Annotated in this window: 56 protein-coding genes, 1 tRNA gene and 5 pseudogenes; 34 read left to right on the top strand and 28 right to left on the bottom strand. The window is 67.2% G+C overall.

The window, feature by feature from the left end; translation table 11 throughout:
* Positions 1 to 560 precede the first annotated feature (560 nt).
* Positions 561 to 746 (bottom strand): Flp family type IVb pilin, encoded by a 186-nt coding sequence (locus MBEBAB_RS04035; RefSeq protein ID WP_021696658.1) that lies wholly within the window; start codon positions 744 to 746, stop codon positions 561 to 563.
* 285 nt (positions 747 to 1,031) lie between these two features.
* On the opposite strand from MBEBAB_RS04035, the gene MBEBAB_RS04040 reads away from it, so the two are divergent.
* The 6 genes from MBEBAB_RS04040 to recR are packed head-to-tail and all read left to right on the top strand — an operon-like array spanning position 1,032 to position 3,548.
* Positions 1,032 to 1,442, top strand: coding sequence for a pilus assembly protein N-terminal domain-containing protein (locus MBEBAB_RS04040; protein ID WP_021696659.1), 411 nt, complete (start codon positions 1,032 to 1,034; stop codon positions 1,440 to 1,442).
* Positions 1,443 to 1,461: 19 nt separating this feature from the next.
* A complete protein-coding gene (locus tag MBEBAB_RS04045) occupies positions 1,462 to 2,007 on the top strand; it encodes a TadE/TadG family type IV pilus assembly protein (protein WP_021696660.1) in 546 nt (181 codons plus the stop codon).
* Complete coding sequence (locus MBEBAB_RS14965) at positions 2,004 to 2,360, top strand: TadE/TadG family type IV pilus assembly protein (RefSeq protein ID WP_052516732.1); 357 nt, start codon at positions 2,004 to 2,006, stop codon at positions 2,358 to 2,360. The genes MBEBAB_RS04045 and MBEBAB_RS14965 overlap by 4 nt, the downstream gene beginning before the upstream one ends.
* The gene (locus MBEBAB_RS14970; protein ID WP_021696662.1) at positions 2,357 to 2,554 is read left to right on the top strand and encodes a hypothetical protein; all 198 of its coding nucleotides are present in this window, start codon (positions 2,357 to 2,359) and stop codon (positions 2,552 to 2,554) included. Before MBEBAB_RS14965 ends, MBEBAB_RS14970 begins: the two co-directional genes overlap by 4 nt.
* Positions 2,555 to 2,609: 55 nt before the next feature.
* Entirely contained in the window at positions 2,610 to 2,939 is a 330-nt protein-coding gene (locus MBEBAB_RS04055; RefSeq protein WP_021696663.1) for a YbaB/EbfC family nucleoid-associated protein, read from the top strand.
* A 6-nt stretch (positions 2,940 to 2,945) separates the two neighbouring features.
* On the top strand, positions 2,946 to 3,548 hold the full coding sequence (gene recR, locus MBEBAB_RS04060; protein ID WP_021696664.1) for a recombination mediator RecR: 603 nt from the start codon (positions 2,946 to 2,948) through the stop codon (positions 3,546 to 3,548).
* Positions 3,549 to 3,620: 72 nt separating this feature from the next.
* Here the strand turns inward: recR and MBEBAB_RS04065 are convergent, their stop codons facing one another.
* The 5 genes and pseudogenes from MBEBAB_RS04065 to MBEBAB_RS04085 all read right to left on the bottom strand — a co-directional run bounded on the left by MBEBAB_RS04065 (position 3,621) and on the right by MBEBAB_RS04085 (position 8,579).
* Positions 3,621 to 3,890 (bottom strand): ATP synthase F1 subunit epsilon, encoded by a 270-nt coding sequence (locus MBEBAB_RS04065; RefSeq protein ID WP_021696665.1) that lies wholly within the window; start codon positions 3,888 to 3,890, stop codon positions 3,621 to 3,623.
* Between the two features lie 2 nt (positions 3,891 to 3,892).
* Positions 3,893 to 5,461: a F0F1 ATP synthase subunit beta gene (atpD, locus tag MBEBAB_RS04070; protein WP_021696666.1), complete on the bottom strand. Its 1,569-nt coding sequence runs from the start codon at positions 5,459 to 5,461 to the stop codon at positions 3,893 to 3,895.
* 49 nt (positions 5,462 to 5,510) lie between these two features.
* A pseudogene (locus tag MBEBAB_RS04075) lies at positions 5,511 to 6,388 on the bottom strand (F0F1 ATP synthase subunit gamma).
* Between the two features lie 30 nt (positions 6,389 to 6,418).
* Positions 6,419 to 7,953 (bottom strand): annotated as a pseudogene (gene atpA, locus MBEBAB_RS04080) (F0F1 ATP synthase subunit alpha).
* Positions 7,954 to 8,024: 71 nt separating this feature from the next.
* Positions 8,025 to 8,579: a F0F1 ATP synthase subunit delta gene (locus MBEBAB_RS04085; protein ID WP_021696669.1), complete on the bottom strand. Its 555-nt coding sequence runs from the start codon at positions 8,577 to 8,579 to the stop codon at positions 8,025 to 8,027.
* 293 nt (positions 8,580 to 8,872) lie between these two features.
* On the opposite strand from MBEBAB_RS04085, the pseudogene MBEBAB_RS04090 reads away from it, so the two are divergent.
* Positions 8,873 to 9,669, top strand: a pseudogene (locus tag MBEBAB_RS04090) (TerC family protein).
* Between the two features lie 12 nt (positions 9,670 to 9,681).
* Here the strand turns inward: MBEBAB_RS04090 and MBEBAB_RS04095 are convergent.
* A pseudogene (locus MBEBAB_RS04095) lies at positions 9,682 to 11,843 on the bottom strand (primosomal protein N').
* Positions 11,844 to 11,888: 45 nt separating this feature from the next.
* Between MBEBAB_RS04095 and fsa the strand changes: the two are divergent.
* The 5 genes and pseudogenes from fsa to MBEBAB_RS04120 all read left to right on the top strand — a co-directional run bounded on the left by fsa (position 11,889) and on the right by MBEBAB_RS04120 (position 16,086).
* Positions 11,889 to 12,542, top strand: coding sequence for a fructose-6-phosphate aldolase (gene fsa / locus MBEBAB_RS04100; protein WP_021696672.1), 654 nt, complete (start codon positions 11,889 to 11,891; stop codon positions 12,540 to 12,542).
* 35 nt (positions 12,543 to 12,577) lie between these two features.
* Positions 12,578 to 13,270, top strand: a complete 693-nt coding sequence (locus MBEBAB_RS04105; RefSeq protein WP_021696673.1) for a DUF484 family protein — start codon at positions 12,578 to 12,580, stop codon at positions 13,268 to 13,270.
* Positions 13,252 to 14,180, top strand: a pseudogene (locus MBEBAB_RS17925) (tyrosine recombinase XerC). The gene MBEBAB_RS04105 and the pseudogene MBEBAB_RS17925 overlap by 19 nt, the downstream one beginning before the upstream one ends.
* 33 nt (positions 14,181 to 14,213) lie before the next feature.
* Positions 14,214 to 15,200, top strand: coding sequence for a retroviral-like aspartic protease family protein (locus tag MBEBAB_RS04115; RefSeq protein ID WP_021696675.1), 987 nt, complete (start codon positions 14,214 to 14,216; stop codon positions 15,198 to 15,200).
* A gap of 7 nt (positions 15,201 to 15,207) precedes the next feature.
* Positions 15,208 to 16,086: a retroviral-like aspartic protease family protein gene (locus tag MBEBAB_RS04120; RefSeq protein WP_021696676.1), complete on the top strand. Its 879-nt coding sequence runs from the start codon at positions 15,208 to 15,210 to the stop codon at positions 16,084 to 16,086.
* Between the two features lie 84 nt (positions 16,087 to 16,170).
* Here the strand turns inward: MBEBAB_RS04120 and MBEBAB_RS04125 are convergent, their stop codons facing one another.
* From MBEBAB_RS04125 to MBEBAB_RS04140, 4 genes are read right to left on the bottom strand one after another with little or no spacing between them, the layout of a single operon-like run.
* A complete protein-coding gene (locus MBEBAB_RS04125; RefSeq protein ID WP_045318822.1) occupies positions 16,171 to 17,298 on the bottom strand; it encodes an NAD(P)/FAD-dependent oxidoreductase in 1,128 nt (375 codons plus the stop codon).
* A complete protein-coding gene (locus tag MBEBAB_RS04130; RefSeq protein WP_045318823.1) occupies positions 17,295 to 18,287 on the bottom strand; it encodes a KpsF/GutQ family sugar-phosphate isomerase in 993 nt (330 codons plus the stop codon). Before MBEBAB_RS04130 ends, MBEBAB_RS04125 begins: the two co-directional genes overlap by 4 nt.
* Positions 18,288 to 18,315: 28 nt before the next feature.
* Positions 18,316 to 19,038, bottom strand: coding sequence for a 3-deoxy-manno-octulosonate cytidylyltransferase (locus MBEBAB_RS04135; protein WP_021696680.1), 723 nt, complete (start codon positions 19,036 to 19,038; stop codon positions 18,316 to 18,318).
* Between the two features lie 37 nt (positions 19,039 to 19,075).
* The gene (locus MBEBAB_RS04140) at positions 19,076 to 20,233 is read right to left on the bottom strand and encodes a serine hydrolase domain-containing protein (protein WP_021696681.1); all 1,158 of its coding nucleotides are present in this window, start codon (positions 20,231 to 20,233) and stop codon (positions 19,076 to 19,078) included.
* Between the two features lie 395 nt (positions 20,234 to 20,628).
* Here MBEBAB_RS04140 and MBEBAB_RS04145 point away from each other — a divergent pair, with 395 nt between their 5' ends.
* The 6 genes from MBEBAB_RS04145 (at position 20,629) to MBEBAB_RS04165 (ending at position 26,672) form a co-directional block, all read left to right on the top strand.
* On the top strand, positions 20,629 to 20,949 hold the full coding sequence (locus MBEBAB_RS04145; protein ID WP_021696683.1) for a hypothetical protein: 321 nt from the start codon (positions 20,629 to 20,631) through the stop codon (positions 20,947 to 20,949).
* 63 nt (positions 20,950 to 21,012) lie between these two features.
* Positions 21,013 to 21,318, top strand: a complete 306-nt coding sequence (locus MBEBAB_RS15570; protein ID WP_148291431.1) for a hypothetical protein — start codon at positions 21,013 to 21,015, stop codon at positions 21,316 to 21,318.
* On the top strand, positions 21,315 to 23,090 hold the full coding sequence (locus MBEBAB_RS04150; RefSeq protein WP_021696685.1) for an AsmA family protein: 1,776 nt from the start codon (positions 21,315 to 21,317) through the stop codon (positions 23,088 to 23,090). The genes MBEBAB_RS15570 and MBEBAB_RS04150 overlap by 4 nt, the downstream gene beginning before the upstream one ends.
* Positions 23,091 to 23,203: 113 nt before the next feature.
* The gene (locus tag MBEBAB_RS04155) at positions 23,204 to 24,034 is read left to right on the top strand and encodes an alpha/beta hydrolase (RefSeq protein WP_021696686.1); all 831 of its coding nucleotides are present in this window, start codon (positions 23,204 to 23,206) and stop codon (positions 24,032 to 24,034) included.
* Positions 24,035 to 24,098: 64 nt separating this feature from the next.
* Positions 24,099 to 25,178: a hypothetical protein gene (locus MBEBAB_RS14975; protein ID WP_021696687.1), complete on the top strand. Its 1,080-nt coding sequence runs from the start codon at positions 24,099 to 24,101 to the stop codon at positions 25,176 to 25,178.
* 45 nt (positions 25,179 to 25,223) lie between these two features.
* Positions 25,224 to 26,672, top strand: a complete 1,449-nt coding sequence (locus MBEBAB_RS04165) for an AMP nucleosidase (RefSeq protein WP_021696688.1) — start codon at positions 25,224 to 25,226, stop codon at positions 26,670 to 26,672.
* 289 nt (positions 26,673 to 26,961) lie between these two features.
* Here MBEBAB_RS04165 and MBEBAB_RS04170 read toward each other — a convergent pair whose 3' ends face one another.
* Together MBEBAB_RS04170 and MBEBAB_RS04175 are read right to left on the bottom strand one after the other, a co-directional pair.
* Positions 26,962 to 27,141, bottom strand: coding sequence for a hypothetical protein (locus MBEBAB_RS04170; protein ID WP_045318826.1), 180 nt, complete (start codon positions 27,139 to 27,141; stop codon positions 26,962 to 26,964).
* The gene (locus tag MBEBAB_RS04175; RefSeq protein WP_021696689.1) at positions 27,078 to 27,737 is read right to left on the bottom strand and encodes an SAM-dependent methyltransferase; all 660 of its coding nucleotides are present in this window, start codon (positions 27,735 to 27,737) and stop codon (positions 27,078 to 27,080) included. Before MBEBAB_RS04175 ends, MBEBAB_RS04170 begins: the two co-directional genes overlap by 64 nt.
* 98 nt (positions 27,738 to 27,835) lie before the next feature.
* On the opposite strand from MBEBAB_RS04175, the gene MBEBAB_RS04180 reads away from it, so the two are divergent.
* From MBEBAB_RS04180 to MBEBAB_RS04205, 6 genes are all read left to right on the top strand, one after another.
* Positions 27,836 to 28,462: a hypothetical protein gene (locus tag MBEBAB_RS04180; protein WP_021696690.1), complete on the top strand. Its 627-nt coding sequence runs from the start codon at positions 27,836 to 27,838 to the stop codon at positions 28,460 to 28,462.
* 3 nt (positions 28,463 to 28,465) lie between these two features.
* A complete protein-coding gene (locus MBEBAB_RS04185; protein WP_021696691.1) occupies positions 28,466 to 28,768 on the top strand; it encodes a winged helix-turn-helix domain-containing protein in 303 nt (100 codons plus the stop codon).
* Between the two features lie 19 nt (positions 28,769 to 28,787).
* The gene (locus MBEBAB_RS04190; protein WP_021696692.1) at positions 28,788 to 29,570 is read left to right on the top strand and encodes a tyrosine-protein phosphatase; all 783 of its coding nucleotides are present in this window, start codon (positions 28,788 to 28,790) and stop codon (positions 29,568 to 29,570) included.
* A 3-nt stretch (positions 29,571 to 29,573) separates the two neighbouring features.
* Positions 29,574 to 30,929 (top strand): anthranilate synthase component I family protein, encoded by a 1,356-nt coding sequence (locus MBEBAB_RS04195; RefSeq protein ID WP_021696693.1) that lies wholly within the window; start codon positions 29,574 to 29,576, stop codon positions 30,927 to 30,929.
* Positions 30,930 to 30,960: 31 nt separating this feature from the next.
* The gene (locus MBEBAB_RS14980) at positions 30,961 to 31,347 is read left to right on the top strand and encodes a DUF6491 family protein (protein ID WP_052516733.1); all 387 of its coding nucleotides are present in this window, start codon (positions 30,961 to 30,963) and stop codon (positions 31,345 to 31,347) included.
* A gap of 186 nt (positions 31,348 to 31,533) precedes the next feature.
* A complete protein-coding gene (locus tag MBEBAB_RS04205) occupies positions 31,534 to 33,534 on the top strand; it encodes a PhoX family protein (RefSeq protein ID WP_021696695.1) in 2,001 nt (666 codons plus the stop codon).
* Positions 33,535 to 33,752: 218 nt separating this feature from the next.
* Here the strand turns inward: MBEBAB_RS04205 and MBEBAB_RS04210 are convergent.
* Positions 33,753 to 33,827: transfer RNA gene (locus MBEBAB_RS04210), tRNA-Val, on the bottom strand.
* A gap of 552 nt (positions 33,828 to 34,379) precedes the next feature.
* Between MBEBAB_RS04210 and MBEBAB_RS04215 the strand changes: the two genes are divergently transcribed.
* The 4 genes from MBEBAB_RS04215 to MBEBAB_RS04230 all read left to right on the top strand — a co-directional run bounded on the left by MBEBAB_RS04215 (position 34,380) and on the right by MBEBAB_RS04230 (position 37,107).
* Complete coding sequence (locus MBEBAB_RS04215) at positions 34,380 to 34,940, top strand: hypothetical protein (RefSeq protein ID WP_045318829.1); 561 nt, start codon at positions 34,380 to 34,382, stop codon at positions 34,938 to 34,940.
* Positions 34,940 to 35,281, top strand: a complete 342-nt coding sequence (locus tag MBEBAB_RS04220; protein WP_021696697.1) for a hypothetical protein — start codon at positions 34,940 to 34,942, stop codon at positions 35,279 to 35,281. The genes MBEBAB_RS04215 and MBEBAB_RS04220 overlap by 1 nt, the downstream gene beginning before the upstream one ends.
* Positions 35,281 to 36,552, top strand: a complete 1,272-nt coding sequence (locus MBEBAB_RS04225) for a DUF4417 domain-containing protein (protein WP_021696698.1) — start codon at positions 35,281 to 35,283, stop codon at positions 36,550 to 36,552. Before MBEBAB_RS04220 ends, MBEBAB_RS04225 begins: the two co-directional genes overlap by 1 nt.
* A 96-nt stretch (positions 36,553 to 36,648) precedes the next feature.
* Positions 36,649 to 37,107 (top strand): hypothetical protein, encoded by a 459-nt coding sequence (locus MBEBAB_RS04230; RefSeq protein ID WP_045318830.1) that lies wholly within the window; start codon positions 36,649 to 36,651, stop codon positions 37,105 to 37,107.
* 309 nt (positions 37,108 to 37,416) lie between these two features.
* On the opposite strand, the gene MBEBAB_RS04235 is transcribed toward MBEBAB_RS04230, so the two are convergent.
* The 6 genes from MBEBAB_RS04235 to MBEBAB_RS04255 form a co-directional block, all read right to left on the bottom strand.
* A complete protein-coding gene (locus tag MBEBAB_RS04235; protein WP_021696699.1) occupies positions 37,417 to 40,614 on the bottom strand; it encodes a DEAD/DEAH box helicase in 3,198 nt (1,065 codons plus the stop codon).
* The gene (locus MBEBAB_RS04240; protein WP_021696700.1) at positions 40,607 to 41,317 is read right to left on the bottom strand and encodes a hypothetical protein; all 711 of its coding nucleotides are present in this window, start codon (positions 41,315 to 41,317) and stop codon (positions 40,607 to 40,609) included. The genes MBEBAB_RS04235 and MBEBAB_RS04240 overlap by 8 nt, the downstream gene beginning before the upstream one ends.
* Positions 41,318 to 41,841: 524 nt before the next feature.
* Positions 41,842 to 42,201, bottom strand: coding sequence for a ubiquitination-like system serine protease family protein (locus tag MBEBAB_RS18590; RefSeq protein ID WP_373852844.1), 360 nt, complete (start codon positions 42,199 to 42,201; stop codon positions 41,842 to 41,844).
* The gene (locus MBEBAB_RS04245) at positions 42,198 to 43,574 is read right to left on the bottom strand and encodes a ThiF family adenylyltransferase (RefSeq protein ID WP_045318831.1); all 1,377 of its coding nucleotides are present in this window, start codon (positions 43,572 to 43,574) and stop codon (positions 42,198 to 42,200) included. The genes MBEBAB_RS18590 and MBEBAB_RS04245 overlap by 4 nt, the downstream gene beginning before the upstream one ends.
* Positions 43,575 to 43,587: 13 nt before the next feature.
* Positions 43,588 to 43,971: an E2/UBC family protein gene (locus MBEBAB_RS04250; RefSeq protein ID WP_045318832.1), complete on the bottom strand. Its 384-nt coding sequence runs from the start codon at positions 43,969 to 43,971 to the stop codon at positions 43,588 to 43,590.
* A 4-nt stretch (positions 43,972 to 43,975) separates the two neighbouring features.
* Positions 43,976 to 44,344, bottom strand: coding sequence for a multiubiquitin domain-containing protein (locus MBEBAB_RS04255; protein ID WP_052516734.1), 369 nt, complete (start codon positions 44,342 to 44,344; stop codon positions 43,976 to 43,978).
* 207 nt (positions 44,345 to 44,551) lie between these two features.
* Between MBEBAB_RS04255 and MBEBAB_RS15575 the strand changes: the two genes are divergently transcribed.
* Genes MBEBAB_RS15575 through MBEBAB_RS04270 form a run of 3 tightly spaced genes read left to right on the top strand, consistent with a single transcriptional unit; the run spans position 44,552 to position 46,138 of the window.
* A complete protein-coding gene (locus tag MBEBAB_RS15575; protein ID WP_200865101.1) occupies positions 44,552 to 44,869 on the top strand; it encodes a helix-turn-helix domain-containing protein in 318 nt (105 codons plus the stop codon).
* Positions 44,869 to 45,783: an ImmA/IrrE family metallo-endopeptidase gene (locus MBEBAB_RS04265; protein ID WP_021696706.1), complete on the top strand. Its 915-nt coding sequence runs from the start codon at positions 44,869 to 44,871 to the stop codon at positions 45,781 to 45,783. Before MBEBAB_RS15575 ends, MBEBAB_RS04265 begins: the two co-directional genes overlap by 1 nt.
* Positions 45,784 to 45,790: 7 nt before the next feature.
* On the top strand, positions 45,791 to 46,138 hold the full coding sequence (locus MBEBAB_RS04270) for a hypothetical protein (protein WP_045318834.1): 348 nt from the start codon (positions 45,791 to 45,793) through the stop codon (positions 46,136 to 46,138).
* A gap of 369 nt (positions 46,139 to 46,507) precedes the next feature.
* Here MBEBAB_RS04270 and MBEBAB_RS16445 read toward each other — a convergent pair whose 3' ends face one another.
* Positions 46,508 to 46,648 carry a hypothetical protein gene (locus MBEBAB_RS16445; RefSeq protein ID WP_158332116.1) on the bottom strand — a complete coding sequence of 47 codons (141 nt, stop codon included), beginning with the start codon at positions 46,646 to 46,648 and terminating at the stop codon, positions 46,508 to 46,510.
* On the opposite strand from MBEBAB_RS16445, the gene MBEBAB_RS04280 reads away from it, so the two are divergent.
* Positions 46,647 to 47,873, top strand: coding sequence for a hypothetical protein (locus MBEBAB_RS04280; protein ID WP_045318836.1), 1,227 nt, complete (start codon positions 46,647 to 46,649; stop codon positions 47,871 to 47,873). The two genes, MBEBAB_RS16445 and MBEBAB_RS04280, sit on opposite strands and share 2 nt — an antisense overlap.
* Positions 47,866 to 48,480 carry a dCTP deaminase gene (gene dcd, locus MBEBAB_RS04285; protein ID WP_045318837.1) on the top strand — a complete coding sequence of 205 codons (615 nt, stop codon included), beginning with the start codon at positions 47,866 to 47,868 and terminating at the stop codon, positions 48,478 to 48,480. The genes MBEBAB_RS04280 and dcd overlap by 8 nt, the downstream gene beginning before the upstream one ends.
* A 128-nt stretch (positions 48,481 to 48,608) precedes the next feature.
* Here the strand turns inward: dcd and MBEBAB_RS04290 are convergent, their stop codons facing one another.
* The 7 genes from MBEBAB_RS04290 to MBEBAB_RS04315 all read right to left on the bottom strand — a co-directional run bounded on the left by MBEBAB_RS04290 (position 48,609) and on the right by MBEBAB_RS04315 (position 53,201).
* A complete protein-coding gene (locus MBEBAB_RS04290; protein ID WP_045318838.1) occupies positions 48,609 to 49,079 on the bottom strand; it encodes a RusA family crossover junction endodeoxyribonuclease in 471 nt (156 codons plus the stop codon).
* A gap of 52 nt (positions 49,080 to 49,131) precedes the next feature.
* Positions 49,132 to 50,364, bottom strand: coding sequence for a tyrosine-type recombinase/integrase (locus MBEBAB_RS04295; protein ID WP_045318839.1), 1,233 nt, complete (start codon positions 50,362 to 50,364; stop codon positions 49,132 to 49,134).
* Positions 50,357 to 51,241: a hypothetical protein gene (locus MBEBAB_RS04300; protein WP_148291434.1), complete on the bottom strand. Its 885-nt coding sequence runs from the start codon at positions 51,239 to 51,241 to the stop codon at positions 50,357 to 50,359. Before MBEBAB_RS04300 ends, MBEBAB_RS04295 begins: the two co-directional genes overlap by 8 nt.
* Complete coding sequence (locus MBEBAB_RS04305) at positions 51,228 to 51,833, bottom strand: site-specific integrase (RefSeq protein ID WP_045318841.1); 606 nt, start codon at positions 51,831 to 51,833, stop codon at positions 51,228 to 51,230. Before MBEBAB_RS04305 ends, MBEBAB_RS04300 begins: the two co-directional genes overlap by 14 nt.
* Positions 51,815 to 52,480 (bottom strand): hypothetical protein, encoded by a 666-nt coding sequence (locus MBEBAB_RS04310; RefSeq protein ID WP_148291435.1) that lies wholly within the window; start codon positions 52,478 to 52,480, stop codon positions 51,815 to 51,817. Before MBEBAB_RS04310 ends, MBEBAB_RS04305 begins: the two co-directional genes overlap by 19 nt.
* A gap of 86 nt (positions 52,481 to 52,566) precedes the next feature.
* Positions 52,567 to 52,848: a helix-turn-helix transcriptional regulator gene (locus MBEBAB_RS16045; RefSeq protein WP_148291436.1), complete on the bottom strand. Its 282-nt coding sequence runs from the start codon at positions 52,846 to 52,848 to the stop codon at positions 52,567 to 52,569.
* Positions 52,848 to 53,201, bottom strand: a complete 354-nt coding sequence (locus MBEBAB_RS04315) for a GIY-YIG nuclease family protein (protein ID WP_373852849.1) — start codon at positions 53,199 to 53,201, stop codon at positions 52,848 to 52,850. Before MBEBAB_RS04315 ends, MBEBAB_RS16045 begins: the two co-directional genes overlap by 1 nt.
* Positions 53,202 to 53,300: 99 nt before the next feature.
* Between MBEBAB_RS04315 and MBEBAB_RS16050 the strand changes: the two genes are divergently transcribed.
* Positions 53,301 to 53,741, top strand: coding sequence for a helix-turn-helix domain-containing protein (locus MBEBAB_RS16050; protein ID WP_052516736.1), 441 nt, complete (start codon positions 53,301 to 53,303; stop codon positions 53,739 to 53,741).
* Positions 53,742 to 54,002 lie beyond the last annotated feature (261 nt).

Genomic DNA, 54,002 nt, shown 5'->3' on the forward strand with positions numbered 1-54,002 from the left:
CAGACCGGCCAGCAGGGCGGCAGGGATGAAGGCGGCGAGCAGGACCAGGGACATCCAGTTGGGAATGGTCATGGTGGTCAGATCGCGCACGCCCGCCAGAACGGCGATGACCGGCAGTATGGCGAGCAGGGCCCAGGTCAGGATGTCCATGCCGCCATGAGGACGATCACCGCTTAAGAACCCGTTTTCATCCCTCATGGCGGACGGCGAGATGGGATCCCGACGCCGTCGGCTGGTCCCTTGATCCCGCATTTTTCCCGCCCGATCCCTTTCAGGACAAGGGATCGACGCCCTGGGCAACCCATTCTACGCCCCCTGCCCCAGGCGCCCTTATGATGGCCTCAGGGTTGCGTTCATTCAGGGAGGCGCCTGTCGAGTGAGACTCCATTGCACTGTTTTTCGTGCGGACCGTCTCACCGCCGCCAGGGAGGGATTTCAGACCATTCAGACAATTCAGACCCTGTTTTTTCGCTCGGAGTCTGAAATCCGCATGGCCCAAACGAAAGGGCCGCGGCGTTTCCGCCGCGGCCCCTCGCATCTTTGGTGGTTCGCTTGGGCGTTTAGCCTTCGCCGCCGCCGCCGCCGCCAACGGCCGTGGCGACCGAGTTGAAGGCGGTGCTCATGTTGCCGCCGAGCAGCTGCAGGGCGCCGATGATCACCACGGCGATGAGGGCGGCGATCAGACCGTATTCAATGGCCGTGGCGCCGGACTCGTCTTTGGCGAACTTGTTGATGAACGTCTTCATGTGAATCTTCCTCTTGAATTCTAGCGAGCAACTGTTCCCGTTCAGGGCCGCCGGATTGCCCGCCTGACCCCCGTTCTACGCAAACGAGAGTGGACCGGGTCATGTTAATACCAAGTAAAATGGAAACGCACTTCCGGTGTTTTCTATAGTTAGCGAGTATTTACCGTAAACACCTCTTAACCATGTCGTGGCGAGCGGGCGGACCTTCAGGATTTGTTGAGGGTTCGCGCACATGCTGCGGCCTTCTCACGCGCGCCCACGCGCCCTCTCGAATGAGACCGCCCCATGCGTCTGCTCGCCCCGACCCTCGCCGCGGCCCTTCTGGCCGCCGCCGCCTTCCCCGCCCTGGCCCAGAACCGCGGGCTGGACGTGGAGATCGACCGGGCCCAGCGTATCCAGCTGCGCGGCGCGGCGTCGTCCGTCATCGTGGCCAACCCGGCGGTGGCCGATGTCACCATGGTGGACGCCTCGACCCTCTATGTGACCGGGCGCGGCTACGGCTCCACCGAGGTGGTCGTCGTCGACGCCATCGGGCGCACCCTCTACCAGTCCGTGGTCACCGTGACCGCGCCGTCGAGCGGCCATGTCCGGGTCTGGCGCGGCGGAGCGGCGACGGAGATGTCCTGCGGCGCGGGCTGCGCGCCCAGCCAGCGTCAGGCGCCGGTCCCGACGTCCGTGCCCGACGGAACCCCCTGACGCCGGATCGGGGGCAAGCATGATGCAAGGATCACGATCAAGACTGCGGGGCCTGAAACGCTTCCGCCGCGACCAGGGCGGAGCGACGGCCATCGAGTTCGCCTTCGTGGCCGCTCCCTTCTTCTTCATGATGTTCGCCCTGATCGAACTGGGCGTTCTGTTCGTCATGGACGTGACCCTGGAGACCGCGGTCAGCCAGACCGGCCGGCTGGTGCGCACCGGACAGGCGCACGAACGGGCCATGAGCGTCTCGCAATTCCGGCAGGAAGTCTGCGCCCGCATGGGCGTGTTCGAAAGCCAGTGCACGGATCGCCTGCTGGTGGACGTGCGGGTGATACCCCGCTTCACCGGCCAGACCCCGCCCGATCCTGTCGACGAGAACGGCGAACTGTCCGAGAGCGGCCTGCTGTTCGCCATCGGCGGGCCCCGCGACATCATCCTCGTCAGCGCCTGGTATCCCCAGCCGCTCTTCACGCCCCTGGTGTCCCAGGGCGCGGAGCGTGTGGCGGGCCAGAGGGTGCTGAACGTGACCACCGCCTTCCGCAACGAGCCGTTCGGATCATGAGGCGCGTCCGGGACGACAGGGGCTTCCTGACGCGCCTGCGAGGCGACCGTCGCGGCGTATCGGCGGTGGAGTTCGCGCTGATCGCCCCGGTGATCCTCCTGTTCTACTTCGGCCTGGCCGAGTTCTGTCAGGCCTTCATGGCCCAGAAACGCATGGGCCGCACCGCCGCCACCGTGGCGGACCTCGTCACCCAGAACGAGACGGTCACCGTGGCCGACGTGGCCGACGTGTTCGAGGTGGGGCGGCTGATGATGCGCCCCTTCCCGTCCACGCCGCTGGAGCAGCGGGTCACCGCCCTCACCCGTGAGGCCGACGGCCAGGTGCGCGTGGACTGTCCCGGGCCCAGGGCATGACCGCGCGGGGCGCCGGCTCCACCGTGGAGATTCCCGATGGCCTGATCGCCGCGGACGAGAGCCTGGTGATGACCGAGATCACCTACGACTATGAATCCCCCTTCGGCGAACTGCTGCCGGGCCTGACCCGCTTCAGCCATACCTACTATCTGCGTCCGCGCAAGGTGGAGCAGGTGGCCTGCACCGACTGCTGACCGGAATCGGCGCCGCCCCCTGTCATCCTTCGCCGCCCGGCATTAGATAGGCGGCATGAAGGACCTCAACGAACTGATGAAACAGGCCCAGGCCATGCAGCAGAAGCTGCAGGACGCCCAGGCCAGGATGGCGGAATCCTCGGCCGAGGGCACCTCGGGCGGCGGTCTGGTCACCGTGGCCCTCAAGGGCGCCGGCGAGATCACCCGCATCGTCATCGACGACAGCCTGATGGCGCCCGGCGAGGGGGAAATCCTGGCTGACCTGATCGTGGCCGCCCACGCCGACGCCAGGCGCAAGCTGGACGCGGTCAACGCCGAGCTGATGCGCGAGGCCGCCGGTCCCATGGCGGGCATGAACATCCCCGGCATGCCCAAACTGTTCTGACGCCCCATGGCCGCGTCCGCCGGACCCGAGATCGAGCGCCTGATCGGCCTGCTGGCCAAGCTGCCCGGCATGGGTCCGCGCTCGGCCCGCCGCGCGGCCCTGGCCTTGCTGAAACGGCGCGAACAGCTGCTTGAGCCTCTGGCCGCCTCGCTGGCCGAGACCGCGGCCAAGGTGCGCTCCTGTTCGGTCTGCGGCGCGCCCGACACGCGCGATCCCTGCTCCATCTGCGCCGACACGGGACGCGACGGGGGCCTGATCTGCGTGGTTGAGGAGGCTGGCGCCCTGTGGGCCATGGAGCGGTCCGGCGCCTTCCGCGGCAAATATCATGTGCTGGGCGGCCTGCTGTCGGCGCTGGACGGTGTCGGGCCCGAGGCCCTGCGCATCAGCGAACTGATCGGCCGGGCCCGCGAAGGCGCGGTCAAGGAGGTGGTGCTGGCCCTGCCCGCCACCGTCGACGGCCAGACCACCGCCCACTATCTGGCCGACCGCCTGTCCGGAACCGAGGTCCAGATCACCAGCCTGGCCCGCGGCGTGCCCGTCGGCGGCGAGCTGGACTGGCTGGATGACGGCACCATCGTCCAGGCCATGCGTCAGCGCCGCCCCGCCTGACCCGGAGGCGGCGCACGAAAAAGCCCCGCGCCGAGCGACGCGGGGCTCTTGTCGTCTGATCGAAACCTCGCCTCAGCCGGCGGCGATCTCGGCGGCTTCCTCGGCCAGGATGGTCAGGCCCGACGCGTTGACGTCAGCGAAACCGCCCTTGACCTCGAACCGGCGCACGCCCTTGGCGTCATAGACCGTGACCGGTCCTTCGCGCAGGGCGGTCATGAACGGCGCGTGCTCGGGCAGGACGCCGAAGTCGCCCTCCACGCCCGGCGCGTCCACCTGATCCACCTGGCCCGAAAAGACCTCGCGCTCGGGCGACACCAACGAGAAGTTCAGTTTCCCGGCCATGATCAAGCGGCGTCCGCGGCCAGCTTCTCGGCCTTGGCGACGGCTTCCTCGATCGGGCCGACCATGTAGAAGGCGGCTTCCGGCAGGTGGTCGTATTCGCCGGCCACGATGGCCTTGAAGCTGCGGATCGTGTCGGCCAGCTCCACGAACTTGCCGGGCGTGTTGGTGAACTGCTCGGCCACGAAGAAGGGCTGCGACAGGAAGCGCTGGATCTTGCGGGCGCGCGAGACGACCAGCTTGTCCTCTTCCGACAGCTCATCCATGCCCAGGATGGCGATGATGTCCTTCAGGCCCTTGTACTGCTGCAGCACTTCCTGAACCGAGCGGGCGACCTGATAGTGTTCGTCGCCGATCACCAGCGGGTCCATGATCCGGCTGGTGGAGTCCAGCGGGTCCACGGCCGGGAAGATGGCCTGGGCGGCGATGTCGCGGCTCAGCACGGTGGTGGCGTCCAGGTGGGCGAAGGAGGCGGCGGGCGCCGGGTCGGTCAGGTCGTCGGCGGGCACATAGATGGCCTGGACCGAGGTGATCGAGCCCTTGTTGGTGGAGGTGATGCGCTCCTGCAGGTTGCCCATCTCGGTGGCCAGGGTCGGCTGATAGCCCACCGCCGACGGGATGCGGCCCAGCAGGGCGGACACTTCCGAACCGGCCTGGGTGAAGCGGAAGATGTTGTCGACGAACAGCAGCACGTCCTTGCCTTCCTCGTCGCGGAAGTACTCGGCCTGGGCCAGGCCGGTCAGGGCGACGCGGGCGCGGGCGCCGGGAGGCTCGTTCATCTGGCCGTACACCAGGGCGCACTTGGAGCCCTCGGTCGAGCCGTTGTTCTTGGCCGGATCCACGTTCACGTTGGACTCGATCATCTCGTGATACAGGTCGTTGCCCTCGCGGGTGCGCTCACCCACGCCGGCCAGCACCGAATAACCGCCGTAGGCCTTGGCGATGTTGTTGATCAGCTCCTGCATGGTCACGGTCTTGCCCACGCCGGCGCCGCCGAACAGGCCGATCTTGCCGCCCTTGGTGTAGGGGCACATCAGGTCGATGACCTTGATGCCCGTGACCAGGATTTCAGACGAGGTGGACTGATCCTCGAAGCTGGGCGCCTCGCGGTGGATCGGGCGGTACATGGTGGTCTTGATCGGGCCCTGCTCATCGATCGGCGCGCCGACGACGTTCATGATGCGGCCGAGGGTGCCGGGGCCCACGGGCGCCAGGATGGAGGTGCCGGTGTCGACCACGGCCTGGCCGCGGGTCAGGCCCTCGGTGGTGTCCATGGCGATGGTGCGGACCATGTTCTCACCCAGGTGCTGGGCGACTTCCAGGACCAGGGTGAAGGGCTCGCCCGTCTTCTGGTCGACGTTCTGGGTCTCCAGGGCGTTCAGGATCGCCGGCAGCTGGCCGGTGAACTCAACGTCCACGACGGCGCCGATGACCTGGGCGATCTTGCCCACGCCCGTGCCGGCGGTGACGGTGGCGTTGCCGGTCGCCGCAGCGGCGGGCTTGGCGGCCCGGGGGGCCTTGGGCGCGGCCGGCTTCTTGGCGGCGGTCTTCTTGGGGGCGGTGGTGTCGGTCATCGGGTGCGTTCCGTTCGGAAGGTCGTGTCTGGCGTCGAGGATGGTCGGATCAGAGGGCTTCGGCGCCCGCGATGATCTCGATCAGTTCGGTGGTGATCTGGGCCTGGCGCTTACGGTTGTACTGCAGGGTCAGGCTGTTGATGAGGTCGCCCGCATTGCGCGTGGCGTTGTCCATGGCGCCCATCTGGGCCCCGAAGAAGCTGGCCTGGTTCTCGTAGAGGGCGGCCAGCACCTGGGTGGTGATGTTGCGCGGCAGCAGGGTCTCGAGGATTTCCTCTTCCGAGGCTCGTACTCATAGACCGCGCCGTTCAGGTCGATGGGCTCGGCGGACCCGTCGACCACGGCCGGGATCAGCTGCCTGGGCGTCGGCACCTGCGAGATGACCGACTGGAAGCGGCTGTAGAACAGGGTGACCACATCGGCGTGGCCCGCCTCGAACTCCTCGGCGATCAGGGCGGCGATCGGCTCGGCGGCGTTCATGCCGATGACCTTGTGCTCGCTGAGCTCGAAGGTGCGGATCAGCTGGTCGCCGAACAGGCGCGCCAGGCCGTCACGGGACTTGCGGCCCACGGCGATGATGCGGACGTCCTTGCCCTCGGCGATGAGGGACCGGATGCGCTCGCGGGCGGCGCGGATGACGTTGGAGTTGAAGCCCCCCGCCAGTCCCTTGTCGCCCGTGGCCACGATGATCAGGTGCTTCTGGTCCGAGCCCGTGCCGGCCAGCAGCCGGGGCGCGTCGTCGCCGGACACGCCCGCCGCCAGGTTGGCGATCACATCGGCCATCTTGCGGGCGTAGGGACGGGCGCTCTCGGCCTGATCCTGGGCGCGCTTCAGCTTGGCCGCGGCGACCATATTCAGGGCTTTCGTGATCTTCTGCGTGGACTTCACGCTTCCGATCCGATTGCGCATTTCCTTGAGGCTGGCCATCCGGCGTTACTCTCTAATGCTTTCCGGGGCTCAGGCGAAGGTCTTGGCGAAGGCTTCGATGGCGGCCTTCAGCTCGGCTTCCAGCTCCTTGGACAGGGCCTTCTGCGTGCGGATGGCGTCCAGGATGCCGGCATGCTTGGACTTGATGCGCGCCAGCAGCTCGGTTTCGAAGCGGCCCACGTCGCTCACGGCGATGCCGTCCAGATAGCCGCGGGTGCCGGCGTAGATGGACACCACCTGCTCCTCGACCGTCAGCGGCGAGTACTGGGGCTGCTTCAGCAGTTCGGTCAGGCGCGCGCCGCGGGCCAGCAGGCGCTGGGTCGAGGCGTCCAGGTCCGAGCCGAACTTGGCGAAGGCGGCCATTTCCCGGTACTGGGCCAGCTCGCCCTTGATCGAACCGGCGACCTGTTTCATCGCCTTGATCTGGGCCGAGGAGCCCACGCGCGACACCGAGATGCCGACGTTCACGGCGGGGCGGATGCCCTGGTAGAACAGGTCCGATTCCAGGAAGATCTGTCCGTCGGTGATCGAGATCACATTGGTGGGGATGTAGGCCGACACGTCGTTGGCCTGGGTCTCGATCAGCGGCAGGGCGGTCATGGAGCCCGAGCCGTTGTCGGCGTTCAGCTTGGCAGAGCGCTCCAGCAGGCGGCTGTGCAGATAGAAGACGTCGCCCGGGTAGGCTTCGCGGCCCGGCGGGCGGCGCAGCAGCAGCGACATCTGGCGATAGGCAACGGCCTGTTTGGACAGATCGTCATAGACGATCAGGGCGTGCATGCCGTTGTCGCGGAAGAACTCGCCCATGGCCGTGCCCGAGAACGGGGCCAGGAACTGCAGCGGGGCGGGCTCGGACGCCGTGGCGGCCACGACGATGGTGTACTCCAGAGCGCCGCGCTCCTCGAGCGTCTTGACGATCTGGGCCACGGTCGAGCGCTTCTGACCGATGGCGACATAGATGCAGTACAGCTTGTCGCTCTCGGCGGCGCCTTCGACGTTGATCGACTTCTGGTTCAGGATGGTGTCGATCGCCACGGCGGTCTTGCCGACCTGACGGTCGCCGATGATCAGCTCGCGCTGGCCGCGGCCGATCGGGATCAGGGTGTCGATGGCCTTCAGGCCGGTCTGCATGGGCTCATGCACCGACTTGCGGGGAATGATGCCCGGCGCCTTCACGTCCACGCGACGACGCTCGGTGAACTGGATCGGACCCTTGCCGTCGATGGGCTCGCCCAGCGGGTTGACGACGCGGCCCAGCAGGCCCTTGCCGACCGGCACGTCCACGATCTCGCCCAGACGGCGGACCTCGTCGCCCTCGGCGATCTGGTTGTCCTGGCCGAAGATCACGGCGCCGACGTTGTCGCGCTCCAGGTTCAGGGCCATGCCCTTCACGCCGGCCTTCGGAAACTCGATCATCTCGCCGCCTGGACATTGTCCAGGCCGTGGATGCGGGCGATGCCGTCGCCGACCGACAGCACCTGGCCGACGTCGCTGACGTCGGCTTCAACGCCGAAGTTGGCGATCTGCGACTTGAGGATGGCCGAGATTTCGGCGGCGCGGATGTCCATGGCTGCTCTTTCGGTTTTCGTCCTGGGCGGGCGTTTGGGCCCGGCTTGTCTCTAAGAATGGATTTTTGCGGTCAGGCCCGGCGAAGGGCGAACTTCATCTGGTCGAGCTTGGTCTTCAGCGAGGCGTCGTAAAGCTTCGAGCCCACCTTGACCTTGAGACCACCCAGAAGCGCCGGATCGACGCGGGCGGTCAGTTCGGGGTCTTGGCCCAAGGCGCCCTTCAGGGCGGCCTTGACGGCGCTGATCTGTTTGGCGGCCAGCGGCTTGGCCGAAACCACCTCGGCGGACACCACGCCGGTGTGACGGGCGTACAGGGCCTCAAAAGCGGCCATCGCGCCGGTCAGGTCTGCAGCGCGCCCGTTGGCGGCCATCAGGCCCAGAAAATTCTTCGTGGTCCGGTCGAACTGCGCCTTGTCGGCGATCGCCTCCAGACCCTTCTGCTGGTCCTCGGCCGGAATCACCGGCGAGGTGGCCAGACGGCGCAGGTCGGCGCTCTCGATCCAGGCAGCCTTCAAGCTGCGCAGGTCATCGCGCACGGCGTCCAGCCGCTTGTTTTCATTGGCGAGATCGAACAACGCCTGAGCGTAGCGTTCGCCGACTTCCGTCGATCTGAAATCTTCAGCCACTTATAAGGTCCGCCGGGTCGAAGCGTTTGGGTCGTCGCCGGAACGGGGTCGTTCCGGCCAAAGGCTTGGATTGCTTGATGAAAGCACGCAGGGGCGAGATCCGTCCGAACCCCGCCTCTGGCAAGCCGGGCGCCTGTTAGCATGGGCCTCGCCGCCCCGCAACCGAGGCGGGGCGCCGCATCCGGCTCAGAGAGCGATATCGGGAACCCGGATGCACTGGCGACATTGTCTTCGCCTTGGTATCCCACCTTACTGGAGCGCACTTCCGCGTCTGACCGGAACCTCGACCCTCGATGGAAGATCTTTCCTCTTACCTTCTGACCCTGCTGGCTGATCCAGCCGCCTGGGCCGCCCTCATCACCCTCATCGTCATGGAGGTGGTGCTGGGGATCGACAACCTGATCTTCATCTCGATCCTGTCCAACAAGCTGCCCGCCGAGCATCGCTCGCGGGTGCGGCGCATCGGCATCTCCCTGGCCCTGATCATGCGTCTGGTGCTGCTGTCCACCATCGCCTGGATCGTGACCCTCACAGCCCCGCTCTTCAGCGTGTTCGGCAACGAGTTCTCGTGGAAGGACCTGATCCTGATCGCGGGCGGCCTGTTCCTGGTGTGGAAGGCCACCAAGGAGATTCACCACTCGGTGGACCCCGCGTCCGGCGACATCTGCTGGAGAAGGACAAGGCCGATGTGGTCATCAGCAACATCGGCGGCGCGATCTTCCAGATCATCCTGCTGGACCTGGTGTTCTCCATCGACTCCATCCTGACGGCCGTGGGCATGACCGAGCATCTGCCGATCATGGTCATCGCGGTTCTGGTGGCCATCGCGGTGATGCTGCTGGCGGCCGATCCGTTGGGCGAGTTCATCCACAAGAACCCCACCGTGGTCATGCTGGCCCTCGGCTTCCTGCTGATGATCGGCATGGTGCTGATCGCCGAAGGCTTCGGCGCCCATGTGCCCAAGGGCTACATCTATGCGGCCATGGCCTTCTCCGCAGGGGTCGAGGCCCTGAACATGTGGCAGCGGAAATCCCACGAGCGAAAGGCCGCGGCCCGAACCGCCGCGAGCGGCGGCGATCCGTCGATCTGAGGCGGCGGCCCCCTACAGGAAGCTGTAGGGGTCCACGTCCACCGACAGGCGCACCGAGGACGGGATCTTCACCCGCGCCAGCCAGCGCGCAGGAAGGCCTGAAGGTCCACGTCCCGGTCGGCCCGGACCAGCAGCCGTTTCCTGCGTCGCCCGCGCACCAGCGCCAGCGGGGCGTCGGCGGGGCCGTAGACCTCCAGCCGCTCGGCATTGGGAATGGCGGCGGCCAGATCGGCGGCCGCCTTCTCCACCGCCTCGGCCTTTTCGCCGGACAGGATCAGCGCCGCCAGCCGGCCGTGGGGCGGCAGGGACGCGGCCTCCCGCTCGGCGATCTCGGTCTGCATGAACGCCTCCCGGTCCCCCGCCGCCAGCGCCTGAAGCACCGGATGCTCCGGCGTCCAGGTCTGCAGCAGGGCCCGGCCCGGCCGGTCGGCCCGTCCCGCCCGGCCCGTGGCCTGGGTCAGCAGCTGGAAGGTGCGCTCGGCCGCGCGCAGGTCGCCGCCCCGCAGGCCCAGATCGGCGTCCACCACCCCCACCAGGGTCAGGCGGGGAAAGTTGTGCCCCTTCGCCGCCGCCTGGGTGGCCACCAGAATGTCGATGCCGCCCTCGGCCATGGTCTCGATCAGGGCCCGGGCGCTCTTGCCGTCCGGCACGGTGTCAGAGCTGAACACCGCCGTGCGCGCGTCCGGGAACAGGCCGCGCACCTCCTCCTCCACCCGCTCCACGCCCGGGCCCACGGGCACCAGGGTGTCGGCCGCCCCGCAGGCCGGGCAGGTCTTCGGCTTCGTCATGGAGAAGCCGGTCAGGTGGCACACCAGCCGCCCGGTGTAGCGATGCTCCACCAGCCACGAATCCGTATCCGGCGCCGTCAGCCGGTGCCCGCAGGCCCGGCACAGCACCACCGGCGCATAGCCCCGCCGGTTCAGGAACAGCAGCACCTGCTCGCCCCGCCCCAGGGTCTCGATCATGGCCTCGCGCAGGGGCTGGGACAGCCAGGTCTGGGGGTCGGGCGGAGCCTGCCGCAGGTCGATCAGGGCGATGGACGGCATCACCGCCGCCCCGTGCCGCGCCGACAGCCGGAGCCAGCCGTAGCGGCCCTGCCGCGCATTGGTCAGGGTCTCCAGCGACGGGGTGGCCGAGGCCAGCACCACGGCCGCGCTTTCGATCCGGGCGCGCGCCACGGCCAGGTCGCGGGCGTGATAGATCAGGCCCTCCTCTTGCTTGAACGAGCCATCGTGCTCCTCGTCCACCACCAGCAGGCGCAGATTGACGAAGGGCAGGAACAGGGCCGACCGGGCCCCCACCACGATGTTGCAGCGGCCGGCGGCCACCGCCTCCCAGACCTGACGACGGCGCGGGCCGGGCACGCCGGAATGCCATTCGGCCGGCAGGGCGCCGAAACGGTCGGCGATGCGCGCGATCACCGCCTGGGTCAGGGCGATTTCGGGCAGCAGGATCAGGATCTGGGCGTCCGGCTCGACCTTCAGCAGCCGGGCCATGGCCTCCAGATAGGCCTCGGTCTTGCCCGAGCCCGTGACCCCGTCCAGCAGGAACGGCGCGAAGGCGCGGGTCGCCACCGCCTCGGCCAGCACATCGGCCGCCGCCGCCTGATCGGCGTTCAGGGTCGCGGGCGCATGACCCGGATCGGGCGGATCGAACCCGGCCTCCGCCGCGATCTCGATGACCTCCAGCACGCCCTCGTCCGTCAGACCCTTGACCACCCCCGAGGACACCCCCGCCGCCCGGGCCAGGTCCGCGCCGGTCATGGCCTTGTCGCCCAGGGCCTCCAGCACCGCATCACGGGCGGGCGTGGCGCGGGCGGGGACACGGTCGCCCACCCGGCGCACCCGGCGCTCGGGCCGGGGCGGCGGGCTGCGCAGGCCCTTGACCGCCATGGCCGCCATCTCGCCCGGCGGGCTCAGCGTCCAGCGGGCGGCCCATTCCACGAAAGCCAGGGTTCGGGGCGGCAGAGGCGGGTCGTCCAGCCGATGATCCACCGCCTTCAGACGACGGTTGGACCCGGTCGTCTCGCGCACCTCCGACACGACACCCCGCACCAGCCGGGGGCCCAGCGGCACCGCCACATGGTCCCCCGGGGCGAGCGTCAGGCCCTCCGGCGCCTCGTAGTCGAAGGCTTCGGGCACCGGCAGGGGAATCAGGACGGCGGCGATGATCATGCCGCACGCTCGCACAAGCCGCGATGATCCGCTAAAGGGCGAGCCATGAAACTCTTCCTCGACACAGCCGACGTCGCCGTCATCAAGGACATGGTCCCCACCGGCATGGTGGACGGCGTCACCACCAATCCATCCCTGATCGCCAAATCCGGTCGCAACATCGCCGAGGTCATCGCCGAGATTTGCGCCCTCGTCGAGGGGCCCATTTCCGCCGAAGCCGTGGCCGTGGACTTCGAGACCATGGTCAAGGAAGGCGACAAGCTGGCCGCCATCGCCGACAATGTGGTGGTCAAGCTGCCCCTGACCTGGGACGGGCTGCGGGCCTGCCGCGCCTTCACCGACAAGGGCATAAAGACCAACGTCACCCTGTGCTTCTCCGCAGCCCAGGCCATGCTGGCGGCCAAGGCCGGCGCCACCTTCATCTCGCCCTTCGTGGGCCGGCTTGAGGATCACGGCGCGGACGGCATCGGCCTGCTGGAGGAAATCCGCGTCCTTTACGACGTGCACGGCTTCGAGACCGAAATCCTCGCCGCCTCCCTGCGCAATCCGGCCCATGTCTCGGCCGCGGCCCTGGCCGGCGCCGACGCCGCGACCCTGCCGCCGGACGTTTTGAAGGCCCTGGTCAAGCATCCCTTAACCGACAAGGGGCTTGATCAATTCCTGGCCGACTGGGGCAAGACGGGACAATCCATCCTGTAATCCCCGCTCCGGCTTCATTCGAGCCGGAGATCGTCGTGAGCGGCGCACAGGAATCCATCGAGACGGACGCCGCACCGGGCCTGCACTGGCCCGAGGTGCGCGCATGGGTGCAGGCCAACGCCGACCTGCTGACCCATGATCGCGCCCTGCTGGAAGAACTGGGCCTGAAGACCACGGGGCCGAATGTGGTGGAGTTCGGCCGCGCCGCCCTCACACGCCTCGAAACCCTGATCGAACGGGAATCGGGCGCCCGGCGCCAGATCGAGGCCGTGGCCCGCGCCAATTTCGCCGCCCAGACCCAGACCCATGTGGCGGTGCTGGACCTGATGGAGTCCCGCAACCATTCCGACCTGGCCCGGCGGCTGGACGCCGCGGCCCTGGCCCGCTTCGGCCTGGCGGGCGCGGCCATCGCCCTGGAGAAGCCCGGCGGCGTGCCGTTCGGCTGGCGCGCCCTTGAGGCGGGCGCCGTGGACGGTCTGGTGGGCGCCGACGGCCTCGCCTGGCTGGGCCCCAATTTCGACGGGCTCGATCTGTTCGGCGGGGCCGAAGACGAGGTGCGCAGCGTCGCCCTGATCCGCATGGCCCCGTGGTCACCCGCGCGACCCGCCCTGTGCGCCTTCGGCTCGCCCGAGCCCGAGGGCTTCACCCCCGCCATGGGCTGCGAACTGGTGTCCTTCCTGACCCGGGTGGTGGAACGCATGGCCGAGCGATGGCCCATCCTCAACTGACCGCCGATCAGGCCCTGACCGCGTGGCTGGAGCACCTGGCCCACGAGCGGCGGCTGTCGCCCCGCACGCTGGAGGCCTATGGCCACATCGGCCGCCACTACATCGCCTTTCTGGGCCGGCACCGGGGCGAGAACCCGGGCATCGCTGATCTGGGCACGGTGACGGCGGCGGAGGTGCGCGCCCATCTGGCCGAGCGCCGCTCGGGCGACCGGCCGCTCGGCGCCCGATCCCTGAACCAGACCCTGGCGGGCATCCGCAGCTGCATGATTTCCTCGACCGGCGCTGCGGCGTCCCCGCCCCCCAGATCGCCCTGGTGAAGGGGCCGCGCGCCAGATCCTCCCTGCCCCGCCCGGTCAGCGAGGATCAGGCGCGGGGCCTGATGGCCGAGCCGGAAACCGACACCGATCTGCAGCCGTGGGAGGCGGCGCGGGACAAGGCGGTGCTGACCCTGCTGTACGGCTGCGGCCTGCGCATCTCGGAAGGGCTGAGCCTGACCCGCGCTGACGCGCCCCTGCCCGAAACCCTGCGCATCACCGGCAAGGGCGGCAAGACCCGGCTGGTGCCGGTCCTGCCCGCCGTGCGCGAGGCGGTGAACGCCTATGTGGCCGCCGCGCCCTTTCCCCTGTCGCCGGACGAGCCCCTGTTCCGCGCCCGGCGCGGCGGGGCCCTGAGCCCCCGGCATGTGCAGGCCACGGTCCAGCGGCTGCGCGGTCGGCTGGGCCTGCCCGCCTCCGCCACGCCCCATGCCCTGCGCCACAGCTTCGCCACTCACCTGCTGGGAGCGGGCGCCGACCTGCGCTCCATCCAGGAGTTGCTGGGCCACGCCTCCCTCTCCACCACCCAGAAATACGCCGCGGTGAACGCTGATCACCTTATGGGGGCCTATGCACGGGCCCATCCCCGGGCCTAACGTCGGTTTTCCGCTGGGGGGCGGGAGGGGCGCATGCGCCTGACGAGACGGTCCGCACTGACGGGTCTGGCGGGGGCCGCCCTGGCGCCAGGGCCTGCCCTTGCGCGGGCTCAGGTGATTGAAGGGGCGGGTCCTGATGGGCCGCCGCCCATCGATCCGACTGCGCTCCAGACCCTGTCCAATCTGGTCACGCGCATGGCCGTGCCGGTGCAGATCGCCGGCCAGGGTCCGTTCCACTTCGTCATCGACACCGGCGCGACGCGCACCACCCTTTCACGGGAACTGGCCGAGAGTCTGAACCTGCCGCCGGGACCGGAGGTGGTGGTGCATGGGGTCGTCAACGCCGAGCGGGCGGCGACCGTCGTCGTGCCCCGGCTGGATTTCGCCAGCAGCCGGATGCCCGATCTTATCGCGCCGGTCTTCCCCCGCGCCCGGCTGGGTGTCGACGGCCTGCTGGGCGTGGATGTGCTGGGCGACTATCGGCTGGTTTTCGACATGGCGGGCGAACGGGTCTCGCTGCTGCGCTCGCCCCGGGTCGCCTATGTCCAGCGCATGGACGTGGACGTCAGCCGCCTGAACCGCGCCAACGAACTGCGCGGCCATCGGGAGTACGGACAGCTGACCGTGACTGACGTGGCCGCCGACGGGGTGACTGTGACCGCCTTCATCGACAGCGGCGCCCAGCATTCCATCGGCAACATGGCCCTGTTCAACTCTGTGGCCGTCCAGCGGCCGTCGCTTCACGATCAGGTGTGGGAGACGCCCATCATCGGGGTGACGGGCCAGACCACCACCGGTCGGCTGGCCTATCTGCGGTCGTTACGCCTGGGGTCGGCGCGCGTGCATGACCTTCCGGTGCTGTTCGCCGACCTGCACGCCTTCGACGTATGGCGTCTGACCGACACCCCGGCCCTGCTGATGGGGGCCGACATCCTGGGCATGTTCCGCAGCGTGACCATGGATTACGGCCAGATGCGCATGGTGTTCGGATCGAGACTCGCGCGGCGGGGGGATGGATAGCACCACCATGACTTTGACCAGACGAAAGGCGGCGGCGGGCCTGACGCTTCTCGGGGGCTTCACCGCTTTCGGGCGAACCGTCGCGGCGCAGGCCCCGCCTGTTGCCCAGGACGCCCCGGCCGAGCCCGCCCTGGTCCTGACGGTGGTTCCCAATCTGATCACCCGTATGGCCGTGCAGGTGATGATCGGCGATGCCGGTCCCTATCGGTTCGTGGTGGACACCGGAGCGGGCCGAACCTCCATATCCCGGGAGCTGGCCGCAGAGCTGGGCCTGGCCCCGGGTCCGCCCGTCATCGTGCACAGCATCCTGGACTCCGAGGTGACGTCGACGGCACGGGCGCCCAGCCTGTCGGTGGCCGACATCCGCGCGCGCGATCTGGTCATGCCCGTCTTCAGCCGCGCCCGTCTGGGCGTAGACGGACTGCTGGGCCTGGACGTGCTTGGCGGGCGGCGCCTGGTCTTCGATATCCTCGGCGAGGAGTTGCACATCACGCCCACCGGCTCCCGCCATCTACAGGCGCCGCGAAGCCGCCTGGGCGTGAGTGACGAGGCCGAGGTTCTGCGCGGACAACGGTGGTTCGGGGGGCTCACCATGGTCCAGGGCCGCGCCGATCGGGCGCCGGTTTCTGCGGTTCTGGACACCGGAGCCCAGTACTCCATCGGCAACCGGGCGCTCTACGATTCGATCGCGGTTCGCCGCCCGGCCACCATACAGCGCGCCATGCCGTTGACCCTGTACGGCGTGGCGGGTCAGCCCATGCAGGGGGATCTGGCCACGCTGAACGAGTTGCGGCTGGGCGGCGTCCGGATCACCAGCCTGCCGATCCTGTTCGCGGACCTGCACGTCTTTGACCTGTGGGAGGCTCAAGAGACGCGACGTTGCTGATGGGTGCGGACATCATGGGGCTGTTCAGCCGGATCATCCTCGACTTCGGGAGCGACGAGGTGACCTTTCACACGGCCTCAAGGATCAGACCGCGGATTCCGCTGTAAGCGCGTCCGCCACCGCCTCGCCGATAGCCAGGGAGCTGGTCAGACCGGGGCTCTCGATGCCGAACAGGGCCATGAGGCCGGCGACCCCGTGCACCTGGGCGCCGTCCAGCCGGAAATCGCCCTGGGGCTCGCCCGGCCCGTGCAGCTTGGGCCGGATTCCGGCGTAGTCGGGCGACAGGGCGTTCTCGGGCAGGCCCGGCCAGAAACGCCGGATGACCGCCTCGAACGCCTCGGCCCGGGCGGGATCGACGGCGTAGTCCTCAGTCTCGACGAAGGCCAGATCGGGCCCGAACACGGCCTGTCCGCCCAGATCCTTTCGGTAGTGGGTGCCCAAGGCGCCGGGGATGGGCGGCGGATAGATCAGCCGGTCGAACGGCGCCTTGCCCATCAGGCGGAAATAGACCCCCTTGCCCAGATGCCGGGCGGGGATGGCGTCCGCTGGATAGCCCTCCACCCGCGCCGCCGCTTCCTGGGCGCCCAGTCCCGCCGACAGCACCAGCAGGCGCGTGGTCAGTTCGGCGCCGGCCTCGCCGCCTGCGCACACCCGAAAACCGCCGTCCGGCAGCGGTTCGGCGGCCTCGAAGGGAGTGGCGGCGACCACCGACCCGCCCGCGTCCTCGATCTCTCCCTTCAGGGCCAGCATGTAGCCGTGGCTGTCGAACACCCCGCTCTCGGGCGACAGCAGGGCGCCGTGGCACGCCAGTTCGGGCTCCAGCGCCCGGACCTGTTCGGCGGTCAGCCGCGCCATGCCCTCTACGTCATTGGAGCGGGCCTGCTCCAGAATGGCGTCCAGACGCTCGACTTCATCGGCCGCCGTGGCCACCACCAGCTTGCCGCACTTGCGGTGGTCGATCTTGCGGCTGTCCAGATAGGGCCACAAGGCCCGACGGCCTTGAACGCAGAACCGCGCCTTCAGGGAGCCGGTGGGATAGTAGAGCCCGCCGTGGACCACCTCGGAATTGCGCGAGGAGATTCCCTGGCCGATGTCGGGTTCGCGCTCCAGCACCAGCACGGTCTGGCCCCGCTTCGCCAGCGCCCGCCCGCAGGCCAGGCCGACGGCGCCCGCGCCCACCACCACCGCGTCGAAATCGAAGGGGGTGCTCAGCTGACGTATCCCGCCTGGATCAACTCGGCGATGTGGGCCACCGCCACGGGGCGGCGGTCGTCCACCACGAACAGGTTGGCGATCTTGTTGGCGGCCAGCAGATCGATGACCTCGCTCATGCGCGCGTCCGGCGTCACGGTGATGGGGTCACGACTCATGATGTCCGCGGCCTTCAGGCTGGTGATGTCGCGAAGGAAGGCCCGGCGCACGTCGCCGTCGGTGATCATGCCGATCAGGCGGCTGTCAGACTCCACGATGGCCACGCAGCCCTGACGCCCCTTGGTGATGGCCGAGACCACCTCGGCGAAGGCCGCGCCCTCGGGCAGGGTCACCGGCGGCTCGCGCTTGTCGCCCATCCACTCGCTGACCCGCTGCAGCCGCATGCCCAGCGATCCGCCGGGATGCCTCTGCCCGAAGTCCTCGGCGGTGAAGCCGCGCTGGTCCATCAGCACCATGGCCAGGGCGTCGCCCAGCGCCAGGGTCATCAGGGTCGAGGTGGTGGGCGCCAGATTGTTGGGGCAGGCCTCGGCCACCCTGGGCATCACCAGGGGCACGGTGGACATGCGGTGCAGGAAGCTGCCCTCGCGCTGGGTCACCCCGATCACCGGGATGCCATGGCGCTGGCAGAACAGCAGCGGATCGCGCAGCTCGCGGCTCTCTCCCGATGATGAGATGGCCAGCAGGGTGCAGTCGTCGCGCAGCATGCCCAGATCGCCGTGGCTCATCTCGGCCGGATGCACGAAGAAGGCGTTGGTGCCGGTGGACGCCAGGGTGGCGGCGATCTTGCCGCCGATGTGGCCCGACTTGCCCATGCCCGTGACCACCAGATAACCGGGGCGGCCCAGGATCACGCGGCAAGCCTCCACCAGCGGTTCGCCGAGGCTGTCGCTCAGGGCGGCCAGCGCCTCGATGTTCAGGGCCATCACCTCGCGGGCGCGAGCCAGCATGGCCTTGTCTTCCGCGTGGCCGTTTGGAGTGCTCGTGTTCATGAACCGGCCATAGCCTATCCGCCCCGGTTCAGGCCAGCTTTCGCGCCGCCTCCAGGTCCGCCGGATTGTCCACCGACAGGGGCGCTTCGTCGATCACGGCGGCCCAGAGGCTCAGCCCCATCTCCAGCGCCCGCAGCTGCTCCAGCTTCTCGCGGCGCTCCAGCGGCGAGGGCGGAGCGGCGCAGAAAGCCTCCAACGCGGCGCGCCGGTAGCCGTAGACCCCCACGTGCCGCCACACCGGCCCGTCGCCGTACAGGGTGGAGCGGGTGAAGTAGAGCGCCCGACCGCTGCGTCCGGTCCCGTCCAGCGCCAGCACCGCCTTGACTACGTCGGGATTGGCCCGGTCCTCCGGCCCCGCCTCGGGCGCCACCAGGGTGGCGATGTCGCACGACGGCTCGCGCGCCATCAGTTCGGCGCACAGGCGGCTGATGGAAGGGCCCGCGAAGGGCATGTCGCCCTGCAGGTTGATGACCACGTCGTGCGCCCCGTTGGGGTCGATGGCGTCCAGGGCCGCCCGGATGCGGTCCGAGCCCGACGGCAGGTCCGGATCGGTCAGAACCGCGCGGCCGCCCGCCGCCTCCACCGCCTGCACGATCTCGGGATCGCCTGCCGCCACCGCCACCGGCAGGCCCGAGGCGGCCGCGGCCTCCCAGGCGCGCACGATCATGGGCTTGCCGCCGATGTCGGCGAGCGGCTTGTTGGGCAGGCGGGTGGCCGCCATGCGGGCGGGGATCAGGACCAGCGGATTCATGCTCCGGCGCTAGCCCCGATCCGCTCCGCCTGCAAGATCACTCATCCAGCGCCGCCGCCACGCGCGCCAGGAAGGCGTTGCGGGCCGCCGAACGGGCATTGCCCGTCGCCACCGGCCAGGCCGACAGGATCACCACCACCGCGCGGCGCTCCGGATCGATGTGGATCATCTGCCCGAAGATGCCCCGCGCCGCGAAGGTCCCGTCATCGAAGGTCCACCACTGATAGCCATAGCCCATGCCGGGCACGCCGATATCGGCCTGCCTCGAGGTCGCCTCGTCAAACCACCCCTCCGGAAGGATGGACCGGCCGTCCACGACCCCGTCCTCCAGCACCAGTTGTCCGACCCGGCCCCAGTCGCTCAGGGACGCCATCAGACAGCAGCCGGCGGCTTCCTGCCCGGCCGCGTCCACCATCCAGGCCGCGTCCCGTTCCATGCCGTAGGACCGCCAGATTTTTTCCGACAGATAGTCCGCCAGGGTCCGCCCCGTGGCCCGGCTGACCAGCAGGCCGACCAGATTTGTCTCCCCCGAGCTGTAATGCCAGCGCGTCCCCGGCTCGGCGGCCCGCGCCAGCCCGCGCATGTAATACAGGGTCGGGTCCATGCCGCCGGTCTCGCGCGGCTCGAAGAAGCGCGCCACGTCGGAGTTGGCGTCCGTGTAGTCCTCGTTCCAGGCCGCGCCCGAAGTCATGGTCAGCAACTGGCGCACCGTGACCCCGTCATAGGCCCCGCCCGCCAGTTCCGGCAGATAGCGGGTGATGGGCGTTTCAAGGCTCTCGATGTGGCCGTCGGCGATGGCGGCGCCCACCAGGGTCGAGGTCAGGGACTTGGCCACTGAAAACGAGGTCCAGCGCCCCTCCGGCCCGAAATCCAGGCCATACCGCTCCAGCCGCACCCGGCCGTCCTGAAGCACGAGCAGGCCCGCGACCTTCTCGGCCTCCATGAAGGCGTCCACGTCCAGATCCAGCGGCGCCCCCGGCGGCAGGGCGCGGACATCCCCGCCCGCCGCCACCGTGCGGTGCGGCGCGATCCGCTCCATGGCGCGGAACCCGGCCTCGCGCTCGGTCTGACTCCAGAACAGCACCTCGGACGGCCGCTCCAGCCGGGGCAGCCCATCGGAATGCGGCTCCGGCTGGAGCGCGCAGGCCGACAGAGCAAAGACGGCCATGAGGCCGAGGATAGGACGACAGCGCATGGAAACCCCCTGTTGAGGGCCGATCTATAGGCCGGGCGACGGCGCGCTGGAAACCGCAGTGGCCGGCGTGGCGCCGGCGCGGGCGTCGGCCATGACGGGAACGGCGCCGGCGCAGCTGGCGACGATCAACATGAAAAGGACGGCGAGCGGCTTCATGCCTGCAAGAGGGCCTCGATCGCCGCGCCGGATGCGTGATGACCGCGAATTCACATACTGATCAACAAAATGGCTTTTTCCACAAGGGTGTGCTAAGTGAGTGACACCCCACGCGGTTCCCGTCGACCGCCCTCGCATCCCCGGCCCTTTTCGCCGCCTGCGCGCCTGAACCCTGAAGAGGGCGGCCGCGCGACGGTGTTTCTACCCTTGGACCGGCGTCAGACCCGAAAGGACAAACGATGGTCGAAGAAGGCTTCGTTCAACTCTACGTTCGCGATTTCGCCGCCATGGCCGCCCGCGCCGACGGCGGCCAGGACGTGGAGGAGGCGCTGACGCGTCGTGTCCGCGAACTGAAGTCTCACGCCGAACTGATGGACCGTCGCAAGACCCCCGGCCACCAGGCGGCGGTGGCCGAGCGCCTGATCTCTGAGTCCGAACGCACCCACGTGCGTCACGGCCGCATCGGCCCGGATGACGTGGAGGCGCTGGAGCGCCGCCGGGACTTCCTGCTGCGCGTCGCTGAAATGCTGCGCGAGGATCAGGCCGAACTGGCCGCCTGACCACTTTTCCCGCCACCAAATCAACGGTGAAGCGTTCCCGGTCGTCATACCCGGGAACACACCGTGAAATTTCCTGACTGGAACCGCCTCAGAGCCGACGCCGCTTCACGCGGTCGTCGGCTTTTGACGTCCGGGCGCTCGCGTTTCCACACGAGCCGCGCCTGGGTCTCCGCCAATGACCCCGTCTGGAAGGCCTGGCGCAGGCCCGGCAGGGCGGAGACGATTTCGGGCGCTGTGGCGGGCGTGCTGGTCCTGGCCGTGGTCCTGACCCTGGCCCTGTTCGACTGGAACCATCTGCGCGGGCCATCGGCCGCTGGGCCTCGGACAAATACGAGCGCGACATCAGCATCGACGGCGATCTGGACGTGACCCTGTTCGGCTGGACGCCATCCGTAGCGGTCGAAGATCTGCGCATCGGCGGACCGGACTGGGCCGATGAAGACGATACGCTGCGGGTGGGCCGCTTCGAAGGCTCGGCGCGCTTGCAACGGCTGCTGGCCGGACAGCTCGAACTGACCCGCGCCGTGGTGATCGAGCCGGAAATCGTGCTCATCGTCCACGAGGACGGCCGCCGCAGCTGGGTCATGGACGACACCGGCCCGGACGAACCCACCCGCTTGCCCCTGATCGAGCGCCTGTTGATCCGCGACGGCCGGGTGCGGGTGGATGAGCGGGGACGCGGTCTGACCCTGGATGCGGCCATCGACGCCCGCGAACTGGCCGAGGGTGTCGGCGACGAGGATGAACGCTCCGGCTTCCGTCTGGAAGGCGAGGGCGCCCTGAACGGCCAGCCGCTGACCCTGCGCGTTCTGGGCGAGCCCTTCGTCCAGTTGCGCCGGGACCGGCCCTGGCGCTTCCGTGCCGAACTGACCGGCGCGGGCAGCGAACTGGAGGCCCGCGGCCAGATCACCCGCCCCTTCGACCTCAGCCATTTCACCGCCGACCTGTCCCTGTCCGGCCCCGACCTGGCGAACCTGTATCTGATCACCGGCGTGGTGACGCCCAACACGCCGCCCTACAGCCTCGAAGGCGACCTGGCCCGCGACGACAGCCTGTGGACCTTCAATGAGGTGACCGGCCGGGTGGGCGACAGCGATCTGTCGGGCGATGTCAGCGTCGACCGGGTCGACGACCGTCTGCGGGTGGAGGCGGATCTGCGCAGTCGGTCGCTGGATCTTGACGACCTGTTCGCCGTTCTGGGCGCGCCGCCGGACCCGACCGAAACCGCCTCGCCCGAGCAGCGCGCTCGCGCCGGGGCCATGCGCGCCCAGGCGCGCCTGCTGCCCGACGCGCCCCTACGCACCGAGCGGCTGCGCACCATGGACGGCCGACTGGATTTTCGCGCCGACGAGGTGAAGCACAACGACCTGGCCGTCACGGCGGTCAGCCTGGGCGCCGCGCTGGAGGACGGCATCCTGGGCCTGGACCCCATCGCCTTCGCCTTTGCACAAGGGGAGCTGAACGGCACGGCCCGCATCGACGCCACGGGCGACGTTCCCCAATCCACCGTCGACCTCCGGCTGGCGGGCTATCCGCTGGAGGCCGTCATCCCCGCCCGCGACGGCCAGCCGACGGTCACGGGCCGAGCCCTGGGACGGGTCCGGCTGCAGGGGCCGGGCGCCTCCATCGCCGACTTCGCGGCCCGCTCCCGGGGGACCATCACGGTGGTGGTCCCGCAAGGCCAGATGCGCGAGGCCTTTGCCGAGCTGCTGGGAATCAATGTCGGGCGCGGTCTGCGCCTGCTCCTGTCCGACGACCAGCGCACCACGCCGATCCGCTGCGCCGTGGCCAGTTTCGATGTTCGGGACGGCATCGGCACGGCCTCGACCTTCATCATCGACACCGATGTGGTGCTGGCCCAGGGGGAAGGGACCCTGAACCTGCGAAACGAACGGCTGGACATCCGCATCGACGGCGAAAGCAAGAAGCCGCGCCTGCTGCGCGTCTGGTCGCCCATCACCGTCTCGGGCCCGATCCGGTCCCCTTCGGTGGGCGTTGACGAGGCCGCCATCGCCGGCCAGGTGGGCCTGATCGCCGCCATCGGGGCGCTGGTGGCGCCGGTCGCGGGGGTGCTGGGGCTGATCGAGCCGGGGCTGGCTGAGGACGCCAACTGCGGCGCCCTGATCAGTCAGGCCCGTTGATCCGGCGTCGTTGTCCTGACGTCCGACCCGGACCGTCGCAACCCGCGCCGGATGACGCGCGTATCTGACCTGAAGCTTTGACACGGACGCCCATGACTCGACGTGGATTCCTCATGCCCGCCCTTGCCGGCCTCATGGCCGGCTGCTCCCCGCTGGGCGCCCTCAACGCCCTGGGTCCCCGGGACAGCGGCGCGGGCCGGGTGGCCCGGGGCCTGGCCTACGGGTCCGAAGACCGCCAGCGCTTCGACCTGTTCGCCCCCGCCGACGGGGCGGACCTGCCCGTGGTGGTGTTCTTCTACGGCGGCGGCTGGGATTCCGGATCGAGGGACGTCTACGGCTGGGCGGCGCAGGCCCTGGCCGCGCGCGGTTTTCTGGTGGCCCTGCCGGACTATCGCCTGTCGCCGGACGTCCATTTCCCGGCGTTCATCGAGGACGCGGCCCTGGCCACGGCGGCGGCGGCGGATGTGGCGGCGCGGCACGGCGGCGACCCGGCGCGGCTGGCGGTCAGCGGCCATTCGGCGGGCGCGCACCTGGCCATGATGATCACCCTGGACCCGCGCTACATGGCGGGTGTGGAGCGGCCGGACCTGATCAGGGCCGCAGCGGGTCTGGCCGGGCCCTACGACTTCCTGCCCTTCGACGTGGCCGCCAGCCGCAACGCCTTCGGCCGCACCCCGGACCCGACCCTGACCCAGCCGGTCACTTTCGCCCGCGCTGACGCCCCGCCCGTCTGGCTGGCCCACGGGACCGAGGACAGCACGGTGCACGCCGAGGACTCCGAGATCCTGCACGCCCGCCTGTCGGAGCTGGGCGCGCCCTCGACATTGCGCCTCTATGAGGGGCTGAACCACGCCGATCTGATCGCGACCTTCTCGCCCCTGTTCCGCCGCAAGGCCCCGGTGCTGGATGACATGGCGGCGTTCCTGAGCGGGGTCCTGACCTGATCGTCAGCTTGCGTCAGCGGCCTTTTCGTCGCGGAATGGCCAGGATGGGATCGGGAGGCCGGGCATGAGGGCATGGATTGCGGGACTGGCGGGGGCGGCCGCGCTGGCGCTGGGGATCGGCGCGGCCGCCGCCCAACCGGCGCCGTCGGACCTGGAGGCCGCCTTCGAAGCGGCACGAACCGCCAGCGCGGTCCCGCTGTCTCTGGACCGCGAGCAGGCGGACTGGCGCGAGTACGGCGATCGGAGCCCCGACGGCCTGGCGGCCCGGATAGATGAGCTGACCGAGCGAGCCGCGCGCGACCGCGCCGCCTGGGCCCTGCGGACAACGCCCGCCTTGATGGCTGATGGCTGTGTGCCCATAGCCCTGAGCGACTGCCACACCGTGTCAGGGGGCTATGTGGCCCGGCGCGACGGCCCGACCCTGTACTGGCAGCTCCAGCGCGGTTTCACTGAGGCGGATGGCGTCGGGGGCGGTTTCGTCCTGCTTCAGCTTGAGACGGACGGGATCACCCTGCGGCCCGTCGCCTGGGACTACGCCGGCTACATTTATGGCCAGCCCGAATGGGCGGGGGATGAGGGCGAGGGCGTCGTGCACGTGGCGGTCCCCGGCGTGCACGGCGGCACCGGCGCGCACAACGCCGACGTGATTTTCCGCCTGACGGATGATGCCGACAGGCCCTTGCGTCAGATCGACAACTTCACCTGGCGGGAGGGTCTGGGCGCCCGGCTGCCGCAAGGGCTGGAGGTGTGGAAAGGGGTCAATTTCGCCTACGAGGCCCTGATGGCCGACACGGCGCTCTGGCGCACCAGCGACGCCAACTGCTGCCCCACCGGCGGCGAGGCCTATCTGGATTTCGAGATTCGCGATGACCGCCTGACCCTGACCGGCGTTCAGGTGAATGACGCGCTCACGAGCCTCGCCCAACAGGTTCCGGCCGGCGTCTTCGCCTGGGTCCAGCGGCGCATGGCCTGCGACCACTGGGGCGGGGAGGAGCCGTATGACGCCGAGCGCGCGGCCCAGATCGAGGCGGCGCTGTCCGAGGCCCGTTGCGACGCCCTGGAGACGGATGGTCAGACCCTGCGCCGCACCCACGCCGACGATGACGCCGTGCTCGCCATCCTCGCCCGCGCCGAGGCGATGTAGCGCGCCGCGTCTCGCCATCGTCACGCTTGCCCGCTAGACTGGGTCATGACCGAGACCATGACCATCGAGGCGGTGCTGGACCGCCTGCAAGACCTTTATTCCAGCTCCGTCGGCAATCTGCGTGAAGCCGTCAAACAGTTCCTCGACAGCGGCGCCCTGCCCGACCCCGACGCTCGCGCCCAGGGCCTGTTCGCCTATCCCGAGCTGAGGGTCAGCTGGCGCGGCGAGCGCCCCGGCGATCTGGAGCCCCGCGCCTTCGCCCGCCTGTCGCGGCCCGGCGACTATGCCGCCACCATCACCCGGCCGGACTTGTTCCGCTCCTACATCCGCGAGCAGCTGGAGCTGCTTGAAGCCGACTACGGCGCGACCTTCGCGGTGGTCGCTTCACGTCAGGAGATCCCGTTCCCCTATGTGATGGACGGCTCGGGGGTGACGCTGGACCGCACCATGACCTCGGCCATCGCCCGCTACTTCCCCACCACCGAGCTGGCCCATATCGGCGACGAGATCGCCGACGGCCTGTTCGATCCGGCCGCGGGCGCCTTCCCCCTGTCGCACTTCGACGGGCTGCGGACCGACTTCTCCCTGGCGCGGTTGAAGCACTACACGGGCGCCCCGGTGGACGACATTCAGTCCTTCATCCTGTTCACCAACTACCACCGCTATGTGGACGAGTTCGTGCGCTGGGCCTGTGCACAGCTGGCCGACCCGGACAGCCCCTACGAAACCCTCTCCTGTGCCGGGGGGGTGGTGGTGACCCGGGATGATCCGGACGCCGACGCGGCCCTGTCGGACGGCGCATGGCGCCGCCACCAGATGCCGGCCTGGCACCTGACCGCGCCCGGCTGGCGCGGCGTGACCCTGGTGAACATCGGCGTGGGGCCCTCCAACGCCAAGACCATCACCGACCACCTGGCTGTGACCCGGCCCCACGCCTGGCTGATGATCGGCCACTGCGGCGGCCTGCGCGCCAGCCAGTCCATCGGCGACTATGTGCTGGCCCACGCCTATCTGCGCGACGACCATGTGCTGGACGCGGTGCTGCCGCCGGACATCCCGATCCCCTCCATCGCCGAGGTCCAGCGCGCCCTGTACGACGCCACCAAGTCCGTTTCGGGCATGCCGGGCGAACAGGTGAAGCGGCGCTTGCGCACGGGCACGGTGGTCACCACCGACGATCGCAATTGGGAGCTGCGCTATTCCCGCTCGGCCCTGCGCTTCAACCAGAGCCGGGCCGTGGCCATCGACATGGAGAGCGCCACCATCGCCGCCCAGGGCTACCGCTTCCGCGTGCCCTACGGCACCCTGCTGTGCGTGTCCGACAAGCCCTTGCACGGCGAGATCAAGCTGCCCGGCCAGGCCAACCGCTTCTACGAGGGCTCCATCTCCGAGCACCTGCAGATCGGCATCGAGGCGGTAGCCCTGCTGCGTCAGGAAGGCCTCGGCCTGCACTCCCGCAAGCTCCGCGCCTTCGACGAGCCGCCTTTCAGGTAAAGAGCCCTAACGCTCGCCGCGCGGCGGCTCGCTGCTTGAGGGCGGTTTGGGCCCTGCCGTTCGCAGCGCAGGGCCTCGCTGTTCAAGGGCTCAACATTAAATTTGCGCCCACCGCTTTCGCCCCGGTCTATGATGGGGCTTGCGACCAGGGAGGGCCATTTCAGACAATTCAGACTATTCGCACCCTGTTTTTTTGAGTCCGGAGTCCGAAATTCCGGCGCCGCTCTGAAGCCCGCGCGCTCAAGCAGCGAGCCGCCGCGCGGCGAGCGATAGTGCGTCAAGGATGCGCTCAAGCAGCGAGCCGCCGCGCGGCGAGCGGTAGCGCTCTAAAGAGATACAAACCGAAGCCGAAGACGCGGAAACCTTCGGTCTCGAACATCGCCTTCTGCATATCCGCGCGGGCGATCAGGCGCGGCGCCTCCGGCGCCTCGGGGTGGGCGGCGGCCCAGGCGCGGACGGCGGCGTCCATGGTGTCGATGTAGGTGCGCCATTCCTCATCGGTGCTGTGCCGGACATGGACGACGCGCCATCCGGCCTGTTCGGCGGCCGTACGCAACCCGCGTCGGTCTGGTAGCTGTTGGTCATCTCGACGATCTGGCGAAGCGGCGCGCTGGGCTCGGCCTTCCAGAACGGTTCGCCCCAGAGCAGGCGCCCGCCGGGCGCCACCGCGTTCTTCAGCCGCGCGAAGACGGCGACCGGATCGCGCAGGCCCGGCGCTGCGGCGTCCGTGGCGCCCAGCACCGTGATCAGGTCCGGCAGGGGCGCATGGTCCAGAACCTCGCTGGAATCCCGGACCAGCAGCTCGACCCGCTCCCCCTGTCCGGAGGCGGCGATGCGTCGGGAGGCAAGAGCGGCCATGACGGGATCGCGCTCCACCGCCCGAACCTTCAGGCCGAAGTCGCGCGCCAGGCCGATGGCGACAGTGGCGTTGCCGGCGCCCAGATCCAGCGCCAACGCGCCGGGTTTCAGCCCCGCCGCAGCGACGGCCTCGCGCACCGCGTCCCAGGACACGGCGTTGCAGACCTCCAGCGCCTCATAGGCGATATGGTTGAAGTTCACGGCCATGAGGCGGGCTTGCACCGGGTACCGGAGAGACACCACGAGAAAGCACTTTACATCTTAAAGCAAATTGATAAGGTCAGCCCATCCAAGGGAGAGGCTCCATGACCGACGACCACAGCAAGTCCATACACGACGACATCGCCTATATGCGCGGCTTGGCCGATGAAGGGCGTCACGCGCCCCTGCTCAGCGGGCCCGTGATGGTCGCGGCGGGCGTGATCTTCGGCTTGGCCAGCCTCGGCCAATGGGCCATCGTGACCGAGGTGCTGGTCGTCGACCCCATGGCCCAACTCTGGCTGTGGCTCGCCGCCGGCGGCGCCTTCGCCGTAGCTCTCACCCTTCTGATCCGGCGCCAGCAGGCCAAGCCCGGCTTCTATTCTCCCGGCAACAAGGCGGTGGGGGCCGCCTGGACGGCGGTGGGTTTCGGCATCTTCGCCATGTGGGTCGCCTTCATGGCCGTCGGATTCAGTTCCGGCGACTGGACGCTCATGCGCGCCATGCCGATCGTGGTCTTCGCCGCCTACGGCTCGGCCTGGATGGTGGCGGGCGCGATGTCGGACGCCGGCTGGATGAAGGGCGTGGCTCTGCTCGCCTATGGTGGCGCGGTTCTGCTGGGCGTGTTCGCCGACAGTACGTGGGGGTATCTGGTGTTTGCGGGCCTGATGGTCTTCGTCGCCCTGCTCCCCGGCCTGGCCCTGATGCGCCAAGAACCCTCGGACGTGGTCTGACCCATGGCCGACGATTTCCAGATCGCCGACATCGACGAGGTCATTCACGGGCGGGTGCGCCTGGGGATCATGGCCTATCTGTCCGGCGCGGACATGGCCGACTTCAACGAGCTGAAGACGCGGCTGCAGGTCACCGACGGCAATCTGTCGGTGCATCTGAGAAAGCTCGAGGACGCCGGCTTCGTGGAGGTGCTCAAGAGCTTCCAGGGCCGCCGCCCCCTGACCCGCGCCCGCCTGACCGATACGGGGCGCAAGGCCTTCGTCGACTATCTGGACGCCATGGCCCGTCTGGTGGAGCAGCGATAGGGCGCCTATAGACAGGGGCATGACCTCCTCACGCCTTCATCGCTTCGACGCCGTCGAGAATTTCCGCGACTACGGCGACTACGCCACCGCTGCGGGGCGGCGGGTGCGCGGCGGCGTCCTGTTTCGGTCGGGACACCATGCCCGGGCGTCCGATGCAGACGTGGCGCGGCTGGATGCCCTGGGTGTCGCCACGGTTGTGGACCTGCGACGGGCTTCGGAACGCCGGGCCCAACCGTCAAAGCGGCCTGCCGGATTTTCGGGACAGGTGATCGAGTGGGAGCAGGTCGATGACGGCGAGGCCCCGCACATAACCTTCCTGAAGACCTCACCCCTGACCGAGGACGCCGGACGGGCCTTCATGATGCGGACCTATCGCCGCCTGCCGTTCGAAGACGCGCACCTGGACCTGTTCCGCCGCTATTTCCACGCCTTGGGCGACAGCGACGGGCCGGTGTTGATCCACTGCGCCGCGGGCAAGGACCGCACAGGCCTTCTGGCCGCCCTGACCCATCACCTGCTGGGCGTCGGCCACGACGAGATGATGGAGGACTATCTGCTGACCAACCATGCGGTGGATCTGGAAGGCCGCGCCCCGGCTGTGGCGAAACAGCTTGAAACCTGGACCGGACGCCCGGCCTCCCACGCGGCGGTGGTCGCGTTCCTGGGCGTCGAGCCTGACTATCTGGACGCCGCCATTGAAGCGATGGTCCAGACCCACGGCTCCATCGACGGCTATCTGGAGCAGGCCCTGGGCCTGGACGCGGCCTTGCGCGACCGCATCGGCGAGCGGTTGTCGGCCTGAGCCATGGCGGGTCTGTCGCTGGCCCTGATCGAACGGGACTGGATTGACCCGCTGCACGTGGCGGCGGGGCTGGACGACGTCGAAGGTCGCCTGATCCTGCTGTCAGATGGCGGGCCGAACGCCCGCTGGTCCTATGTGGCCGCCGAGCCGACGCGGGTGGAACGAGTCCCAAGGGCGGCCCCGGGTCCCTTCGATCGCATCGGCGCGCTGCTCGGCGAGCGGGCGGTGACACCCCCGGGTGCGCCGCCCTTCACCGGCGGGGTCGTCGGACTGGCCAGCTACGATCTGGACGCGCCCGAGGCGACGCTGGGCGGCGACGATCAGGACTGGCCCGGCCTGACTCTGGCCCGTCATGACGCGGTGCTCGCCTTCGATCATCACCACCGACGCGTGATCGCCGCAGGGCGGGGCGAGGACCCCGAACGCGCCGCCCATGCCGCAGACCGCGCCCTGCGTTGGCTGGCCGGCGCCCGCACGCCCGCGCCGGCGCCCGCCCCCCTGGCCGACGCTTTCACCTCTGAAAGACCCGCACAGGCCTACCGCGACGCTGTGGCCGATGTGGTCCGGCGCATCGCGGCGGGCGAGATCTTTCAGGCCAACATCGCCCGCGCCTGGACCGGAATGCTGGCCGAAAGCGCAGAGCCGTTCGATCTGTTCGTGCGGCTGGCCGGCGCCAGCCCGGCGCCCTACGCGGCCTTCTGGGAGCTGGGCGACCATGTGCTGGCGTCCAACTCGCCCGAATCCTTCCTCAGCGTGCGCGACGGCCGGATCACCGCCCGGCCCATCAAGGGCACACGCCCGCGCGGCTCGACCCCGCAAGAAGACGCGGCGCTGAAGGCTGAACTTCTGGCCAGCGCCAAGGACCGGGCCGAGAACCTGATGATCGTGGATCTGATGCGCAACGACCTGTCGCGGGTCTGCACGCCCGGAAGCGTCACGGCTCCGGACCTGTTCCGGCTCGAGACCTTCGCCAATGTCCACCATCTGGTGTCCACGGTTCAGGGCCGACTGGCCCCGGACATGGGCTCCGCAGAGGTGATGTCCGCGACCTTCCCGCCCGGCTCCATCACCGGCGCGCCCAAACACCAGGCGATGCAGGTCATCGCCTGCCACGAGGCAGCGCGTGGGCCGTGGTGCGGCAGCCTGTTCCTGGCCGGGTTTGATGGGTCGCTGGAGGCCTCGGTCCTGATCCGGACCGTGGCGCTGCGCCGCGCGGCCGACGGCTGGCGCTTCCGCACGCTCGCGGGGGCGGGAATCGTGGCGGACAGCGACCCGGACGCCGAACTGGCCGAGACGGACGCCAAGATCGCCAGCATACGCCACGCCCTCATGGACCATCCCGCGCCTTGGACGCTATGATAAGTACGGGGGCCTGATCAGGAGTTCGGATATGCGCACCATTACTCTGTCCATCGCGCTGACCACGGCGGCTCTCGCCGGATGCGCGCCCATGCCGCCGTCCGCCACGGGCCCCGATGGGCAGGTCGAAACCCGGCGGTGCTTCTTCGTCAACCAGGTCCGCAATTTCAGCGCTGCTGAAGACGGCAAGATCGTTGTCCACGCCTCGCATCGTTCCGCCTTCGAACTGACGGCCGTCGGCTATTGCCGCGACATCGACTGGGCCAATCAGGTGGCCATCCAGCCCCTCGCCGGTGAATCCAGGCTGTGCGTGGACAACCTGGCGGATCTGGTGGTTCGTCCTCTGGGCGGCAGCGCTGATCGCTGCCGCATTCGTGTGACACGCAGCCTGACCGAGGCCGAGATCGAAGCGCTCTGATTCTGAGGTGGTGTGCAGGCCGACGTGGATGAGCAGGACGTTCTGCGCGCGGCATTGACCGACATGGTCATGCCGCTGTGACAGAACGTACCTAATCTGCTGGTCCGTCACCGTTCCTGCCGATCCAACACTGCGAGCCCGGAAATCAAAGACTTCGAACGCGACTACCCCGACCACACCCAGGCGATGGGGCATGAGCACGGCGACGAGCCCCCGTGCAACGCCTCGCCCAACCGCAACTTCTATGAGGTGATGGAGGCGCGTGTCGCCCGTCGCGGGTTCCTGATGGGGGGGCTGGGCGCCCTCACCACGGGCTTCATCGGCGCTTCGCTCTCGGGCAAGCCTGCCTTGGCGCAGGGCCTGTCCAGCCTGATCGGCTTCTCGGCGGTCCCCGTCAGCTTTGAGGACACGGTGGTCGTGCCGGAAGGGTACAGCATCCAGGTGCTGGGCCCGATGGGCATGCCGATTTCCGGGAAGCTGCCGGCCTATCGGCCCGGCGCCAACACCGGCGCCGAGCAGGAGCACCAGATCGGCCAGCATCACGACGGCATCCACTTCTTCCCGATCGACGGCTCGTCCGAGGACGGCCTCATCGCGGTGAACCACGAGTACATCGAGCCGCGTTTCCTGCATGCCGAAAAGCCGGCCTACAAGGGCAAGCCTTTCAACAACCACGGCGTGGCCCTCGACGCCGACGGCAGGCGTGACGACGACGAGGTGCGCATGGAGATCGCCGCTCATGGCGTCTCGGTCTACCGCACCACCAGACAGGCTGACGGACTGTGGGCGGTCGTCCCGGATCCCCGCAACCGCCGTATCACCGCCGGCACGCCCGTGGAGATCGGCGGCCCGGTGCGCGGCACGGCCCATGTGCGCACCCGGTTCAGCCCGGACGGAACGAGGGCGCGCGGCACCTTGAACAACTGCGCCCACGGCGCAACGCCCTGGAACACCTATCTGGCGGCCGAAGAGAACTGGGCGAGCTACTTTGCGAACACCGACGCGGAGGTGCCGCGCGAGCACGCCCGGTATGGGGTTCCCGGCGACCCCAGGGGCGCCCGTTACGGCTGGCACCTGGCGAAATCCGGCGCGGACGAGCACGTGCGTTTCGACGCCTCCGCCAGGGGCGCCTCGGCGGCCGAAGACTACCGCAACGAGCCCAACACCTGTGGATGGATGGTGGAGGTCGACCCGTTCGATCCCGATGCGGCGCCGATCAAGCGCACCCATCTGGGCCGGTTCGCCCATGAGGGCGTGGTGTTCGCTCCTGCCGTGGAGGGAGCACCGGTGGTCTGCTACTCGGGCGACGACTCGCGGTTCGAGTACATCTACAAATTCGTCTCCGACGGGCTCTGGATTCCGGGCCGGACCGACGGCTCGATCCTGGACAGCGGCACACTGTACGTGGCCCGCTTCAACGATGACGGCAGCGGGGAATGGCTGGCGCTGGCGCCCGGCCAGAACGGTCTGACGCCCGCCAACGGCTTCGCCGACCTGGCCGACATCCTCGTCAACACCCGCCTCGCCGCCGACCGTGCGGGCGCCACCAAGATGGACCGGCCGGAGTGGGGCACGGTCGATCCGAACACCGGGACGACCTATTTCTCTCTCACCAACAATACCCGGCGCACCCAGGCCCAGGTAGACGCGGTCAATCCGCGGGCCGTCAATAATTTCGGCCAGATCGTGCGCTGGAACTATCAAGACGGCGACCACGCCCGCGCCCACTTCAACTGGGACCTGTTCGTGATCGCCGGCGACGCCAGGACCTCGTCCGTGGCCCCGGGCGATGCGCTGGACGTCGACAGCATCTTCGCCTGCCCGGACGGGCTATGGTGCGACCGCCAGTCCAGGCTGTGGATTCAGACCGACATGGGCGACATGGGGCCGGACTATGAGGGTCCGCTGAAGCCGTTCGGCATGAACATGCTGCTGGCGGCCGACCCGGCCACGGGCGAGATCAAGCGTTTCATGACCGGCCCGTGGGGGCAGGAGTGCACCGGCGTGGTCACCACCCCGGACGGCAAGACCATGTTCGTGAACTTCCAGCACCCCGGCGCCCACGCCACGGCCGAGCAGTTCGCCGCCGGAGACTATGGCTCGGGGTTCCCTGACTACACCGGGGCCGTGCCGCGCTCGGCCACGGTGGTGATCACCAGGAACGACGGCGGCGTCATCGGGTCGTGACCCAGGGGCAGGGCAGTCCGATGAGAGAGCGCGCATGTACCGGGTCTTCACGATCTCGGAAGGCTGCGAGGTGCGCGTGGACCCTATCAGACCGACGACCCGAGCCGCTGGACCGCCACGCCTGCAGCTTCTCGGTCTCTGATCGCCAGTATTCGGGATTCTGGCCAGTTTCCAGCGAGTCCCCGAAGGGCTGTATCGGGTTAGATTGTCGGAAGTAATGGTGGACGCGACAGGGATTGAACCTGTGACCCCCTCGATGTCAACGAGGTGCTCTCCCGCTGAGCTACGCGTCCGACGAGTAGTAGATCACGGGGCGTGGGCGCTTAGCGGGGGACGGGCGCCTTAAGCTCACTCCGGCCTCCAAACCCTTGTAGAGATGGGCTTGAGGGCTGGCTTGGTGGGGTGATGACATCAGCCAATCGGGCCTTTCTGGAAGCCACTAGCTGACATGCTGGCTGGTCCGTGAGGTCTGGTCGGATGCCGATTGATACACGCTCGTGCCAACCATTTCACATCGCTTCTGGCTAGTTTCTGGCTACCGAGAGCCAGCCGAAAAAGCGTCTCGGGAAGCAGCGCGTCTGTCTGAAATGGGCTCATTGCCGACAAGCTGGACCGCTTACCGCCAGTCTGATGGCGGACTGCACGGAGCCTCGTCGATGCTGTGCCCTGCTCGCCCCTCCGCCACCGGCCGCCGCGGCGGGCGAACGGGCGCTCGACGGTATCCGGGCCGTCTTGCAGATGCGGCCCGACCCCTTCCTCCGATCCTGCGCCAGAACGCCGCCGACGAAGCCCCTTGACGCAATCCGTCCATGCGCTATCTTCACTGAACTCAGTGAGGTTAATAAATGCGTATCCCCCTTTACGAACTTTGTGATCGCCAGCCGATCCTCAGCGGTGTCCGGGCCGGACGCCAAGCCTTTGCGCAGATGGCGGCGCGGGCTATCCCGCCGGTGTCCGAAGAGACGGCCTATCTGGACTTCGCGGGGATTCAAGTCGCCACCGGCTCCTTCCTGCGCGAGAGCGTTATGGCGTTTCGCGACTATGCCCGCTCCACCCTGCCCAATCTTTACCCCGTTGTCGCCAATCCGTCCGAAGCGGTGACCGAGGAGCTCGACTTCCTGCTCAGGCATCGCAAGGACGCGCTCTGGTCATGCCGTCTCGGTGCCGGAGGCGAAGTGACCGATGGGACGATCCTCGGCGAACTGGAGACCGGGCATCGCATCGCCTTTGACCTCGTGGCGCGCCTGCGCACCGCCAGCGCTCCGGACCTGGCCGCGCAGGGCGACGCCAGCATCGGGCCAACCGCCTGGAACAACCGACTCGCCTTTCTCGCTTCGCGCGGGCTCCTGATGGAGCGCCGAGCCGGCAAGAGCAAAATTTTCACCCCGGTTCTGGAGACCCTCTGATGGGGATCGATTTCATCCGCGCAGCCAGCGGCAAGCCCTATGTCAAACGCTGGGCTAAGGGACACGAGCGCGCCCGCACGCCGGGCTTGTTCGACATCCAGTTTGGAGCCGAGACCAAGATCGTCACGGCGGCCCTGTCGTCCGAAGCCCAGCCGGGCACCAAGGTGATCCTGCAGCGCTGCGGCACCGAGGTCATGGTGTTCGAGGGCCTCAAGTCGGTGGGCAAGCTCCTCGATCCGCCGGCCAGTGTGTCGGCGGCACTGGACGCCTCCCATGGCCTTACCCCCGGCGTCATCGATCGTGTGGGCGGCCTGGGCCATACGGCGGAGATCAGCTTCTGATGTCGGCACGTCCCGCTCACGAACCGGCTGGCCCGTTTCGGCCGGCGCAAAGGTTACTCGACGATACGGCCAAACACCCTCCCGCCCTGGGCTGCCTCGCCTGTCCCGACTACAAGGCATGCGGAGGTCTGCACATCGAGGCGGGCGTCTTCGATTGCTCCGACCTCTGCGCCTGCACCGACCCGACGAAATGCGACATGGTCTGCCGCAACAAGCCGGACCAGTTCGTCGACCGGTATCGGGAGGTCGGCGGTTTCGACCTCGACTCGGTCCCGAGAGTGGCGGCGCGAGCGATCCCCGTCCTGCCGCCGGTCATCCCCTTGATCGGTCACAAATACAGCCGCCAGACCATCCTGGCGGAGCCGGTCGTGGCCCTTTCGCTCTATGAGCTGATCCATATGGGGACCGGGGAGCCCCATGTCCGGACGCGCGCAGAGCTGGCGCAGCGTTTCCTCATCCCCGAAGACGCAACCCTCGTGGTCACCGGCGTGGATCGGGACGCCAAGCTTGAGGCTTGGTGGGGTTTCGAAAATCGTGAGCGCCTGATCTCGGCGCTGCGCGCCTTGGATGTCGCCCTTGTCACCGGGCCGAATTTCAGCCTGTTCACCGACACGCCGCGCCCCGACAATCTGCACAGTATCAAGCGGATCGCCCTGAGTTGGGCGGAGTTGATGGCCGGGGGCGTCGCCGCGGCCCTGCATCTCAACGCCCGGACGGACCACGACTACAGACGATGGGCCCAATTCATTCGCGCGCGGCCGGAAGTCACGACGGTGGCATTTGAGTTCGGCACCGGCGCCGGCTACCAGGGCCGGATCGATTGGCATGTTGAACGCCTTTGTGCGCTGGCGAAGCGCGTGGGACGGCCCCTCACCCTCATACTGCGAGGCGGGATCCCCGCGCTGGCGCGTCTGCGCGCTCACTTTGCTCAGGTCATCCTCATCGAGACCGACGCCTTCACCCGAACGCTCAAACGCCGCCGGGCCGAAATCAGCCCGGCGGGGCGTTTGCGCTGGATGCGGGTCACGACCGAGCCCGGCGCACCCTTAGACGACCTGCTCGCGCATAATATCGCTACTCGCCGCACCGACCTCATGGCCGCCTCACGGCCAACGCCGCTGCGGCTGGTCCGGGCACCGGCCAAACGGGCGACAAAGCACGCTCACGGTGAAGCCGGGCAGCGTAGCCTTATGGCGGACCTCGAGCTGTCCCTGCAGCGTGGGACTGTCGCCGCGAATATCCAAGACGTGGTCATCGCTGCGAAAGCGTAGATCGCCGTCCTGATTGGCGAGGGCGCGAAAGATCTGGCCGATCCCCACGCCGCAGCCGCTATCCCGTCCGAATCGCGACTCTCCGTTTGCGAGCGCATGCCGCAAGGCGTCGCCCGCGTCCCGGAGATCGGCGTAGTCTGGGTGGGTCCGCAGGCTACCCAAGACGCCGACGCCGCGGTCGCTGACGACAAGTTCGAACCCGTCCCGCGTGATGGCGAAGGCGACCACGCCGCTGCTGTAGGCTTGGCTATGCCGGAAGACGTTGTCCTGCAGCTCGCCGAATGCCCCCATGATCATGGCCGCCGTGAGGTTGGTAAAGCCCGCGCTCCGGGCGGCCTGATCGGCGCGGCTGAACCAGAGCGTCCACTGATCGGATGGGTCGCCGTCTGGGCCGAGGTGGACGAGCGGAAAGACGCCAAAGCGGGCGCTCCTCTGAAGTCCGCAGATCGCCCCGTCCCCGATCGCCCGTTCCAGGGCCTTGGCGAACGGCGCCTCCGCGGTGACCCGGGCATAGACAGCGGGGTGGAGGCGACGCGCCGACGCCAGTTCAACTAAGGGGCCGATACGGCCCGAACGGAGGACTCGGATGGGTCGGAAGCCCCCGAGCGACCCCGATTGCGCCAGGGCCAAGAGTTCATCCGTACCCGCATAATCGCCGACAATGTTTTGTGGCTCGACCATCATGGCCATCTCCCGAAACCGGAGCGCGGTGCGAAGCCAGTGTTTGGCCCATGGGCGGAAGTGTCTGGGGCCGACTGCAAAGCCATTCCATGCCGCGAAGTGGAATGTCTCCAACCAGCTCCGGGGTTAGTGTATGCTCCTGGCGTATCTACCACATCAGGCCTTCACGTCGTCGCTTGGATGTCAGTCTTCAAAGCGAAACAACAGGAGCCGTACCTGCACACGGTCAAACACGTCCCCAAAAGTTCCGCCATCATCGATCTCGCCGTCCCCGGCGAACGCTCGGAAACGAGTGTGGGCTTCGACCCGTGTACGGATGTCGTTATGGAGGTGATGGAAGGCAGTCTTTGCGGCGGAATCAAAGCCAACCCGAAGGGCGTAAGCCAGTATGTCTATGACGGCAGGGATCTGGACGACGCCCTCCGCAGTCGGCGCAAGGCGTCGCTTCGCGAGTTCAGTGGCTGCTGTCGCTACCATATAGAGGTTGCGACCGACGACCTTGAGCACAAGGTCTCTCGATCGCTTGCAGGTCTTCACGGCGTTGGCGGCAACGCCTAGCGCCTGCTCGATCTCCGAAAAAGGACGACCGCTAATCCAAGCCTGCAGCGCCAGATTCAGGCGGTCAAACTCGGCGTCCGTGATCGGTCCACCTGTCTTTCGACCTCGCGTGACGGCCTTGATGGTGTCGAGGCCGCCCACGAGGTGTCCGGCGGCCTCCGGTTCGCGCCTGAAGAACTCGACTATCCATCTCACCCAAGCCGGGATGGTCGCGGGGAAGGCGGCGGGGTCGGTCCCGAGGCGGGCGGCGAGCACCGCCACCGCATCACGGGGGAGGCCGGTCAAGGCAGCAACGAGGCTTCCAGTCTCGTCATCTTCAGCGGGCGTGGCAGCTAGGGCCCGCTCCAGCGCAGCCACAGCGGCGTCGATGGTCTCGCCGCGCTTACGCGCAAGAAATGCGCCGAACGAACGGCGGGTCAGGGCCACGGCCGCCGCACCGGCTTCGTCGGGTTCGCCGGACCGCATCCGGTTGACGAAATAGTCGATCCGGGCGCTCACCTGACCCAGCTGGATCTGATCGAGCATATGTTCGACTGGGTCCTCCACCAGTACGCACCGGTCGTCAGTCGGCAGGATGGACAAAAGCTTCGGATAGGCCGCGAGGGCGGGCTGCTCGGGCGTGAAGCCGATCACCGGCTCCGGCACGAGCAGGACCATGCCATTGGCCAAGAAGCCGGCGCGGCCCGCCCGCCCGGCGGCGTTTAGCAGCTCGTGCTGCTCCAGCTGTGCTCGTTCGCCGCCCGCGCCCGATCGCTTGTCGCCGGCCAGAATGGCGACCTGAGCCGGAAGGTTGATACCTTGGGCGAGCGTCGGGGTGGCGACGATAATGGCGGCGCCATCCTCCCGCCGGTAGAGCGACTCAGCTAGACGGCGTTCAAGTGGAATCATGTCGCCGTTGTGGGGCACGGCTCCGGCTTGGGGTTGGACGAGCGACTTGCCCGTCCCCAGCTCGACCGCGATGTCCGCGGCGAAGCCCTGTTCCGTCTCGGTCATCCGCCACGGCCCCACGAGACGTTCGGAAATCTTTCGCGCCGTGGACGGCGCGTGATCCGCCTGCTGGACGAAGATTATTGTCTTCAGTCCGGCCTGGCTGGCCCGTTCGGCTAGGGTGCCGGCGACGGTGTTGGCGGTCGGCTGAAGTCCGTATGCTCCCGTCGTGAGCGGTACGGTCTCATCCATCAGTTTGACCACGGCTGTGTCCGTTCCCGCGGCGGGGATCCAGTTCTGCTGCAAGCCGAACAGTGCGTGAGGGGTTGCAGGATAGGTCGGGCGCGGCACCATGCCGTTTTGGATGTCGCGGCGGAACTGATTGAGTTCATCCTGCGGATAGACGACAACGCCCCGCGCCTGCCGGCTCGGCTTCCACGGGTCGTGAAAGAATACGGCCTGGCGGCCGGTTAGCTCGCCGAGCCATTCGGCGAGGTCGTCGCCATTTGTCAGCATGGCGGAAAGTAGCAGGAAATCTGCGTCTGGCGCCCGGCGCGCCGCATGCAGCAGGCAGAGCATGGCGTCGAGGCTGCGAGTTCCGCCGCCCCGGGGCGCGAGCAGATGGCATTCGTCGAAGACGATCAGGCCGACGTCCGACAGGTCGGCGTCCGCGAAACTGAGCATGGCTAGTAGCCGCTCTGGCGTCATGACCTCGATCTCGCTGATGCTTGGGCCGCTGACTAGGGCGCTGAGGTCGCCGTCCGTCGAGACGACTACCTGGCCGAGATCGCTGCTGAAGGTGCGGGCGAACTCGTCCCGCAACTGGTCCACGAGGGCTAGGGTGGGTGCCAGGAAGATAACCTTGCGGCCGCTGGCGAGGGCCGCGGCGATCTTCAGCTCCGACAAGGTCGTCTTGCCCGCCCCAGTCGGCAGCACCAGGACGGCGGACACACCACGTTCGAGCAGGCCGGTCTCGATGGCGGCGCGGTGGTTGGGCCAGATGACGGGCTTGTTGACGGCGCGCCGCTTCAGCCATGGCCGCCAGGTCGCTTCCGCGACTCCAGCCGGCGCGGGTAGTCCGGCGAGGCCGAACCCCATGAACTGGCGCGAGGCGTGCTGCAGCAGGCGCGCCAAGTGCCGCGGCCCGGCATAGGTGTTGACGATCTCGATCCCCTCCCGCGCGAGGTGGGGACGCATCGCGGACAGGACTTCGACTTGGTGGAAGGTCGCCTCGGGCGTGTCGAACAGGCGGAACAGGGTCTGCGGCGTATCGCGCGAGAGCACCGAGGCGGCGAGTTGCGCGAGACCCGCCCAGCAGAGACCGTAGAGCGTCTGTTCGGTCTGACCGATCAGATCGCCGCGGTCAGGCCGGCGTTCGGCCAGACGTGCGGCCCGGTTGACGATGGCGACCAGGTTCTCGCGTGCGAGATCGGCGACGGATTCGATCAGGGCGCCGATCAGAACCGGCCCGTCCCGCAGGGTAGCGAGCCGGCCTCCCGCCTCCCGGGCGTCCGGGCTTTGTCCCGCGATGATGAACAGAAGGGGGGCGGCAATCCGGGGGTGGATGGCGTCCGGCGTCAGCAGAGGCGCATCGCTGTCATCCCGGTCCGCGACCCGGCCAAGGATCTGATAGGCGGTGGCCGCGACGAAGGCGGCCCCGCGGCGATGGTCCTCATCCTCGGTGGTGTCGACAACGCCCTCATAGACGGCGGCCAGACGCAGCAAACCTTCGTACCGTTCATCGGCCGCCGCGGCGGCCTCCGGGTCCGCCGCCCGCAACCTGAGCGCCACAAGCTGGGCGTAGGTCTGGGTCAGGGCTTGGGGCAGAGTCCTTGGATCGATGTCGGCGACCCGTGGGGCGAGCCGGATGAGGCGGGCGGATTCGGCGTCAAACATCGATTTTGGCCCACACCAGAACGGCGAAAGCTTGGAACCACGCCCGCATATCTGCCAGGGGCATGGTCGAGCCGGACCGCTGCGGACGCGCGCCGAGGCCGTCGTAGTGAGAGAAGAGGTCGATGCAGGCGTCGGCGTCGAAGATGCCAGGCTCGACAGTCAAAGCCGCGTCGAACAGGAGTGGCCGACCGTATACGATCGTCGAATAGGCGTTCGCCCGCTCTTGGGCGTTCAGATTGAAGCGGGCCAGCAGGGCGATCGCGCCTTGGATCAGCTGGGAGTCCCGCTTTCCGTCATAGTAGCCCCTAAAGGCCTTTATAACCTTGTCGCGGAAAACCTGCCGAGCGTTGGTGGTACATTTGTATTCGTAGATTGTAGCCGCCGTCAGACGTCGGTTGGGCTCGTCCCAAGCTACCTTGAGACCGTCTAGCCCCTGTTGCGTCGCCTTGGTGTGGGGTTCGAGGACGACCTCGCCCGGGGCGGCCTTCTGCAGGGCCACGATCCAGCAGATAATCTCGAACAGGAGGCCGTCCCGGTGCCAAGGGTCACCCGCCGGAAAGAGCTGGGCGCGGATCTGGGCCTTCATTTCGGCGTCGGAGGGGAGGTCAAGTGTCATTGCGCCCGCGAGGGCGTCGGCAGCGTCCGCGGCACGGCCTTGGAGCACAACGGCGACCAGACCGGCCAAGCCGTCCAGATCGGCCACTACCCATTGAACGCCCCCACAGTGAGGCTCGGCGGGTTGGTTGGTGATGGTCAGAGGCATGAGGCCAGCTTGGCGGTTTATGATGCGATAGCACCGCCGCTTGATCACTAATAGGTTGGTGTGTCGAACGCGGTGCGATCGCTAGAAACGGGATAAAGCTTACGGACCCCTTCCGAGGTCATTTGGATGGAGTCGGCTAATGTCGCCTTCTTGAGAGTTCACGAATGTCCGCTTCTGGCGCTTTCCAGACCTTGGCCACGTCGGCAGAGAGCTCAAGGCGGACATCCGAAGCGTCTGCTCCCGACTGAAATTTAGTCAAGAAACGAATCCCGGGGAACGGTGCCACGAGGACCGGCAAGGCTGCTGCGCTATCCCGAGATTCAGCGCGCCCGTTGCATGGCCGTGCTGACGCAATCCTTTGGCGCGGGATGATCGTCTCCTCGGCGAGCAGCAGCACGGAAATGGACCCATCCGCGTCATTCCAAAGGCGATTTCCCACTGGAGCTCGCAGTCGCTGCCGATGTTCAGCACCAAAGGACACGGCCTCTCACGAGATTAAAGTGACTGCCGCAGCCGGTCCGCCGCCAGATCGAGGGCCGCACGGTCGGCCGCGCCTCCCGATCCCAGGCGACGGACCAACGCGGTCGACGATTGCCGAAGAAGCGTAGGTTGAGGGTCTCGCCACAGCCGCATGGACAGAGCATCGTTCCGAAGGCCGGCGCGCCCGCCTGAAGGCTGACGTAGAGTCGGCGACGTCGGAGCTTTCGCGGTCGTTCGGCGACGAGCTCCAGTTGAACCCGCGGCCGGCACCAGCGCTCGCGCGCCCGGGAAAAATCACCGGTGGCCCGCTGAAACCATCGGCGCATGTTCCCGAGCGGATTCATGCCGCGGCCGTCTCGATACGCCCACAGCCGATCGGAGGTGTGCAGTCACCGCGGCCCACCAAGGGGGCCAACTCCAGATCGGGATCTCCGTCCCCGCGATGAATGGTGCGTCCATGGGTAAGAAGCAGCTTCTGGACGGCGACGTCCGCATTGTTCACCGTGCGGAACGGATGGAGCCGCGCGAGCAACTCGTTCACCGCCGAAGCGGCAGCCAGGGTGTTGACGCTGATCACCGCCGGGCTGTCGACCCGGACACCGCGGATGTAGCCGCGGCGAACCTGATCTTCGTAGAAGGGCTGATCCGTCCGCTTCAAATACTCCGCCCTGAGGCCTTCATCTGAATAGACTCCCCGGCTCTTGAGGCTCGCTCCGCCGGGCTGCAGATAGTGAACCGCGGCCGAGACGCTGGCGACGCCGCCCTGCCCGTCCGCGTCGAGACGCACGCCGATATCAAGGTAGGGCAGAGTGTAGAAGGTGGCGACCCGGTTGAGAGTGTCTCGGCCCTCAAGACTGTCGACGCAGCCGATCAGAACGTCGGCGATGCTGATCAGCTGGATAGCCTCGACCGTATCGACCCGACCTTGGAAATCCACGACATCGGTGCCCAAACCCATCCGATCCAAGTGACCACGCATCATCAGGGCCTTGTTCGCGCCGACCTCCGCGTCCGAGCGGGTGGAGCCCCAGATCCGATTGAGATTACGCCCTTCCACCACATCCGGATCGATCAACAGGATGCGGCCGACACCCAGGCGCGCCAGCATTTCGACCGTGGGGCTGCCGGTGCCGGAGATCCCCACGACGGCGACGGTGAGCGCCCGCAACAGGTTGGTCGTCCGATCGCCGAACACCTGTCGGTGGCGCTGGTCGAAGTCGTTGGCCGCTGCCAGCGGGTCGGGCCAGAAGACGAGATCGTCTCCGACCACGGCGACCCGGTCCACCGCGCGGAAAGTTCCGTCATCCATGACCAAGCGAGCCAAAATTTCGCCGTCGGGCAGCATCACGGCGCTGATGTGGGGTCCGGGAACCTTGAGCGACACAGCCGCGAACAGTTCGCGATCGGAAGCGTCGTCAAGAGCCGAGAAGCCGCGATAGCCGTTGGGGTGGGAATGTATCTTGAGCACCTTCATTCCCCCGGCTCCGGCCTCGGGCAACAGCGCCCTCAGCCGGCGGGTCGGCCAAGTGACCGTGGCCTCGGCGCGAACGCACTCCGCGTACGGAATCTCGGTGATCCGGTGCAACAAATGCGCCCGCCGCGTCGCGGGTGCGGTTTGGCCAAGCAGGCCGACCGCGACGGCCTCAAGATCGCTGCCGTCAAAGAGGTGATGCTGGAGCCGCCGATGCTGGGCTGCGGTCAGTCGAAAGGTGTCCATCAGGGGCGCTCCTTCAGCGTTTGCGGAATTCATGAGTGAGCCAGCCCCGCACCCGACGAAGATGTGTGGCCAGAGTGTCGACACCTGATCGCCATGCGTAGTGCCGACTCCATTGCTGGAAGGTCCGACCGTCGATCGCGAGGGCGCTCAGGTTGTTGATGGCCTTGCCGTCAACGCGGGCGAGGGGCGGGTCGAAATAGGCCATGTCGATCTGGCCCGGCGGATAGGTGTCCATCCGGATCGCCACCGTGGCGCTGCTGGACGTGTAGCCGGTCGGGACCGGGTGGTTGTGGATCAAGATCCACCGGGACGGACCCGAGCGGATAGCCTCCCAGGACAATCCGAGCGCATCGAGCGCCCGGACGTCCTCGGAACCGAGTTCGAAGTCCCGGCGCATGGGCTCAGCCCTCCGTCTCGTCGAGCGGGAAGGTCTCGAAGACTTCGATGCCGGGCTCGCCCAGGTCCACCACTTGATCGAGGCCGATGGCCACGTAGGTGCCGCCGCGCACCCGCTTTTCGATCTCGTAGTGTTCCGGGGGTGTCTTGCCCGCCTTCACCAGAAGATCGCGGCCGGTGACACGCCGCGCCTGAAACAGGTGGTGGTCGTGGTCGATCTTGACCTTGTACGTCTTGGCGGGCGGCGGGGGCCGGTTTTCGCGTCCATAGATTTCTACCTCGACCACATCGACGAGTGGGCTCGAGGTATCGGTGCTGTCGACGCCGTCTTGGGCGCGGGTCTGGATGAGCGAAGGGGAGGAACGGGCGTCCATGTTGACCTCGTATTGACATCGACGAGGCCACCGCGGCCCGTCTTCGCTTGATATGCGAAGCGGTGCTAAGTTTGTCAAGCGCTCGCTTAGCGGCGCTTGACGAATTTAGCACAAGCCCTACCCTGCGTCACCCACAACTGCGCCTCCAGGTTCGCGATGAAGCCCCCGACAACAAAGGAAGACACCACGCCCGGCCTAGGCAGATACTTGAAAGACATAAGAAATTCCCGAGGCTACTCACTCCGCGAAGTCGAGCGGCTGACCGGCGGCAAAATTTCCAACGGCTATCTCAGTCAACTCGAGAACGGAGAAATCGCGCGTCCGTCCGCCGTAATGCTGCACCGTCTGGCGGCCACCTACGGGGTGGACTACGCCGTGTTGATGGAGCGGGCCGGCTTCGTCAGCGAGTCGGAAACGCCGGCGAACCGTGCGCCGACCTCCGTATTGGGGGAACTCACTCCCGACGAAGAAGAGCAGCTCCTGAACTTCCTTGGCTATCTTCGGAGTCAGAAGGCAAGAAAGTGATGCTCGTCGACGACTGTTCCATTCCCTCGCAGGAGGCTGAGGCCATTCGATCCGAGGCCGGCCGCCTGTTGCGCGAGGCCGGAGCGGTCGGCGTTTTCCCGACGCCGGTCGACGAAATCATGCGGACCGCTAGAATTCAGGTTGTACCCATCAGCCTCGACGACAATTATTTGGCGCTGCTTCGCCGCAAGGCCGCCCAGGCAGGCGACGCTCTGCTAAGCGCGCTGAGCAAAGTATGGGGCGTCTTCGATCCCAAGGCGCGGATCGCCTTCATCGATCCCGAGACGCCCAAGGAAAAACTACCGTTCCTCAAATTGCACGAAGGCGGCCACGCGGTCCTGCCATGGCAGTCGATCTTCGGAATCTTCGAGGACTGCCGCAAGACGCTCGACCCTGAGGTCAAGCAGCAGTTCGAGCGGGAAGCCAACGTCTTCGCCTCCGAGGTTCTCTTTCAACTCGACGCCTTCACCTCTGAGGCTGACGATCATGCGTTCGGGATCGGAGTGCCGTTGCGGCTGGCTCGGCGTTACGGCGCGTCGGTCTACGCGACCATCCGACGCTACGTGTCCCACAGCGACAAGACCTGCGCCGTTGTGGTGCTGAACCCCGCCGAGCCCGCCGAAATGGTCGGCTATTTCTGCACCGTGAGGCGAGTGATCGTCTCTGCGGCGTTCGCCCGTCGTTTCTCGAATATCGCCTGGCCCCAGACCGTCACGGCCGACGACGCCCTCGGCCGCCTCGTCCCGGTGAATCGAATGACCGGCCCAAGAACCCTGAGGATCACAGATGCCAACGGCGACCGGCAGGAGATGATCGCCGAAGCGTTCAAGACGCCGCACCAGATTTTCGTTCTGATCAACGCCACCGCCAAGCCCGCTCGCCGGATCATCCTGCCAGCAAGCGTCACTTGCTGACGATCCGATGGCACAGATCCTCGGCTATGTGACTCCGGACGAACGCGATCGATTCGAGGCCTATGCCCGCAGCCACGGCCTCCACGTTACCGCTCTCGCGAACCTTCTGATCGCCCGCGAACTCCGCGCTGGCCGTCTGTCCGACCTGATCGAGCGCTTTGACATTCGCCCGTTGCCCGCTCGGACTAAGATCGTCGCCCACACTCCGGACGCGGCGACCAAGGCGGCGTTCGCCCTCCGGGCCGCAGAGGCCGGTGTGAAACCCTCGCGCGCCGCGGCGGTTCTCTTTCGAGCCGAGCTGCACGAGCGATGGTTGGAGACCCATGTCCTCATTAACTATTTTGACTCAACTTGAGTCCAACGGTAGGGTCTGGGCAGATTCTCGCTTGCCGTGCCTGTCCATCCGATTAGGGTCGCGCCCGAGGGCTATTCGGGCTGTGCGAGGGGGCCGCCGCCAATGATATCCACGGGACAGGCCACGTCTAAGTTCCGGCTAACCCAATTGGCCTTGCGCGCCGCCGTCGAGTTGGAACGTGCGCGCGCCGGCGGTCAGCCCCGCCGGGAGCCGTTGGACGCTCTGTCGCAGGCGCTTCTGCAGACGAGCGGATCGGACGACGGCGCAGCGCCTTTCCGTTTCGTAGAACCAGGTTTCTACCAGCCGCTGCAAAGGCTGTACTATGATCACGAATCGGTTCCCGCTTCCGACGTGGAGCATATTCAAGCTCTAATTCGGCGGATCAGTGAGGCCCTCGCCCAAGTTGCGGACGGCGGCCGCGCCGGTACCGATGCGCTGATCCGCTTCTGCGTGGCTCTCCACCAGGAACTGATCGAAGAACAGACGGCGGAGGATGCGCTTGTCGTCCATGAAGGACGAGCCCACGGCCACGGAGCTACGCCTCGCCTCTGCGCGGCGTAGAGTTCGCGCGTTCGTCGATCAGATCGCCGAGCTCGAGGCTTCGGACTTTCCGCACCGCGACGGTTTGGACGCCCTGGGAGTCATCCGGGCGGAGCTTGAGTATTATCTGAACGACTTCCTAGGAGGTTTGCCACCCACCCTGAGCGACCCTGTGGTGGATGAAATATGCGCCGAGATCAGTTTCACGGTGTCCAAATATACCGACGTCTTGGGGTTCATCCTTCGCTCCACCAATGTGCGCAACGCCTTCGAGGTGCAGTTCCCGCTGAAACGCCTGGTGGCGCAGGTGATCTCGCCCGAGGCCCGGCTCATCATGTCTTCGGAATGGAACTTCGTTCCTTTCACCTATCCGATGACCTTGGACCTGCTGCCCGGCTTCGTCCTTGTCGGGGCCCCGGCACCGGAATCGGGCAATGTGCTGCTTTTTCCGCTCGCCGGGCACGAGATTGGGCATTCGGCGTGGCGACAGCATGAACTGAAGGCCGCGCTGCAAACGGCCGTCACCCGCGCGGTGGCCGGTGCGATCGACGCCGATCCCGAAGCAAAGGCGCGGATCTTGGATCGCGCCGGGGAGACGCTGCCGGATCTCCAGAACGTCGTACTGGGGACCGCGTTGAAGCAGCTTGAGGAGATCTTCTGCGACCTCTTCGGCCTCTATGTTTTTGGCGCGTCGTACGCCCACGCCTACGAGTATTTCCTGGCGCCCGGCGGCGGCAGCCGCAGCCCCTTCTATCCCAGCAGTTCTGAGCGGGTCGGCTATATGCTGACTGCGGCGAAGGCGCTCGGTATCGATCTGGAGCCAGGCCTTTTCGGGCGTTGGCGACAGTCCACGCAGCGCAAGGGCGTCGACCCGGATGCCCTCGCCTTCGCCGACGCCGCAGTCGCTGCAGTCTTTCCTGCCATGATGCAGAGAACCTTCGACCTGCTCCTCGACCGAAAGGTCTCGCAGCCCCGTAGCGAGGTCGTGGAACGAATTATTGGGGCTTTCGGCCGTCGGGTCCCAGACGACGACGGCGCTACTTTCCCGGAGATTGTCACCGCCGGCTGGCTCTATCTGCGCCGTCACGGCGGGCTTTCCGAAGAAGCCGATCGGGCCGAATACGACATGCTCGGCGAGCTCATGCTGAAGTCCATCGAGGTGGCCGAGTTTCGCGAAAGGCTCGCTGATGCTTAGCGCCGATCAGATCGCCGACGCCCTCAACCTCGAGGCCACCCATCCTGATCGCTTGACTGTCGTTCCCAAGCCCGACGACGCGGCGCTGCGTGATCGCGCCGCCACTTCCATCGACCTGCGTCTCGGTCGCTGGTTTCGGGCGTTCAAGCAAACTCGCGCGCAGGCTTATCCACTCGCCGTGGTTCACGCCGATGCGACCGACGACCCGACCGAGGTTTCCCGCACCAAGCAGCATTTCGTACCGTTCGGGAAGAAGTTCGTTCTGCATCCTGGCCGGTTCGTCTTGGGCGCGACCTTGGAGTGGCTGCAACTCCCGGGAAGCCTGTCCGGCTATGTGACCGGAAAATCCTCGCTTGGTCGCCACGGCCTCGTGATCGAGACCGCGGCGGGCATCCATCCTCACTTCTCCGGCTGCTTGACCCTTGAGCTCGCAAACGTGGGCGAGGTGCCCCTCGCCATCTACCCGGGAATGACGGTCTGTCAGGTTTTCCTTCACCGAACGGAGTCGGGGAAGACGGCCGATCTCGGGATGTTCTCCGGGCGCCGCAAACCCGTACTCTCGCCCCCGAAGCCCGATGAGATCTTCAGTCGTCTCAGCGACGCCTAAAGGACTCCTGCCCGGGGAGACTTGCGTCTGGAGCGGGTCGAAACGAACCATCAGCGACGCTAGCCGAACGTCCACTTTGCGCTCAGCTGCAAATGTCCGGTTTTGGCGCTTCTCAGACCCATCACGCATCATGGCACGCGGGAAACGTTCACCTCTACCCGGCTGCTGACCGCATACGATTTAGTCGCGGCGATCTTCACGACGAGAACATCGTCACGGAAGACAACCCCATTACAGCCGTCGAGAATGGATTTGACGATGTTGTCGAGGTCAGGAGCCTTGGTGGGCTTGATCCGTCCAGCGATCATCTCGGAGTAACGAGAGCGGGACGTAGAAGCTACCGGCTCGACGAAAACGTCGATCTCTACGAAGACCGGGTCGTCTATCCGCCCACGGTTTTCCATAGCTTCGCTTGCAACCAGCCGAACGAGGCTTTCGTAAGCAACCGTTTTGCTGTCCTTGAAGCGCTGGACCTTTCCCATGAACGCGCGAGCCTGAGGTCGAGCTTTCCCGCGAGGCGCGCCAGGGACCGAGAAATTGATGACAGTACAGTCGCCCTCGGGCGTAGGCGCAGCGGTCGGAGAGAGAAGAGTCGTCATGCAAGCTCCTTTCAATGCGGCCCACGGGGGGCCGATGGGGGTGGATTGCGTCTCAGCCCGCGTGTCGGCTGGTGCGGCGGTCGAAGGCGTCGCTGACGTCAGACTGGTAGTCGGGCCGATGGTGGCCGTAGACCTTTTCCAACGTGCGCGGGGTCATACCCAAGTACTGGGCAGCGCGCCGCAGCGGTACGTCAGCCTCCATCAACCAAGTTGCCGCCGTATGCCGGTGCCAGTGCGGTGTGATGTCGGGGGAAAGGCCAGCGTCGACAATGATTCCGCGGTAGCCCTTGCGGATTCGGCCCCGGATCGCCCGACCACCGTGGTGCAGAACGGTTTCGATCGGCGGGAGGCCGGCCTTGGCACGCTCGACGTTCAGCGCATTATCCTGTCGGCGCCAACGCACCATGTGCCGCAGCAGACGCTTCGGAATACGGCACATGGGGCGACGCTTTGTGGGCTTGTCGGCCTCGCGCCTGCCGCGCCGAAAGATCCAGCCCTTGTCCAGGTCGACCCAGGCGCAGTCATCCGATGGCTTCCAGCGAAGCTTCGGAAGAACGCCGGGGCGAGTGCCCGAGTACACCCCCAGCAACACGAAACGCACGAGGTGAGCACGGTTGGAGCGAGTCGACGTCACCGTGGCCTGCCAGCGTCCCGCCTTCAGCCGCCAACCCCTGGCGGCTCGCAGAATTGCCGCGACCTGCTGACGGCTGAGTGCGTCACGCGGACCGACCGCGGGAGCCGGATAGGTGAAGACAGGCTTGCGGGTGAGGCGGTGCTCCCCGTCCCAGTACGTTGTGGCCGCAGAAAGGTCCTCGAGCTCGCGACGCGCCCCCGAAGGACTGACCTTGCGCGCCTTGGCGGGGTCCTTGTACGTCTTCACAGGCTGCGTCGTACGATGGACCACATAGGCCTCGCAGGTGCTGCGCTTGATGTCGCCGAGCGTCTTGCCGCTCCACCAGTCCAGCACGGCCGTCAAGCGGGCGCGGGCCGATCCCGGATCAGCAAGAAAGGGAGCCTTCTCGCGCGCATAAAGAGCGATGACCTCGTCGACGAGCACCTCTTCGGGCTCGAGCGCGCGATCCTTGGGTCGGCTCGAAGCGGCTCGCTCGGTCAGGTACTCCGCGAGTACGGCTTCAGCCTCTGCAAGGCGGTCCGCGCCGCAACCTGTGCTGACGTTCTTGTCGCCGTCCCGGATAAAGTAGACGGCCGCAAGCGGTCGGCCGGACTTGGGGTCAATCCGGCCAGTGCGGAGGTAGAGCCGAGCGCCCTTTCGCGGCCTACCCATTGTCTGAGCTCGAATAGCGAACGAACCGCTGCAGGCGTGACAAACCACTGTCCGGCGACCTTCTTCGCGCGAAGGTTTCCTTTGCGGATTTCCGTACGGAAGGACGAGAGGGTGAGCGGACCGCCAGGAAAGAAGACAGCCACTGCTTCTCGAAGCGTGAGAGGCTCCTCATCTCCCCAGTCGCTGGGTGAAGGGCGATCTCGAACTCGGGATAAAGTATGGCCTCGCTGGACAGGCTCTCCGTTTTCTGGGTAATAAACAGATATAGGCTCCTCCTTTGGATTGCGGCGCCCGGCGCCTGGCTCGGATAATTATGGCTCGATTGCCTGCCCTCGTAGCCGCTGTGGCTGCAATTGATGGACGCCCCCGCGGCGCGGTTGATCACATTGCGAGGGCGGTGCGCGAGGCCGGCTTCATTCAGACGACCAAGCGCGGACGTGGAGCAGCAGAGATGACGGCGGAAGACGCCGCCGCGTTGCTGATAGGACTCTATGGCGCCCGTGACCCGGCCAGCGCTGCTGACGCGGTGAACGCTTTCGCCGAACTGCCGCATAAGAAGGATCCGGACCATGAGTGGGACGAAGTCCCTGACTGGCTCGTTCCCCTCCAACGGGCGCGGAATCCGCTGCAGGCCCTGGCTGCTGTGGTCGAAGCCACGCCCCGCTTTACCCCATGGGGGCGTGCGTCCGGTGAAGGTGTCCGCCTCCACGTCTACTTCTACCGACCCCGCCTTGGCATGACGATCGAACTGGTCAATCCCGGTCGCCCGCGTCCGGATTGGGGGCACGTCATGAGCTTCGGTGAGGAGCGACGAGAGTTCGTCAACGCCTATGACGTGGTCACCCGGCTTCAGTTGCCCCTTTTCAGCGCTGTTCATCGGGCCCTCCATCCTCAGGGGCCGACGGCGTGACCGCCTTGGGCAAGTCACCCAGGTAGATGCAGCGCGCACCTTCCACGATGATCTCCCCCGAAAGCCCCGCCACCTGTTCCAGGCGGCGGCGCTCACGCTTCTCCATTGCGCGGTTCGCCAGCTCGGTGTTCTTGCTCAGGTAGTGCTTGAGCGTATGGTGCACCGTCTCCAAACTGTGGCTGGTGATCGAGGCGATCTCGGGAATGTTGCAGCCCGCCAGCGCCAGTTCGAGCACGACGGTGTGACGCAACTGGCGCAACTGAAGCTTCTGATCGAAACCCCTGAGCTGCTTGCGAATGCGGGTAAACGCCTTGGTCAGCTCCACACCAGTGAACGGCTTGCCGTCCAAGGTGCGGGGGAACATGTAGGCGCCGTACTTGTAGGAGGCGTCCAGCACCTCGCGAGCGCGCGGGTTCATTACCTGAATTCGCACTTCGCGGCCGGTCTTGACGCACTTGTAGAAGAAGCAGCCGTTCTCGTACTGGTGGCCGTAACGGAACAGACGCACACTCTGCAGGCGCTGGCCGATCTCCCACTGGGTCAGCAACAAGCGCGCCAAGCCGCGCTCGCCGTCGGTGACCGCCTGGGTGACCGCACATCGCAGGTCGTCGCAGTCCAGACACGCAAGACCGACTCGGGGAGTCTGGCGCTGTAGGAGATGGTGAGCGCCGCGTCGCGCCAGCCCTCTCGGACCGCCTTCTCAAGCAGCCGGCGGACCTCCAGGTAAGCCGCCTTGCGCCTGTGAGCGCTCGGGATCCGCGGGAGGAAGATGCGGTCGATCTGGGATTCCAGCACGATGGAAGGGGCCAAGCCTTCGAAGCCGCCTAACAGGCTGAGAATACGCTTCTGGCTCGAGGCGTAAGTGGCTCGTGAGGCTGGCTTCAGACCCAGCCAATTGGAGTGCTCGCGTCGCAGCGCAATCAGCTCCTCCCAGGAGCGTTCAATCTTGGGTGCCGCCGGGGTTACGCCGCCCAACTCCTGGGCGCGCATGCGGCCCAGGTCGATGAAGAGCGCCTCCGCCTTGCGCTCCACTTCCTTTTCGAGCTGCGGGGTCATCTCGCTCAGGCGCACGCCGTCACGGCCATTGATCAGGATCGGCCGGGTGCGCGGCCAGCTCCGGGGGCGATTTCGCCGCACCTCGAAACGGAACTTCACCGTTCCGTCACTGCGCGGACGCACCGCGACACAGGGTCCATAGTTTTTCATCGGTCCTCCTTTGATGCATACAGCTCCTTTCATTCTGTTTGATGCCCAGAATGAGCGATGGCGTGTATTCTGCGTATCGCGCATAATCAAGCTCCTTTTCGACGACGGCGACGCAACTGCTCGAGGCGTTGCTCGATTGCCACAGCTACGTCAGGCGGCCGATCGACGTCTGTGGACAGGGCCGCAATGATCGCGGATTTAAGAAACAGGGCCTGGCGGCCCTGGTCGGCAGGGGCGGGCAGGCGACCGCAACGGACGCGCCGCCACAGGGTCGCTCGCGAGATGCGCGCCAACGCCAGGACCTCGGATGTCGTCATGCGTTCGACGACGGCTTCAGCGGGCGGAGGCTGATTGAGGGGCGCGTTCATCAGTGCAGCACCTTCCGATCGAAGGGCAGCCCGCGCATGCGTCGGCGCAAGAGCAGCATGGTTTCCGCTGAGGTCTTGTGGCGGCGCCCCGAGATGTTGAGCAGCGGCTCCTGCATCGCGATCAGCGACTTCTCTTCGACCAGGGCGTGGCCGGATTCGCGTATCGCCACCGATACGTGGTCCTCAATCCACCGGCTCAGGCGCGCCTCCCCCTCCGGCTCGAAGCGGAAGCCGCGCACCCCGCTGGGACGGGCGCTCAATTGGAGTTGTTCAGCCAGCACCGCCCCCAGACTCATGCGGAAGGTTGAGCGCGCACTGTCGTCAGACAGGTGGCATTTCAGCCGGCGACGCAGACTGTCGTCGTCGCGCCCAGATAGAGGATGGCGCGCCCACCCAGGCGCAGGGGATCAAGTTTCAACCCCGCACGATGCAGCGCAGTCCAGAGCCTTGGGGTGATCCAGCAGCAGGACATAGATCCCACCCGCTTCAGGCACGAAGTTGATGTGGCCACGGATCGCTCCGGCCGGTTGAATCAGATACGAAGACAACATATCGATAGGGCCTCCTCTGCCCATATGGGCGATTTGCGCCCACGAAGCAACGAGCTAACACAACGGTTCTCGATGGTCAATATGCGCCCACATGGAATATTTTCGCCCACAGCTCAGCAGCTGACGGCGGCGCGTGCGGCGACCGGGCTGTCGATCCAGAAGCTGGCTGAGGCGACCGGCCTTGGGGTCAACACCATCCGCCGCGCCGAAGCGGGCGGCGCGCAGGTGCTGACGCCGGTCAACGCCCAGCGGTTGGTTGAGGTGCTCCAGGGTCTGGGGGTCACTTTCCTGGAAGCCGACGCCAACGGTCCGGGCGTACGCATTCGTTCCGCTAACGGCTGACCGCGCGCCGCGCCAGCCGGGTTCCCCCTAACCCGGCTGCTCATCCTGGACGAGGCGCCGCGGGGCCTTGGCCCGCGCCAAGCGCAAACGGCCAAGGAGGCGCGCCGGTCCGTGTGTCCGGCGGTTCCGACGTCGAGTCCGGCGCGTGTCCGGCGCTCACCAGGCCTTTGGCCTTTTCCCTGAAATTTTGAGCGCTTAGCCACGGCTGGAGGCCGGAGAGACTCTAATTCTGGGTTCGATCCGAGTCCGACGCAGGTCAAC

The sequence above is a fragment of the Brevundimonas abyssalis TAR-001 genome, from assembly GCF_000466985.1.
Lineage (GTDB): Bacteria > Pseudomonadota > Alphaproteobacteria > Caulobacterales > Caulobacteraceae > Brevundimonas > Brevundimonas abyssalis.

Excerpts from the sequence above, each read along its gene's own strand:
- MBEBAB_RS04155 (WP_021696686.1), top strand. The coding sequence starts at position 23,204 with ATGCCCGCCCTTGCCGGCCTCATGGCCGGCTGCTCCCCGCTGGGCGCC.
- MBEBAB_RS04045 (WP_021696660.1), top strand. The coding sequence starts at position 1,462 with ATGATGCAAGGATCACGATCAAGACTGCGGGGCCTGAAACGCTTCCGC.
- fsa (WP_021696672.1), top strand. The coding sequence starts at position 11,889 with ATGAAACTCTTCCTCGACACAGCCGACGTCGCCGTCATCAAGGACATG.
- MBEBAB_RS04140 (WP_021696681.1), bottom strand. The coding sequence starts at position 20,233 with ATGCGCTGTCGTCCTATCCTCGGCCTCATGGCCGTCTTTGCTCTGTCG.
- MBEBAB_RS04295 (WP_045318839.1), bottom strand. The coding sequence starts at position 50,364 with ATGGGTAGGCCGCGAAAGGGCGCTCGGCTCTACCTCCGCACTGGCCGG.
- MBEBAB_RS04235 (WP_021696699.1), bottom strand. The coding sequence starts at position 40,614 with ATGTTTGACGCCGAATCCGCCCGCCTCATCCGGCTCGCCCCACGGGTC.
- MBEBAB_RS04215 (WP_045318829.1), top strand. The coding sequence starts at position 34,380 with ATGCGTATCCCCCTTTACGAACTTTGTGATCGCCAGCCGATCCTCAGC.
- MBEBAB_RS04170 (WP_045318826.1), bottom strand. The coding sequence starts at position 27,141 with ATGGACGCCGCCGTCCGCGCCTGGGCCGCCGCCCACCCCGAGGCGCCG.
- MBEBAB_RS04250 (WP_045318832.1), bottom strand. The coding sequence starts at position 43,971 with ATGCGCCGGGACTTCGAACTCGGTTCCGAGGACGTCCGGGCGCTCGAT.
- MBEBAB_RS04225 (WP_021696698.1), top strand. The coding sequence starts at position 35,281 with ATGTCGGCACGTCCCGCTCACGAACCGGCTGGCCCGTTTCGGCCGGCG.
- MBEBAB_RS04280 (WP_045318836.1), top strand. The coding sequence starts at position 46,647 with ATGAAGGACGAGCCCACGGCCACGGAGCTACGCCTCGCCTCTGCGCGG.
- MBEBAB_RS04135 (WP_021696680.1), bottom strand. The coding sequence starts at position 19,038 with ATGAATCCGCTGGTCCTGATCCCCGCCCGCATGGCGGCCACCCGCCTG.
- MBEBAB_RS04290 (WP_045318838.1), bottom strand. The coding sequence starts at position 49,079 with ATGACGACTCTTCTCTCTCCGACCGCTGCGCCTACGCCCGAGGGCGAC.
- MBEBAB_RS04190 (WP_021696692.1), top strand. The coding sequence starts at position 28,788 with ATGACCTCCTCACGCCTTCATCGCTTCGACGCCGTCGAGAATTTCCGC.
- MBEBAB_RS04195 (WP_021696693.1), top strand. The coding sequence starts at position 29,574 with ATGGCGGGTCTGTCGCTGGCCCTGATCGAACGGGACTGGATTGACCCG.
- dcd (WP_045318837.1), top strand. The coding sequence starts at position 47,866 with ATGCTTAGCGCCGATCAGATCGCCGACGCCCTCAACCTCGAGGCCACC.
- MBEBAB_RS04120 (WP_021696676.1), top strand. The coding sequence starts at position 15,208 with ATGACTTTGACCAGACGAAAGGCGGCGGCGGGCCTGACGCTTCTCGGG.
- MBEBAB_RS04145 (WP_021696683.1), top strand. The coding sequence starts at position 20,629 with ATGGTCGAAGAAGGCTTCGTTCAACTCTACGTTCGCGATTTCGCCGCC.
- MBEBAB_RS04255 (WP_052516734.1), bottom strand. The coding sequence starts at position 44,344 with ATGGACGCCCGTTCCTCCCCTTCGCTCATCCAGACCCGCGCCCAAGAC.
- MBEBAB_RS04185 (WP_021696691.1), top strand. The coding sequence starts at position 28,466 with ATGGCCGACGATTTCCAGATCGCCGACATCGACGAGGTCATTCACGGG.
- MBEBAB_RS04175 (WP_021696689.1), bottom strand. The coding sequence starts at position 27,737 with ATGGCCGTGAACTTCAACCATATCGCCTATGAGGCGCTGGAGGTCTGC.
- MBEBAB_RS04245 (WP_045318831.1), bottom strand. The coding sequence starts at position 43,574 with ATGGACACCTTTCGACTGACCGCAGCCCAGCATCGGCGGCTCCAGCAT.
- MBEBAB_RS16045 (WP_148291436.1), bottom strand. The coding sequence starts at position 52,848 with ATGAACGCGCCCCTCAATCAGCCTCCGCCCGCTGAAGCCGTCGTCGAA.
- atpD (WP_021696666.1), bottom strand. The coding sequence starts at position 5,461 with ATGACCGACACCACCGCCCCCAAGAAGACCGCCGCCAAGAAGCCGGCC.
- MBEBAB_RS04300 (WP_148291434.1), bottom strand. The coding sequence starts at position 51,241 with ATGAACAGCGCTGAAAAGGGGCAACTGAAGCCGGGTGACCACGTCATA.
- MBEBAB_RS04205 (WP_021696695.1), top strand. The coding sequence starts at position 31,534 with ATGGGGCATGAGCACGGCGACGAGCCCCCGTGCAACGCCTCGCCCAAC.
- MBEBAB_RS14975 (WP_021696687.1), top strand. The coding sequence starts at position 24,099 with ATGAGGGCATGGATTGCGGGACTGGCGGGGGCGGCCGCGCTGGCGCTG.
- MBEBAB_RS04065 (WP_021696665.1), bottom strand. The coding sequence starts at position 3,890 with ATGGCCGGGAAACTGAACTTCTCGTTGGTGTCGCCCGAGCGCGAGGTC.
- MBEBAB_RS04270 (WP_045318834.1), top strand. The coding sequence starts at position 45,791 with ATGGCACAGATCCTCGGCTATGTGACTCCGGACGAACGCGATCGATTC.
- MBEBAB_RS04165 (WP_021696688.1), top strand. The coding sequence starts at position 25,224 with ATGACCGAGACCATGACCATCGAGGCGGTGCTGGACCGCCTGCAAGAC.
- MBEBAB_RS04310 (WP_148291435.1), bottom strand. The coding sequence starts at position 52,480 with ATGAAAAACTATGGACCCTGTGTCGCGGTGCGTCCGCGCAGTGACGGA.
- MBEBAB_RS18590 (WP_373852844.1), bottom strand. The coding sequence starts at position 42,201 with ATGAATCCGCTCGGGAACATGCGCCGATGGTTTCAGCGGGCCACCGGT.
- MBEBAB_RS04180 (WP_021696690.1), top strand. The coding sequence starts at position 27,836 with ATGACCGACGACCACAGCAAGTCCATACACGACGACATCGCCTATATG.
- MBEBAB_RS14965 (WP_052516732.1), top strand. The coding sequence starts at position 2,004 with ATGAGGCGCGTCCGGGACGACAGGGGCTTCCTGACGCGCCTGCGAGGC.
- MBEBAB_RS04040 (WP_021696659.1), top strand. The coding sequence starts at position 1,032 with ATGCGTCTGCTCGCCCCGACCCTCGCCGCGGCCCTTCTGGCCGCCGCC.
- MBEBAB_RS14980 (WP_052516733.1), top strand. The coding sequence starts at position 30,961 with ATGCGCACCATTACTCTGTCCATCGCGCTGACCACGGCGGCTCTCGCC.
- MBEBAB_RS16445 (WP_158332116.1), bottom strand. The coding sequence starts at position 46,648 with ATGGACGACAAGCGCATCCTCCGCCGTCTGTTCTTCGATCAGTTCCTG.
- MBEBAB_RS04230 (WP_045318830.1), top strand. The coding sequence starts at position 36,649 with ATGCCGCAAGGCGTCGCCCGCGTCCCGGAGATCGGCGTAGTCTGGGTG.
- MBEBAB_RS04115 (WP_021696675.1), top strand. The coding sequence starts at position 14,214 with ATGCGCCTGACGAGACGGTCCGCACTGACGGGTCTGGCGGGGGCCGCC.
- MBEBAB_RS14970 (WP_021696662.1), top strand. The coding sequence starts at position 2,357 with ATGACCGCGCGGGGCGCCGGCTCCACCGTGGAGATTCCCGATGGCCTG.
- MBEBAB_RS04265 (WP_021696706.1), top strand. The coding sequence starts at position 44,869 with ATGCTCGTCGACGACTGTTCCATTCCCTCGCAGGAGGCTGAGGCCATT.
- MBEBAB_RS04220 (WP_021696697.1), top strand. The coding sequence starts at position 34,940 with ATGGGGATCGATTTCATCCGCGCAGCCAGCGGCAAGCCCTATGTCAAA.
- recR (WP_021696664.1), top strand. The coding sequence starts at position 2,946 with ATGGCCGCGTCCGCCGGACCCGAGATCGAGCGCCTGATCGGCCTGCTG.
- MBEBAB_RS04035 (WP_021696658.1), bottom strand. The coding sequence starts at position 746 with ATGAAGACGTTCATCAACAAGTTCGCCAAAGACGAGTCCGGCGCCACG.
- MBEBAB_RS04130 (WP_045318823.1), bottom strand. The coding sequence starts at position 18,287 with ATGAACACGAGCACTCCAAACGGCCACGCGGAAGACAAGGCCATGCTG.
- MBEBAB_RS04055 (WP_021696663.1), top strand. The coding sequence starts at position 2,610 with ATGAAGGACCTCAACGAACTGATGAAACAGGCCCAGGCCATGCAGCAG.